This window comes from Corallococcus sp. AB018, assembly GCF_003986945.1.
In the GTDB taxonomy this organism is placed as follows: Bacteria; Myxococcota; Myxococcia; order Myxococcales; family Myxococcaceae; genus Corallococcus; species Corallococcus exiguus.
Genome location: NZ_RAWR01000016.1, coordinates 1 through 57,671 on the forward strand (window position 1 = coordinate 1; position 57,671 = coordinate 57,671).

Here is a 57,671-nt window from a genome sequence, read left to right on the forward strand (position 1 = left end):
TGAGCGTCTCGTGGGCTCGGAGATGTGTATAAGGGACAGGGGGCGCTCCGGGTGGTCGCCGTGGCCTGCGGCTTGAGCTCGTTGCGCGCCGACACGCCCTGCGCCGGCTCCATGGAGGAGCACGCGCTCACGAGGCTGGCGCAGAGGAGGGCACCACTGACGAAGGACACGCGGCGCTTCGAGAAGAAAGGGGACATGGGCGGCTCCGGGACGACGGGAGGAAGTCAGCGTGCCCCTGGAAACGGCCGACCTCCGGAATGGGTTTATCCGGTGAATTTTTCCCGGACCCAGGCGTGGGCCGCGCTTGCGTGGGGGGACCCCTTTTGCGACGGTCCCCGGCCATGGAGACGACACGACCGTTCCGGATTCTGGGCATCCAGCAGATCGCCATCGGGGGGCTGGACAAGGGCGCCCTGCGCAAGCTGTGGGTGGACACGCTGGGCCTGACGGCCCACGGCACCTACCGCAGCGAGAAGGAGAACGTGGACGAGGACATCGTCGTGGCGGGCGCGGGCCCCTTCAAGGTGGAGGTGGACTTGATGCAGCCCGTCAATCCCGACGGCCGTCCCAAGGTGCACGACCCGGCGCTCAACCACGTGGGTCTGTGGGTGGACGACCTGGCGGTGGCCGTCAAGTGGCTGGAAGGGCAGGGCATGCGCTTCACGCCCGGCGGCATCCGCAAGGGCGCGGCGGGCTTCGACGTGTGCTTCATCCACCCGAAGGCCAGCGATCAGTTCCCGCTGAGCGGAGAGGGCGTGCTGATTGAGCTGGTGCAGGCCCCGCCGGAGATCATCCGCGCCTTCGAACAGGCCGCAGCCAACGCGGCGCACTGAGCAGCCACTGTCCGGCGCGCGCGAAGGCCTTCTTCACCGCGCGCTCCACCGGATCCCACGCGATGCACAGCACGTACGTGCACGCGATGAGCAGCGCGAGCAGGCCGGCGTACTTCAGCCATCCGCTGGAGTCGCCCCACAGCTTCTGGAACGAGAAGACGCCGAAGACGCGGTAGTACAGCAGCATCTCGTGGAAGAAGTACGCGGACAGCGACGAGGTGCCGAAGACTTCCAGGAAGCGACGTGCGCGTGAAGGCTTCGCGTCCGGCGCCATCCGTCCCTCCACCCACAGCAACACGAGCAACACCGCGCAGACCCACATGAAGCGGGTGGCGGAGTTGGACGGGTTGGTGACGAAGAAGCGGTGAGGCGGATAGAGGTCGTTGAGCACGCGCGGCATCAGCGTGCCCAGCAGCCCCAGCGCGATGAGGAAGCCCAGGGCCCGCGCCAGGCCCTTGCGGCCCCACGCCCCCGCGATGCAGCCCGCGAAGGCGCCCAGCCACGCGAAGCCCACCCACGGCACCAGCGGGAAGGGGGCCCAGTTGGACTTGCGCAGGAACGACGCCCACGGCTCGCCCGCGGAGTCGCTGAAGGGCGCCAACGCGAACGCCACCATCGCCAGGACGAAGGCGGTGCCCGCGAGTACGCGCGGACGTGGGGCGAGCAGCGCGGCCATGGGCAGGGTGAGCAGCAGGCACAGCCCCACGCAGTGGAGGATGTCCAGGCGCAGCAGCCACACGGGCTCGGAGCGGATGGGGAACCACACCCAGTTGACGAGCGCGGCGACGGCGAACACCTCCGTGATGCGGCGCAGGTTGCGGCGCACGCGCTCGTTCAGCACTCCGGAGGCGGCGCTGCGCACCATGAGCAGCGCCAGCGCGAACCCGGCGGAGAAGATGAACGCGGGGGCCACCAGCCCGTCTACCTTGAGCAGCCGTCCGGTCCACACGCTCTTGCGCAGCTCGGGTGTGAGCAGCACGAGCGCATGGGTCTGGATCATCAAGAGGACGGAGAGGCCGCGCAGCCAGTCGATGGCGCGCACGCGCTCGCGGGAGACGGGGGCGGCGGAGGGCAGGGTGCTCACGGGGGGCGCTACCCTACGTCGGTCCCGCGAGCGGTTGCACGCGCCCGCGGGACCGGAAACTCGTTGGACTACCAGCTGACGGCGTCGAGGTAGACCGTGCCCATCCACGTGCCCGTCGTCTGGAGCTCCACGCCCAGCTGGTACAGCGGGGTGGTGGATCCGGACGGCAGCTTCACGGTGATGGCGTTCCACGCGCCGGCCTTGAGGCTACTGACGGCGATCCAGTTGCCCGTCCAGCGCCAGTTCGCGGAGGCGCCTTCCAGGGTGTACGGCTGGACGCCGGTGATCTTGCTGCCGGTGGGCAGCCACAGCTGGAACGTCACCGTCTTGCCGGACGGCACGGCCGCGTTGGCCACGGCCACCGTGCCCTTGCCGGACGTGCCGTTGAAGGGCACGGCCAGCGAACGGGTGCCCGCGGAGGCCTTGGCGGTGGTGGTGCTCACGGCGGACAGCGCGGCGCCGCTGGCGCTCCAGCCCTGCGCGTTGGACTCGAAGCCGTACTTCGACGGGTCGGCCGGGGTGCCCGCGTCGGAGGTGCCGGTGCCGCCATCCGTGCCGGCATCCGGACGTGTGCCGCCGTCCACGCCGCCGTCGGTGCCGGCATCCGGACGCGTGCCGCCGTCGGGAGTGCCCGCGTCGACCGGCGGGGTGCCGGCGTCCACGGTGCCTCCATCGGTGGATCCGCCGCCGCCCGGGGGCGGAAGCGTGGTGCCGGCCGCGGGCAGGCTCAGTCCGCCCGCGTTGAGGAACGTGCCCGCGCGCTGCTTCAGGTACGGCTGGCCGTCGGTGCCCTGGTCGTTCTGGTAGGAACTCTGGCCGCCCGCGCCCGCGCCGTACATCAGTGCGACGACGCCTACGTTGGCGAACTTGCGCCGGTGCGCGTCACCGCTCGTGCCGAAGAAGTACTCGGTGCGGTTGTCCTTGTAGCCCTGGCGCGCCCCGCCGCTGTTGTTGATGTTGAGGTGGTTGGAGTTGCCCAGCGGGATCTGCCACAGCATCCAGCGCTTGCCGGAGGTCTGATTCCAGAGGCGCAGCCACTCCGCGTAGCGGTTGTACGAGCGCGACGTGAGCGACGCCGCATCGCTCATGTCCCAGGTGTGATCCGCGCCCTGCGTGAGCCGGTAGAAGTCCGCGTCGCGATCCAGCGGATCGCCCACGACCACGTCGTAGGTGGCGCCGGTGACGTTGGTGCCCAGGCCCAGCGGCTTGAGGAAGTTGACGACCTTGTCCACCTCCGGCTGGAGCGGATCCGTGAGCGAGTTGAACGCGATGTCCTTGCCGCTGGCCCACGCGGAGATGTGCAGGCCCAGCACGACGTTGTTCGCGCCCACGGCCTTGCGCAGCTGGAGGAACGCCAGGCTCCACCCGGCGACGGTGTTGGGCAGGCCCGCCAGCTCCGGCATCCCCGAGGAGGCGATGGCCGCGGGGACGTTGGGGTTGGAGGCCGTCTGGAACTGGAGGAAGCCCACCGCGTCCGGCTCCACGTGGAGGATGACCGGGCTGCCGAAGGCCTTCGCGCGCTGGAGGAGCAGCTTCACGTCCTCGAAGTAGCTGCGCATGGTGGAGGCGTTCTTCAGCTTCGCGAGGGTCTCCTGCTCGCCGCCGCCCGGCTCACCGAAGAGCTGGTAGTAGGTGACGACGGGGACGTAGCCCTGCGCCTTCGACTCGGTGAAGAAGCTGGCCGCCCAGCTGCCGTCGCGGGCGCCGTAGCCCCAGTTGTCCGCCCAGCCCTTGGTGAAGTAGCGGTAGCGCGCGTCCCACGGCACGTTGCTGTCGCGCATCCAGTTCTGGCCGGCCTCCTCGAAGAGGCCCACCATCAAGCGATTCTGGAAGGCCGGGGGCACGGGGCCCTGCACACCCGTGGCGGCCTGGGCGGACAGCGCCCCGAGACACGTCAGCGTCAGCAGCGCCGCGAAAGCGCGTCGAATGGTGTTGGTCATGGAGGCGCTAGTACGCCCAGGCGCCCCCAGTCCTTCCGGTGCCGGCCCGCATCCCCCCTGGACGGCCGCTCACCCTCCACGCCACCGGGCGGGCGCCCTTCGACATCGGACATGGACTCCGGAGGTGGGAGAGTCCCCCCCTGCACGTGCGCCTGCGGCGCTAGCGTGCCCATGTTGGATCACCCGGGCATCTTCCGCGTCGAGGGAATGCAGAAGGCGGAAGGTAACAGCTCGCCGCGCCCCGTCTGGACGGGGCGAGGAGGGGCGAGGCCGGAGCCGGAGGAAGAGAGCCCGTCCTTTGCCGCGACGAGGGAGGAGCCGAAGAAGGAGCGCACACCACGATTGGACTCTCGCCAGGCTGCTACGCAGGACGGAAAGCGCTGGACGTGTTCGCTTGCTCGAAGTGTGGAAACAGGAGATGCGCTCATCCAGCGCGCCTTCGCCGCCCTTTCAAAATGTCTCGAGGAAGGTCTTCATCTCGCGCAGCACCTCGTCATGGTTGGTGAGCCAGACGTAGTGCCGCGCGTGCTCGAGCTTGATGCCCTTCCAGTTCGGCATGCTCATCACGCTCAGCATTTCGGCGTCCCGCTGGAGCGCCCTGGCGCTCAGGGTCCTCAACTTCTCCTGCACGGGAAGGTCCATTTGGGAGAAGCCTGGGAGGTCCTCCGCCCGCCCGGACCGAGGCTGATCCACGTAGAGGAAGAGCACGGCCGCCGTCACGGCCGCGAAGTCCACCTGCGAGAAACCCTTCATCACCCGCTCCTCCGCGTGCGGCCACCTGCGGGCGCGCAGGTAGTGCCCGGTCTTCGGATCGAACTCGTTCGCCTCGTCGATCTCGTGCGCGGGGAACGCTCCTCCGACGTCACGCGCGAGCGCGGCGGCGAGCGCGGCGCGTGAGGCCACGTCCTCGGGAGCGGGCTCGCTCGGAGGAGGCATGGGCAGGACCGAAAGGAGCTCCGCCAGCAGGTCACCGTTGGTCCTCACGTCCAGGTAGACCACCTTCTCCACGCGCTCCGGGTGATGGGTTGCCACCCAGGTGAGCTCTGGCCCGGCGGCGGAGTGGCCCACGAATGACGCCTTCGCGATTCCCAGCCCCTCCAGCACCCGGACGACGTCCTCGCCCAGGGTGGCGGTGTCGTAGCCCTGCTCGGGCCAGCTCGACGAGCCAAACCCCCGGCGGGTGACGGCGTAGACGTGATGGGCCGCGGTGAACTCCGGCGCGAAGGTGTCGAACACGTGGCCCGTGTTGCCCAGGCCCGACAGGAAGACGAGCGCGGGTCCCTGGCCTCCGAAGTCGAGCAGCTCGAGCTCGACCCCCTCGGCCACCTTCACCCGCTTCACCTGATGCAACGCGCTGGAGTCGGCAGAAGCCGGGACCGGGACGGACTTCGTCGTCACACAGGCAAACAGCGGCAAGCAGAGGAGGAGGAGTTTTCGCATGGACTGACTCAACTACAGGGAATGCGGAGACCACCAGGGAAGCCCATGGGTAACAGCTCGCCGCGCCCCATCTGGACGGGGCGTGGATGAGCCCCCGCCCGGCTTCGAGGAAGCCGCGGCGGAGCTGGAGAAGACCGTGACGGAAGCGGGGCAGGTCCTGGTGGAGCTGGGACGCCGGAGCCGCCGTCCTTCGTCGGTTCGTGTGGACGACATCACCACGAGATAGCGGAAGGCTGGGCCGTCATGTGCCCCCAGTGTGCCTTTGCTACCCGCGCCGCTACGCGACCGAGCTCCGGACCACGGCGTCCTCGATGCGTCGCAGGCACGCGGTCAGATGCCGCGCCAGGGTCTCGACGTTCGGCGGTTCGATCATCGTCTGGTGATTGCCGGGCACGGGCAGCACCTCCAGTCCGTGCCGCACGAGCATCTGCCAGGGCTGTTCCGGGTGCAGCGGATGGGGTGGCACGTGGACCTGGGCCTTCAGGTATGTGGCCGCGCCCTCGTAGGGCACGGGCGCATAGCTGAAGAGGGCGCGCATGTGGGCCTTCCACACGTCCAGGAAGATCTCCAGGTCGCGCAGCGAATACGAGTCCGGCACGGTCGCGCCTTCGCGCGCCTGGCGCAGCACCTCCTTCATCTGCTCGTGCGGAGGCATCGCGCGCAGGCGCTGGGCGAGCGTCGGTGTGTCATCTCCGAACATGGCCGCGAGCAGCGCGGCGTCGTCCTCGAACTGCGTCGGCATCTGACCCGGGCCGGGCGTGTCGAGGAAGACGAGCAGCTCCGGAGGAACGCCCAGCTTGAGCATGCGCTGGGCCATCTCATAGACGATGGTGCCGCCCATGGAGAGGCCCACGAGGTAGTAGGGCCCCTGGGGCTGCCACTGGAGCATCAAGTTCAGGTGATGTGACGCGAGCGCCTCGATGCTGCTCAGTGGCGGGCACTCGCCATTCACGCCGGGGGCCTGGAAGCCGTACACCGTGCGGTCGGGGCCGAGCGCCCGCACGAGGTCCTGGTAGCAGAACACCGTGCCGCCCACCGGATGCATGCACCACAGCGGCGGAAGGTCCGAGCGTCCCTGCTGGAGCTGCACGATGCCTTCCGGGAGCGCGGGGCCTGCTTCGGCCACTGGTGCATCCGGCGTGAGCTTCGCCTGGATCCACTGGGCCATCGCCGCGACCGTTGGACTCTGGAAGAGGACCTGGAGCGGGACCTTGAACGGGAAGTGCTCCGACAGCTTGGAGACGAGCTGCGCCGCGAGCAGCGAGTGGCCGCCCAGGTCGAAGAAGCTCGCGGTGACGCTGATGACCGTGCGCCCCAGGACCTCCGCCCAGATGTCCGCGATCTGTTGTTCCAGCGGCGTACGAGGCATCACGCCGGCCTCCTCCGTGTCCGTGCTGTCGGAAGGACGAGGCAGCGCGCGGCGGTCCACCTTGCCGTTCGCGTTGAGCGGCAGTGCGTCCATCAGCACGAACGCGGAGGGGACCATGTGGCTGGGGAGCGAAGCCTGGACGTGAGAACGCAGGTCGCTGGCCGTCACCGTGTCGCGGTACGTGACGTAGGCGACCAGCCGCTTGTCACCAGGCGAATCCTCGCGCACGAGCACCAACACTTCGCGCACGGCCGGGTGCTGGCGCAGCACGGCTTCGATTTCCCCGGGCTCGATGCGGAAGCCGCGCACCTTGACCTGGTGGTCGCGGCGTCCCACGAAGTCGAACGCACCGTCGTAGCGCTGACGGACGAGGTCGCCAGTGCGGTAGAGCCGGGCTCCTGGAGTAGAGGCGAAGGGGTGGGGCACGAAGGCAGTGGCCGTGAGGTCGGGCCGCTCCCAGTAGCCCCAGGCGAGGCCGTCACCGCCGACGAACAGCTCACCGACGATGCCCGGCGCCACCGGGTGCAGGTGCGCGTCCAGCACGTAGGCCGTGCTGTTGGAGAGGGGCTTGCCAATGGGCACCGTGCCCGCGACGGACTCCGTGACGAGATGCCACGTGCTGAACGTGGTGTTCTCCGTGGGGCCGTAGACGTGCACCAGCCTGCGAGGCCCACCGTGTTCGCGCAGCCGGTTCACGCAAGCCGGGTCTGATGCCTCGCCACCGAAGAGGAGCGTGGACAGGCCGTTGAAGGCCGTGGGCTCCATCCGGGCGACGTGGTTGAAGAGGGCCGTGGTGAGGAACAGAGCGGTGATGCGCTCGTCCCGCAGGCCCCGGGCCAGCGTCGCGGGATCGATGATGTCTTCCTTCGAGAACAGGACGAGCGTCGCGCCGTTGAGCAGCGCACCCCACACCTCGAAGGTCGAGGCGTCGAAGGACACCGTCGCGGCCTGGGCCACGCGGTCGCCTGGACCGAAGGGGATGTAGTCCGGATCCATCACCAGCCGCATCACGGCCTGATGCGGAACGCAGACGCCCTTGGGCCGGCCCGTGGAACCGGATGTGTAGATGACGTACGCAGGCTCCAGGGGATGGAAGCGCGTCGCATCGTAGGGCGAGCCGGACTGCGCGGGGGCCTCCAACGCATCGATGCGGATGGGTCCCACGCTGTCTGAAGTGAACCGGATCGAGGATGTCGTGCCCGTGATGATCCGATGCACCTTCGCATCGGAGATCATGAGGGCCAGTCGATCCACCGGGTAGTCCGAATCCAACGGCACGTAGGCGCCACCCGCCTTGAGCACGGCGACGAGCGCCACGATGAGGTCGATGGAGCGCGGCAGGCACACGCCCACGCGGGGCGCATCCGGCCCGATGCCCTGCGCCTTGAGCGTCCACGCGAGCTGATTGGCGCGGGCGTCCAGCTCCGCGTAGGTGAGCGATTGGGCGCCATGCCGCACGGCGATGGCCTCCGGGCGCGTGGCCACCTGGGCTTCGAAGGCCTGCACCAGGGAGCTGTCCCTCGGATAGGGCCGGCTCGTCTCGTTCCATTCCGTGAGGACCTGCTGGCGCTCTGCTTCGGACAGCCAGGGCAGGTCATGGATGGCGGCATCGGGCTGGTGCAGCGCGCCTTCGAGGATGCGACGGAAGTGGTCCGCCATCCGTTCGAGGGCGCGGGGCTCGAACAGCGAGGTCGCGTACTCGAGCGTGCCGCTGATTCCTTCCTGAGTTTCGGTCAGGGCCAGGGTGAGGTCGAACTTGGAGGTCGGGGTCTGGAACTCCAGCGCCTGGACCTGGAGACCCGGAAGCTGGGGCGGTGTCCCGGGCGCGTTCTGCAAGGTGAACATCACCTGCACCAGCGGCCCGTGGCTCAGGGCGCGTTCGACGTGCAGTTCCTCGACGAGCTTTTCAAACGGCAGTTCCTGATGCGCGTACGCGCCCAGCGCCCGGTCCCGCACCTGCCGCAGCACTTCACGGAACGACGCACCGTCGCGCAGGTGGGCCCGCAGCGGCAGCGTGTTGACGAAGAAGCCGATGAGGCCTTCCACCTCCTCGCGGGTGCGGTTGGCGATGGGCGTGCCGACGATGAAGTCCCGCTGCCCGCTGTAGCGCGACAGCAGCAACTGGAAGCCCGCCATCAACGTCATGAACAGCGTGGCTCCTTCCTGGCGGCCCAGGCCCGTCAGTGCGTCGAGCACGGTGCGGGGGAGGGTGAACTCGTGGGTGGAGCCCGCGAACTGCTGCACGGTCGGACGAGGATGGTCGGTGGGCAGCTCCAGGACGTGCGGCGCGTCCGCCAAGTGCTGCTTCCAGAAGTCGAGCTGCCGCTGGAGCACCTCACCCTGGAGCCAATGGCGCTGCCACGCCGCGTAGTCCGCGTACTGCACGGGCAGGGCCGCCAGGTCCGAGGCCCGGCCTGCGTGATGCGCCTGATATCCGGCGGACAGCTCGCGGTAGAGCACGCCCATCGACCAGCCGTCGGACACGATGTGATGCAGGTTGAGCAGCAGCACATGGTGTCCAGCGTCCTCGCGCACCAGGAGGGCGCGGAACAGCGGACCCTCCGCGAGGTCAAAGGGTGTCTCCGCGTCCTCGCGCAGCAGGGCTTCCGCCTCGGTCCTGGAGGATGCTTCGACCCGGCGAAGGGACACGGGCATCCGGGGGAGGATGCGCTGCACGGGGACTCCTTCCCCCGGGAACACCGTGCGCAGGGATTCGTGCCGGTCCACCAGTGCCTGGAGCGCATGCTCCATCGCGTCCACGTTCAGCGTGCCTTCCAGCCGCAGCACCATGGGCATGTTGTACGCGGCCCGGTCCGAGTGGAACTGGTTGAGGAACCAGAGCCGCTCCTGCGCGAACGACAGGGGCGGCGGTCCCTCGCGCTGCCAGGTCCGGAGCGCGGGGCCGGACAGGGACGGGTCCTGCGTGCGGCCTTCCAACGCGCGTGCCATGCCTTCGATGGTCGGGAACTCGAAGAGGGTCCGCACAGGGACAGGAATGCCCAGCGCCTGTGAGGTCCGGGAGACGATCTGCGTGGCCAGCAGCGAATGCCCACTCAGGTCGAAGAAGTTCGCATCGACGGGGACGTGAGCGCGCTGGAGCACCGCGCACCAGATGGCGCTCAACGTCTGTTCCAGGGCAGTCAGGGCCCGTGTGCCCACCGTTGCCGAAGCCTCGCTGTCTGGCACTGGCAGCGCGCGGCGGTCCACCTTCCCGTTGGGCGTCATGGGCAGCGCGTCCAGCAGCACGAACGCGGAGGGGACCATGTGACTGGGGAGCGAAGCCTGGACATGCGCGCGCAGGTCGCTGGCCGTCACAGCGTCACGGAAGGTGACGTAGGAAACCAATCGCTTGTCACCGGGCGAGTCCTCACGCACGAGCACCAGTGCTTCACGCACGGCAGGGTGCTGGCGCAGGACGGCTTCGACTTCACCGGGTTCGATGCGGAAGCCGCGCACCTTGACCTGATGGTCGCGGCGGCCCACGAAGTCGAACGCGCCGTCATGGCGTTGCCGGACGAGGTCGCCGGTGCGGTAGAGCCGGGCGCCGGGCACGGAGGCGAAGGGGTGGGGAATGAAGGCGGTAGCGGTGAGGTCTGGCCGCTCCCAGTAGCCCCACGCGAGGCCGTCACCGCCGACGAACAACTCGCCCACGATGCCCGGCGCTACCGGGTGCAGGTGCGCGTCCAGCACGTACGCCGTGCTGTTGGAGACGGGGCGCCCGATGGGCACCGTCACCGCATCGGGTTCGACGTGTGTCGGAGAGAACCACGTGCTGTACGCGGAGTTCTCCGTGGGGCCGTAGGCGTGAACGATGTGCTCCGGCGCGCTGTCGGAGAGGATGGCGCGGATGCAGGCCGGGTCCGCGGCCTCGCCACCGAACAGGAGCCACCGCAGGCCCTTCAGCAGCGACGGGTCGGTGCGCGCGACGTGGTGGAGGAGCGCCGTGGTCAGGAACAGGACCGTGATGCCTTCGTCGTGGACCCGCGTCGCGAGCACGGTGGGCTCGATGACCTCTTCCTTCGACAGGAGGACCAGCGTCGCGCCATTGAGCAGGGTGCCCCACAGCTCGAAGGTCGAGGCATCGAACGCGACCGTGGACGTCTGGGCCACTCGATCCTCGGGACGCAGTTGGATGAAGTCCGGATCGAGGACGAGACGGGCAACGCCCCGGTGCGGAATGCATACGCCCTTGGGCCGGCCCGTGGAGCCGGACGTGTAGATGATGTGCGCCAGGTCATCCCCCGTGCAGACATCCGGAGGCGCATGGCGTTCCATCCCCGCCGGGAGCGCATCCAGCCGCAGGACCGTCCACGGCCCTTCGGGGACCTGACCCGCGAGCGCTGATTCGGTGACGACCGCGACGAGCCGCGCATCCGTGGCCATGAAGGCCAGGCGGTCCGCCGGGTAGTCCGGGTCCAGCGGCACGTAGGCACCCCCTGCCTTGAGGATGGCGACCAGCGACACGACGAGGTCGATGGAGCGCGGCAGGCACACGCCGACACGCGGTGCATCCCGTCCGACGCCCTGGGCCTTGAGCGCCCACGCGAGCGGATTGGCGCGAGCGTCCAGCTCCGCGTAGGTGAGCGCAGCCGAACCGTGACGCACGGCGAGGGCATCCGGGCGCGCGGCCACCTGCGCGTGGAATGCACGCACGAGCGAGGCGTCGCGCGGGTAGGGCCGTGCGGTGTCGTTCCAGGTGGCAAGGACCTGCTGCCGCTCGCCTTCGGACAGCCAGGGCAGGGCATGGATGGCCGCATCGGGCTGATGCAGCACCCCTTCGAGCAGGCGGTGGAAATGCCCGGCCATCCGCTCGATGGTGCGGGGCTCGAACAGCGCGCTCGCGTATTCGAGGACGCCGGAGAGCCCGTCGCCGGTCTCCTCCAGCATCAGGCTGAGGTCGAACTTGGACGTCTGAAGCGACAGCTCCAACGCCTGGACCTGGAGGCCCGGGAGCTGGGGCAACGTGCCAGGGGCGTTCTGCAGGGCGAACATCACCTGCACCAGCGGCCCGTGGCTCAATGAGCGTTCGACGTGCAGCTCCTCGACGAGCTTTTCAAACGGCAGTTCCTGATGCGCATACGCCCCCATGGCCCGGGCCCGCACCTGACCCAGCACTTCACGGAACGACGCGCCGTCGCGCAGGTGGGCCCGCAGCGGCAGCGTGTTGACGAAGAAGCCGATGAGGCCTTCCAGCTCCTCCCGCGTGCGGTTGGCGATGGGGGTGCCGACGATGAAGTCCCGCTGTCCGCTGTAGCGCGACAGCAGCACCTGGAAGCCCGCCAGCAGCGTCATGTACAGCGTGGCCCCTTCCTCGCGGGCCAGGGCCTCCAGCGACTGACGAAGAGTGGAGGGCAGCGTGAAACGGAATGAGGCGCCGTCGAAGCGCTGCACCGCGGGGCGCGGACGGTCCATGGACAGCTCCAGGACATGCGGCGCGTCCGCGAGCTGCTGCTTCCAGAAATCGAGCTGCTCCTGGAGCACGTCACCCTGGAGCCACTGGCGCTGCCATGCCGCGTAGTCCGCGTACTGCACGGGCAGCGGTGACCGTCGTGGCGACTGGCCCTGGAGACGCGCGCGGTACTCGTCGGACAGCTCGCGGTAGAGCACGCCCAACGACCAGCCATCGGACACGATGTGATGCAGGTTGAGTACCAGCACCGAGCACGTGCCTTCGAGCTGGAGCAGGAGCACCCGGAACAGAGGTCCCCGCGCGAGGTCGAAGGTCTGGTCCGCCTCCTGCCGCAGACGAGCCTGGACCCGCGAGTCCTCCGGTCCCGGCGCGTCGAGCCGCTGGACCTCCAGCGTCAGGACCGGCACCTCGGCGATGTGTTGCGTGGGGCGGTCGCCTTCCGGGAACGTAGTGCGAAGGGACTCGTGTCTCAGCACGAGCGCTTCCAGGCTGGCGCGCAGCACCTCGACGTCCAATGGGCCGTCCAGGCGCAGGGCCATGGGCATGTTGTAGACGCCGGGCACATCGTGCAGCTGCCCCAGGAACCAGAGCCGCTCCTGCGCGAAGGACAGCGGAAGCGGTTCGGATCCGCGAGGCGCCACGGGGATGCGCGAGTCCTCCCGGTGTCCTTGCGCGAGCAGGCCTTCTACGATCCGGACGAACGCCTCCAGACGCGGGGATTCAAAGAGCGCGCGCACGGAGAGCGGCACGCCCAGCGCCTCCCGCACGCGGGACACCACCTGCGTGGCCAGCAGCGAGTGCCCGCCCAGGTCGAAGAAGTGCGAGTTCGCTCCCACTTCGCGCCCGCCCAGCACGGCGGCCCAGATGCTGGCGATCCGTGCTTCGAGCGGGGTCCGGGGCGCGATGAAGCCCTCGGTCGCTGAAGCTCCGGGGACAGGCAGCGCGCGCCGGTCGATCTTCCCGTTGGGCGTGAGGGGCAATGCCTCCATCACCACGAACGCGCCAGGCACCATGTGGCCCGGGAGCCGTGCCTGGAGGAACTCACGGAGCACCGCGTCCGTGACGTCCGTGGCCGCGACGTAGGCCACGAGCCGGCGGTCGCCCGGCGTGTCCTCGCGCAGCAGCACGAGCGCCTCCCGCGCGGCGGGGTGCTGCCGCAGGGCCGCTTCGACTTCGCCCAATTCGATGCGGAAGCCGCGCAGCTTCACCTGATGGTCACGGCGGCCCACGTACTCCAGGACGCCATCCACCCGCTGACGGACCAGGTCTCCGGTGCGGTAGAGCCGCGCACCGGGCGTGTCACTGAACGGATGGGGGATGAACTTCTCCGCGGTGAGGTCGGGCCGCGCCCAGTACCCGAGCGCCAATCCGTCGCCGCCCACGAACAACTCGCCTACGACACCGGGAGGAACCAGATGGAGCCGGGCGTCGAGCACATGCGCCGTGCTGTTGGCGAGCGGCCCACCGATGGGCACGGATTGGACGCTCGCATGCGGCACGCGGTGCCACGTGCTGAAGGACGTGTTCTCCGTGGGGCCGTACCCGTTGAGCAACGCCGTGGGTCCGCCGTGTGAGAGCACCGCGTTGACGCTGGCGACGTCCGCCGCCTCGCCGCCGAAGATCATCCAGGACAGGTGGCTGAAGGCGTCGGGTCGCGAGCGGGCTACGTGGTTGAACAACGCCGTGGCCAGCACCATGTGCGTGACGCGTTCCTCCTGGAGCCTGCGCGCCAGGACGTCCGGGTCGATGATCTCGTCCCGGGCAAACAGGACCAGCGTGGCCCCGTTGAGCAGCGCGCCCCAGACTTCCAGCGTGGACAGGTCGAACGCGATGGTCGTGGACTGCGCCATCCGGTCGCCGGGCCCCACTCGCACGTAGTCCGGATTGAGCACCAGCCGCACCACGCCCTGATGCGGGATGCACACGCCCTTGGGCCGGCCCGTGGATCCGGACGTGTAGATGATGTGCGCCAGATCCACCGGCATCACGAACTCGGCCGCCGGTGCTTCCACGGCATCCCACGGCACATCCATGCACACGGGCGTCCACGAACCCGAGGGCAACCCGGACGCCAGCGCCTCGTGCGTGACGATGGCGACGAGCCGCGCATCCGTGGCCATGAAAGCGAGCCGCTCGGAAGGATGCTCCGGATCCAGCGGGACGTAGGCGCCGCCCGCCTTGAGGATGGCCACGAGCGACACGATGAGGTCGAGGGAGCGAGGCAGGCACACGCCCACCTGCGGCGTACGCCGTCCCACCCCGAGTGTCCGCAGCCGCCGGGCCAACTGCTCCGCGCGCGCATCGAGCTCCGCGTACGTGAGCGTCACGGCCCCATGGCTTACGGCGACAGCGTCGGGCCGCCGCGCGACCTGGAGCGCGAAGGCGTCCACGATGGACAGCTCCGAAGGGTAGGGACGCGCCGACGCGTTCCAGTCCTGGAGCGCCCGCCGCTGCTCCAGCTCCGACATGAAGACGGCGTCCCCGGTCCCACGGTCCGGCGCTTCGACGAAGCAACGCAGCACCTGGAGGTAGTGCTCCGTCAGGCGCTCGATGGTGGCCGCATCGAACAGCGCAGTGGCGTACTCGATCGTGCCCACGAGCCCGTCGCCGGATTCCTCCAGGGCAAGGAACAGGTCGAACTTGGACGTGCGCGTGTCCAGCGTCAGCGGGGTGACGGTGACGTCCGGGAACTCGAGCCGCGACGTGGGCGCGTTCTGGAGCGCGAACAGCACCTGGATGAGGGGCGTCCGGCTCGCCTCACGTTCGACCTGGAGCGCTTCGACCAGCTTTTCGAAGGGCAGCTGTTGATGGGCATACGCCCCCAGCGCGCGGTCCCGCACCTGCGCGAGGACCTGGAGGAACGAAGGCTCACCCTCGAAGCGGGCACGGATGGGCAGCGTATTGACGAAGAAGCCGATGAGCCCCTCCAGCTCCTTCCGCGTGCGGTTCGCGATGGGCGTGCCCACCACGAAGTCCCGCTGCCCGCTGTAGCGCGACAGCAGCACCTGGAACCCGGTGAGCAGGGCCATGAACAACGTGGCTCCCTCACGGCGGGCCAGTGCCTCCAGTTCCCGGTGCAGCCGGGCCGGCACCGTGAAGCGATGGATGGCGCCCGCGAACCCCTGCACCGCGGGACGCGGCCGGTCGGTGGGCAGCTCCAGCACATGGGGCACGTCCGCGAGCTGCCGCTCCCAGAAGCCCAGCTCCCGCTGGAGCACATCGCCCTGGAGCCATTGGCGCTGCCACGCCGCGTAGTCGGGATACTGGAGGGGCAGGGGCTCCAGGTCCCGAGCGCGGTACGCCGCGGACAGCTCCTGATACAGCACGCCGAAGGACCAGCCGTCGGAGACGATGTGGTGCAGGTTGAGCACCAGCACATGCCGCCGCTCCGCTTCACGGATGAGCAGCGCCCGGAACAACGGACCCCGAGCCAGCTCGAAAGGCCGCTCCGCTTCACGCTGCATGCACGCGAGCGTCTCTTCCTCCGAGCCGGTCTCCGCGCGCTCCAGCGTCACGGGCAGGTGCGCGGCGACGTGCTGGAGGGCGGCGCCTTCGCCAGGGAAGGTGGTGCGCAGGGCTTCATGCCGGTCCACCACGGATTGAAGCGCTTGCTCCAACGCGGCCGTGTCCAGCGGCCCGTCCAGCCGGAACGCGAACGGCAGCGAATACAGCGCGGAGCCCGGCATCCACTGGTCCAGGAACCACAGCCGCTGCTGCGCGAACGACAGCTGTTCCCGCGCGGCATCCGTGCGCGGAGGGATGGGGGCCTCGGTGTGCTCCACCGTCGGCGCGGCTTCCTCCAGCGCGGCGGCGAAGTCTCGCAGGATGGGGTTCGCGAACAGCAAACGCAGCGGCACGGGACGCTGGAGCACATCGCACAGCCGGCCGATGGCCTGCGTGGCCAGGAGGGATTGGCCACCCAGCTCGAAGAAGTCCGCCGTGGCGCCGACCGCGTCCATGCGCAGCACGTCCGCCCAGACCCGAGCAACGGTCTGTTCCAGCGCGGTCTCCGGCGCGACGAAGTCCTCCTCGGCTCCAGGGCAGTCGCGCGGATCCGGCAGTGCCTTGCGCTCCACCTTGCCGTTGGTGGTGAGAGGCATCGCGTCCAGGACGACGATGGCCGAAGGCAGCATGTGCGCGGGCAGATGGTCCTTCAGGTGCGCCCGCAGCATCGGCGCCGTCAGGGGCTCAGATGCCGTCACGTACGCCACGAGCCGCCGGTCGCCCGGCACGTCTTCGCGCACCATCACCACGGCCTCCTGCACGGAGGACTGCAGGCGCAGCGCCGCTTCAACCTCACCCGGCTCGATGCGGAAGCCGCGCACCTTGACCTGGTGGTCCACGCGTCCCACGAAGTCCACGGCGCCGTCCTCGAGCCGCCGAGCGAGATCCCCCGAGCGATACATGCGCGCGCCCGGTTCGGTGCTGAAGGGATCCGGCAGGAACCGTTCGGCGGTGAGCTCCGGACGCTCCCAATAGCCCCACGCGACGCCGCTGCCTCCCGTGTACAGCTCACCCACGGAGCCCGTGGGCAGCTCACGGCCCTCCGGGTCCAGCACGTACATCCGCGTGCCGGAGATGGCATGGCCAATGGGCGCGGGCTCGGAGCCGAGCGGCGCGCACAGGAGCTGGCAGCTCGTGAACGTCGTGTTCTCCGTGGGGCCGTAGCAGTTGAAGATGCGCGTGCGCGGCAGTGCCTCCAGCGCCCGGCGCGCATGGGGCAGCGACATCACCTCACCCCCCGTGTAGAGCTGACGCAGTGTCTCCGTGCCCGGCAGGCCCCGGTCCACCAGCGTGTTGAACAGGCCGGTGGTGAGGAACGCCGTCGTCACGCTCTCTTCGCGCAGGAAGTCTCCCAGCTCGTCCAGCGCGGAGGCTCCACGCGAGAACACCGCCACACGGCCGCCGTTGAGCAGCGGACCCCAGAGCTCGAACGTGGACGCGTCGAAGGCCACCGGTGCCAGTTGCAACAGCACTTCATCCGCGCCCAGGTGGACGTAGTCCGCATCCAGCACCAGCCGCAGCACGCCCCGGTGGGGCACGCACACGCCCTTGGGACGGCCCGTGGATCCGGACGTGAAGACGACATAGGCCAGGTCGTCCTCCACGACGTCGCGCGCGACGGGCCCGTCGCTGAAGCCCGCCAACGCATCCGCGTCCGTGTCCAGCCGGAGCGTGTGCCAGTCCCCCGACGGCAGGTGCGACTCCAGCCCGGAATGCGTGACGATGATCCGCACGCGCGAGTCCGTGGCCATGAAGGCCAGCCGCTCCGAGGGGTACTCCGGATCCAGCGGGACGTACGCACCGCCCGCCTTGAGGATGCCGACCAGCGTGACGATGAGGTCCACTGAGCGCGGCAGGCATACACCCACCTGTGGCCGTTCGCGGCCCACGCCCCGTGCCTTCAACCATCCCGCGAGCCGGTTTGCTCGCGCATCCAGTTCCGCGTACGTGAGCTGCTGTCCGTCACAGCGGACGGCGATGGCCTGGGGACGGAGCACGGCCTGGGCCTCGAAGGCCCCAGCGATGTTCCGTGGAGCCAGACCCCGTGGGGAGACGGGGGCGTCGACGGTGTCGGTCATGTCGACGCGCCACCCCCGACAAAGGGGGTGGTGAACTCAGGACCGCCCGGGGGAACGCAGGCGGGTCAAACAGGGGCGGCGCGTGTCTCGGATTAAGAGACCCTGAGGCAGTGCACGCAAAAAATTGGCGACACGTGACACCCTGACGCGGTGCTCTCACTCGTGTCTGCCATTTATTCCGTGATCGCTGTCATTTCACGGAGGGCAGATCAATCCGGGTTCAATTGCATCCACATCCTGGAGCGCGAGCAGACACGTGAGCGCGTCCGGATCCACGGAGTCCATCAGGTACGTGCGGCGCCACAGCAGCGCGGCGAAGCGCTTGGGCAGTTGTGAGTCCGGAGCGACGAGCGCGCGGCGCACGCCGTTGCTGCCCACCGCGGCCTGTGCCTGCGCGGCCTCCAGCTTCGCGACCTCGTCGGGGCAGCCTTCCGGGCAGTTGTAGAGGAACACCGCGTGGCCGTGCTCCAGGTTGTGGATCCACGAACAGCGCGGCTGCTCCGTGTCGAAGCTGCGGCACGACAGCCACGTGGGGCAGTGCAGGCCGGAGTTGGGCGGGTTCTCACCGTTGCCACACGCGGTGCTGCTGCACGAACTCACGTGACTGGCCGACGACGTGTCCGACAGCGGGAACGAATACTGCTCGCAGGCTTCGCCACCGGGGTTGGGTGGATCATCGTTCGTTGAACCGCAGGCGAGGCACAGCGAGAAGAGGAGGGCGGAGAGGGCGCGAGGCATTCACGCCGTCATATCGCAACGGCCCTGAGCGCCTCACCCCGGCGCCACGCCACGCCGCTCCACGTCCCGGTCGCTCAGCCCCCGGAAGCCCAATGCATCCATCAGGCGCAGGAAGTCCGCGGGTGGCATGCTGCCGCCCGTGGCCCGCGAATGGCCGTGCGCGAACGAGCTTCCCATCGGCGGAAGGTCCAGGTCCCGCAGCAGCGCGAGCAGGTCCACCGGCGCGCGGCTTCGCAGCACGAAGTTCACGCGGCCGGGCAGGTAGCCCGTGTTGGCGGCGACGACGATGTGGTCCGGCAACAGATGTACCCAGCGCATGGCCACCAGCGGGTGCACCTGCGCCTCGGAGCTGAACAACAGGAGCGCCAGGTTGCCCGCGAAGCGCGGCGGCGTCTTCGCGCACCGGGCAACCTCGCGTTGCACCTCCAGGCGACAGTCGCGCAGCGCGTCCACGCCGGGCACGCGTCCCTCCGCGATGTCCGTCGCGTTGCCCGCGCGCAAGAGCACCTGCATCGCCAGTGGCGCCGCGAGCCGGCTGGAACGACGGGCAGCGTTGAGCAGCGCCACCGCCTCTGTGATGGACGAACGCTTCGCCCGCCGCAGCGCGTCCTTGAGGAACGGCATCGGCGCGTCCACGCCCAGGTCCGCCACTGTCCCCAGCACCGCCAGCCACTCCAGCGGACCGGGCACGACGAACGACGACGTGAGCACGTACGTGAGCAGGCTCGTGTTCGCAACGGGCGCATGGCCGTAGGCGGTGAGCACCTTCGCGCCGGGTGGGAATGCCTCCGACGCGTGATGATCCACCACCAGCGTGGGCACCCCGGGCAAGAGCGGCTCCGCGCGGCTGCCCATGTCCAGCACCACCAGCGCCTCCGTGGAGGAGGCTCCCAGTCGCTCCAGGAAGCCCGGGTGGTGGACGTCCTCTCCCTTGCCCGGCAGGCGCGCTGTCGGCCGGGCCCCCAGGGACTGAAGCGCGCGGAGCATCAGCACTCCGGAGGTGAGCCCGTCCACGTCCGTGTGTGGAACGACGAGCACATGCTTGTCCCGGCACGCTTCCAGGAACTCGCGCGCCTGGTCCATCGCAGCCTCTGGCGCCGGCCAGTGCGCGTCCTTTGTGTGTCCCAGAAGCATGAATCAAAGCTGTCACTGCCTGTAGCGGCACGGCAGGGCGCGCCCGTCGTGGCTGGTTGCCCTCCGGACGGCCCCCCCGGGTCCAGTCATGCGGCGCGTACGTGATGACCGGGCGCGGCATCCACCCGCGATGTCAGCGCTCGCGGACGGCCTGACTTCGCGGGTGCGAGGGCAGGGCACTTCCCATAGTGTCCGCGCCCATGACCCGCACTCCCCAGTCCTTGATGCGCGCGGCCCTGGCCGCCCTGTCGCTCGCGGCGCCCGCCGCCAGCGCGCAGACGACGCCCGCTCCGGTCGCGAAGGCCACGCCCGCTCCGGCCGCGAAGGCCACGCCCGCGGAGGCGAAGCAGTTCGCCGAGAAGCTCAACGCGGACCTGAAGCAGCTCTGGACCCGGCAGGCCACCGCCGAGTGGATCAAGAGCACGTACATCACCGACGACACGGAGCGGAACGCCGCCTCCGTCAACGAAGAGGTGATGGCCTACGTCAACAACGCCATCAAGGACTCGCGCCGCTTCGACGGGCTGAAGCTGGACGCGGACACCGCGCGCATGCTGCACCTGCTGCGCGTGTCCCAGACGCTGCCCGCCCCGGCCAACGCCGCGCAGCGCTCGGAGCTGGCCTCCACCGCCGCGAAGCTGGAGGGCCTCTACGGCAAGGGCAAGTACTGCGGCAAGGACGGCAAGGGAAAGTGCCGTGACCTGGAGGAGCTGTCCGACGTCATGGCGGAGAGCCGCAACGCGGACGCGCTGCTGGATGCGTGGACCGGCTGGCACGCCATCAGCCGCCCCATGCGCCCGCTCTACACGCAGTTGGTGAACCTCTCCAACTCGGGCGCGAAGGACATCGGCTTCAACGACCTGGGCACGCTGTGGCGGTCGTCCTACGACATGACCCCGGCGGAGTTCGAGAAGGAGGCGCAGCGGCTCTGGGGCCAGGTCAAGCCCATGTACGACGAGCTGCACTGCTACGTGCGCGGCCGGCTCGCGAAGCAGTACGGCGAGGCCGCGGTGCCCGCCGGCAAGCCCATCCCCGCGCACCTGCTGGGCAACATGTGGGCGCAGGAGTGGAACAACATCTACCCGCTGGTGGAGCCGTTCCCCGGTCAGGCCAGCCTGGACGTGGACAGCGCCCTGGTGAAGCAGGGCTACGACGCGGAGAAGATGGTCAAGCTGGGTGAGAAGTTCTTCACCTCGCTGGGCCTCAAGCCGCTGCCGCAGACCTTCTGGGAGCGCTCGCAGTTCACCAAGCCGAAGGACCGCGACGTCGTCTGCCACGCGTCCGCCTGGGACGTGACGTACGACAACGACCTGCGCATCAAGATGTGCATCAGGCCCACCGAGGAGGACCTGGTCACCATCCACCACGAGCTGGGCCACGACTACTACTACACGTACTACTACAAGCTCCCCGTCCTCTTTCAGGCCGGCGCCAACGACGGCTTCCACGAGGCCATTGGCGACGCGCTCACGCTCTCCATCACCCCGGCCTACCTCCAGCAGGCGGGCCTGCTCAACGCGGTGGAGAAGAACGACAAGAACGTCATCAACCTCCAGCTGAAGGACGCGCTGGAGAAGGTGGCCTTCCTGCCCTTCGGCCTGCTGGTGGATCAGTGGCGGTGGGACGTGTTCAGCGGGAAGGTGAAGCCGGCGGACTACAACAAGAGCTGGTGGGCGATGCGCACGAAGTACCAGGGCATCGCCGCGCCGGTGGCCCGCACGGAGCAGGACTTCGACGCCGGCGCCAAGTACCACGTGCCCGCCAACGTGCCGTACACGCGCTACTTCCTCGCGCGGATCCTCCAGTTCCAGTTCCACAAGGCGCTGTGCGAAGCGGCCGGCATCACGGGCCCCCTCAACGAGTGCTCCATCTACGGCAACAAGGCCGCGGGCGCGCGCCTGCAGGCCATGCTGGAGCTGGGCGCGAGCAAGCCGTGGCCGGATGCGTTGTCCGCCATGACGGGCACCCGCCAGATGGATGCCACGCCGATGCTGGAGTACTTCGCCCCGCTGCGTCGTTGGCTCCAGGAGCAGAACAAGGGCCAGAAGTGCGGGTGGTGACGTTTACCTGGTGATGTTTCCAGGGAGTGGACTTCGCCTGGGACGGGCGCTTAGGCTAGCGCCCGTCTTGTAGGGTCGAACTCTGTAGGACCGGACGGCGACTCTTCCTGTCCGCGATGAAAGAAGAACAGCAAATGGCGACTGGTACCGTGAAGTGGTTCAACGACGCGAAGGGCTTCGGCTTCATCACGCAGGACGGCGGGGGCGAGGACGTGTTCTGCCACCACACCGCCATCAACATGGACGGCTTCCGCACCCTGGCCGAGGGCCAGAAGGTGGAGTTCGAAGTCACCAAGGGCCCCAAGGGCCTGCAGGCGCAGAACGTCCGCGCCGCCGCCTGAGCCTGACCGTTTCCTGATTCACCCAAGAAGGTCCGACTCTCACCGGGTCGGGCCTTCTGTATTTTCCGGAGCCCGCATGTCCGCCCCCACGTTCCGCCTGCGCATCCTCCCCCTCGTCGCCGCCCTCGGGTGCGCCACGTCCTCCACCTCCACGGCCCCCGCGCCGCCGGCCACCACCACCGCGTCGGCGCCCGTGTCGAAGGCGTCGCTGGCCGCGCTCAAGCAGGAGCTGGTGAAGCAGCACGGCGAGGCGCAGCGCGCCCGCATCGAGCGGGGCGTGGATCAGGTGGCCGCGCTGTGGCGCCCGGAGGACGGGGACCTGGCGGCCTTCGTACGCGAGCAGTTCCTGCCCACGGGCCCCCAGCTGGACGCGACGTTCACGCGCTTCGAAGGACTGTTCGAACAGTTCGACGGCCACATGAACGAGCTGGGCCGCGAGCTCCAGTGGTTCACGGACCTGGACCTGGGGCCGCTGTTGCCGGTGGAGCCGCTGCTCGCGGCGTATGACCCTTCCTCCAACGTCACGTCGGACCTGTTCCAGGCGAAGCCGGGCTTCGTCGTGCTGCTCAACTTCCCGCTCACCACGCTGACCGAGCGCGTGAAGGAGGGCCCGTCCTGGACGCGGCGCCAGTGGGCGGAGGCGAAGCTCGCGTCGCGTTTCAACCGGCGCGTCCCCGCGGCGGTGGAGCAGAAGGTGTCGCAGGCCATCGCGGACGCGAACCTCTACATCGCCGAGTACAACGTCTGGATGCACCACCTGGTGGACGCGAAGGGCCAGCGCCTCTTCCCCCAGGGGCTTCGTCTCATCAGCCACTGGAACCTGCGCGACGAGCTGAAGGCGGACTACACGGACCCAAAGGGCCTGGCGAAGCAGCGGATGATCGTCCAGGTGATGGAGCGCATCGTCACGCAGACCATCCCCGCCGCCGTCATCGACAACCCGCGCGTGGACTGGGATCCGTTCACCAACAAGGTCTCGGCGGCTCCGCCGGAGTCGGTGGAGGAGAACGCGCCCCAGCGCGCCGTGAAGGCGGACGCCGCGCCGGAACCGGACACGCGCTACGCGCGGCTGCTCGCCACGTTCAATGCATCGCGGAAGGTGGATCCGTACTCGCCGGTGGCCCCCACGCGCATCGCTCGCGCCTTTGAACTGGACCGGGGCCTGCCGGAGGAGCGCGTGCGCGCGCTGCTCACCCAGCTGCTGGAGTCACCGCTGGTGCCGCGCGTGGCGAAGCTGATTGAGACGCGCCTGGGCCGCCCGCTGGAGCCGCAGGACCTGTGGTACCCGGGCTTCCGTCCGGGCTCGAAGGTGCCGGAGGCGCAGCTGGACGCGCTGACGCGCAAGCGCTACCCCACGGCGGACGCCTTCGCGCGCGACATCCCGCGCATCCTCCAGGGGCTGGGCTTCACGCGGGAGAAGGCGGACGTGCTCGCGTCATACATCCGCGTGGACGCCTCCCGAGGCGCGGGCCATGCCCAGCAGGCGCTGCGCCGGGGCGACTTCCCCCGACTGCGCACGCGCGTGGAGAAGGGGGGCATGGACTACAAGGGCTACAACATCGCGGTGCACGAGCTGGGGCACAACGTGGAGCAGGTCTTCAGCCTGTACCAGGTGGACCACACGCTCCTGTCCGGCGTCCCCAACAACGCCTTCACGGAGGCGCTGGCCTTCGTCTTCCAGGCGCGTGACCTGGAGCTGCTGGGCCTGGGCCAGCCGGACGCGGCCAGCGAGCGCGAGCGGGTGCTCAACGACTTCTGGCAGGCGTGGGAGATCGCCGGCGTGGCGCTGGTGGACATGGCCACGTGGCACTGGATGTACGAACACCCGGACGCCACGCCCGCCCAGCTGCGCGACGCGGTGGCCGGCCTGTCGCGCGACGTGTGGAACCGCTACTACGCGCCCGTGCTGGGACGGAAGGACAGCCCGGTGCTGGGCATCTACAGCCACATGATCAGCTACCCGCTGTACCTGCCGGACTACCCGCTCGGGCACCTCATCGCGTTCCAGATTGAAGAGCACCTGAAGCAGCACGGCCCGCTGGGCGCGGAGTTCGAGCGCATGGCCACCTTAGGCTCCGTCACCCCGGACGAATGGATGCGCCACGCCACCGGCGCCCCCGTCAGCGCGGACGCTTTGTTGCGCGCCACTGAAGCCGCACTGTGATAGTTCGGCCATTCCCCATTTATCTCTTCTGGAGGATTGACCTTGAATTTCATCTCTCGTGCGCTGGTGCTGGGCTCCCTGTCGGCGATGGTGGGCTGTGTAACGACGAAGGGCGGCACGAAGACGCCGGACACGAACGAGCCGACCCCCGCGACCGCGTCGCTGGTGGACTTCTGTGACGACGCGCAGAAGGCCATCTCGAAGGAGGCGGACACGCTGGCCAGCCCCTACGGGATTGATCAGCACCTGGACAAGAACTTCCCGGACCGCAAGGTGTCGTGGCTGATGACCGACAGCGCGTACCAGAAGTTCGTGGTGCAGACGGGCGCGAAGAACTTCGGCCGCTGCAACGACGTGGGCTGCTACCTGTTCGCGGCGCCGTCGGCGTCCATCCACGGCGCGGTGGAGAAGGCGAAGACGGCGGACGGCAAGCATGACCCGGCGGTGCTGGGCCAGGCGCTGGGCCTGCCGGCGAAGAACTTCGAAGGCCCCCTGCGGATGATGACGCTGGACCTGGGCGCGCAGAAGGTCTGCACGCGCCTGCCGGTGGACGCGGATCCGGGCGTGTGGAAGTGCCAGACGCCGGAGGACACCGACTGCTTCAAGTTCGGCGGCTACACGTCCGGCGGCGCGCCGGAGGTGATGGTCATCAACGCGCCGGTGGCCGACACGCAGGTGGCGGAGATTCCGTGAGCGACGAGGAGGTGCTCCTCCAGAGCCCCCTCCTGTACCGCGTGCTGCGCGGGCGGGATGGGGCGCTGTCCATCGAGGTCGTGGTGGGCGGCATCATGCAGTTCGAGGTGCGCGTGCACCTGAACGCGGAGGAGACGGAGTCCTTCCAGCGGGAGGGACGCGCCTTCGCGGACCGCCTGGCCCAGGCCATCATGGCCAACCCGCCCTTCGGCGGCCGGTCCGTGAAAGTGCCCACGCAGTGACGCCTTCGCGGGGACCCGCCGCGTGCGGGTCCCCGTCGCAAGGACACTACGGCGTGGCGGCGGTGTTGCCTGGGATTTCAATCAGCTCGACCTCGAAGGTGAGCACGGCGTTGGGCGGGATGCGCGAGCCCGTGGGCGGGCGCTCTCCGTACGCGGTGCTCCCGGGGCAGGTGAGCTTCGCCTTGCCGCCGACCTTCATCTTCTGCACGCCCTGGGTCCAGCAGGGGATGACGCCGTTGAGAGGGAACTCCACCGGCAGGCCGCGCTTGAAGGAGCTGTCGAACTCCGAGCCGTCCACCAGCGTGCCCTGGTAGTGCACCTTCACGGTGTCGGTGGCGCGGGGCGACTTGCCGGTGCCGGCCTTGAGCTCGCGGTAGATGACGCCAGAGGGCAGCCGGTTGGCGCCGGGCTCCTTGGACGCGCGATCCAACGTGGCGACGTTGACCTGGGCCATGCGCGCCTTGGCGAGCGTCTGGAGCTTCGGCGCGTACTCCTTCGGATCCACCGCGGGCGGAGTGCCGGCGACCGCGTCCTGGATGCCGCGCTGGAGCAGCTCCAGCTCCTCTGGGGTGAGGGCGAGCGCCGTCACGCTCTGGCCCAGCGAGAGGCCGAGCGAATAGATGGTCTTCTGATCATCCGTCTTGAGCTCCAGGGGCGCCTGGGCAGGGGCGGCCTTCGCGGCGGCCTCGGGCGCGGCGGCCGGCTTGGAGCTCTTCGTCGGGGCCTGGGCCAGGGCGAGGCCCGGAGCACCGAGCATCAGGACCAGGGCTGCCTTCCACTGCATGCGCATGCTTCCGCCTTTCACGAGAATGGGGGCGACTATAGGGCCGCGGATGCGCCGCGGGGCATCCGTGCGCACAGGCCAACGCGAAGAATCCAGCGAGCGGAAAACCACGGTGCACGCAGGCCTGCCTGGCGCCCGGGAAGGCCGCCGTTTTCTTGCGCGCATGACGTCTGACCGTACTGTGCCTTCAGGTCGCTGCACCCCCGCAGCAGCCTGTTGCACCAGCTGGAGGTCATGAGCCAATGAGCGAGAAGCGGAAGGCCAATCGGGCGCCCCTGGACATCTACCTCAACAAGTACATGGGCGGCGTGCCGTACATGACCCGGGCCGCGGACATCAGCCAGGAAGGCGTCAGCCTCTCGCGCCTCATCGAGCCCCAGCACGACGCGCGCCGCGTGGGCCTCCAGTTCCAGCTCCCCGGCTCCGAGGAGATCATCTACGCCGAGGGTGAAGTCGTACGCGAGTGGAAGGAACTGGGCCGCAAGGAGCAGTCCGGCGTGCGCTTCACGCTGCTCACCGAGCGGCACCGCAAGATGATCGACGCCTACGTCGACCGTCACACCGAAGGCAACTGACACAAGGCGTTACCCTCCGCGTGCGTCACCGCGATTGCGCGGTGCCACCGGCGGTTCGCGGTACCCCGCGCCAGGTTCATCAGGCGGATCCGACTGTCTCCGGGTCGCCTTGACTTCGCGCGAAGCGCCCCCCTTGAATGACCGGAGAGGTTCCCTGTGCGCTCGCCGACTTTTCGCGGCGGCGACAACGGGAGGAGTGCTCCGTGAGGCGTTCGCTGTGGGGATTGTTGCTGGTCGTGCCGCTGACGGCGCTGGGCCAGGGCAAGGACGCGAAGGTCGCCGCACCCGCCGCTGAGCCCGCGCGCGGCGTGGGCACTCCGGGCATCAACTGGGAGGGCCAGGTCCTGCGCGCCACGGGCGCCGGAGCCCCGGACCTCAAGGCCGCCAACCCGGGGCAGGCGCGCCTGGGGGCCGAGCGCGCCGCGAAGCAGGACGCGTTCCGCAACCTGCTGGAGCAGGCCCGGAGCATCCAGGTGAGCGCGGGCCGCACCGTGGGCGACGAGCTGGCGCGCGACGAAGTGAAGGGCCGCGTCGAGGGTGCCATCCGCGGCTACAAGGTCGTGGCCACGCGCTACTTCTCCGACAGTGGCGTGGAGATGGACGTGGAGGTGCCGCTCGCGGTGCTCAGCGCGGCGCTGACGCCCGCGCGGGATCCGGCCATCGTGCTCAACGCCGACGGCGCGGCGAAGTACACGGGGCTCGTGGTGGACGCGCGAGGGCTGGGCGCGAAGCCGGTGCTCGCGCCCCGGTTGGTGGACGCGACGGGCAAGGCGCTCTACGGCGCGACGGTGCTCACGGAAGAGGCGCGCGGCACGGCGGGTGTCGCGGCCTGGTTCAACAACCTGGACGCGGCCCGGAAGGCCTCGCGCGTGGGCGACAAGCCCCTGGTGGTGAAGGCCGCGCAGCTCCAGGGCTCTGATCTGGTCCTGAGCGCCGAAGGCATCCGCGCGCTCACCGATGCGAACACCCACTTCCTGGCCGAGGGCCGGGTCGTCATCGTCACGCAGTGATGTCCGTGAACTCCTTCCGGATGACGGCCGTGATCGCGATGCTGATGGGCGGCTGCGCGGCGAAGCAGGAGCAGCCCGCGACGGTGGCCCGCGCGGAGCAGTTGATGGCGTCCAACGCCGCCAAGCGCGGAGACCTGGTGCTCCGGTGCGAGCCCTCGGACGCGCAGGTCCTGATGGACGGCGTGGAGCAGGGGACGTGCAGCGACTTCGCCGGGGTGTCCCGGAGCCTGCGGTTGGGGGACTCGGGCTTCCACCAGGTGGACGTGAAGAAGCGCGGGTTCTATCCCTACACGACCTACTACCAGCCCAGTGGGGCGCGGGTGACGTTGAAGGTGAAGCTCCGGCCCCTGGCGCCCGAAAGCGGCGGCGTTTCGCCCTGAGGAGGCCGTGCCAGGGCCGGCGCCCTGCACCGCGAGGTGGCAGGCGACGCCCCGGGTGCGCTCAAGGACCGCAATCAAGGGCCCAAGACGCCGTAGGATGGGCGGGGACAGGAGGCGGTCATCGGACGTCGCAAGAGAGGCAGTGAGCGCGCGGTGAAGGGGGCCCCCCAGCCCATCGCGACCCCGGAGGTGTCCCCGGTGCTGCATGTCGTGCACCCGGAGCCCGTGCCCCCGCCCGGCGACCCCTCGGCGCTGGATGAGGCGGAGGCCCGCCGGGTCGACTTCATCTGGTCCGGCGTGATGGTGGGCTCGCTGGCGCTGGTGTTCGCGCTCCTGTCCGTGTTCGGCGGGGTGGCGGTGCCGGTGCTGCTGGCGCTGACGGGCGCGTACGCGTTCAACCCGCTGGTGACGCTCCTGGAGAAGCGCGGCGTGGACCGCACCTGGGGCACGTCCATCCTCTTCTTCGCGGGCACGCTCCTGATGGTGGGCGCGGGCCTGTACCTGGTGCCGGTGTTCCGCGACGAGGCGGCGAAGCTGCCCGGCTTCTTCCAGCGCGCCAGCACCCAGGTGGTGCCTCAGGTGGAGTCGCTCCTGGGCGTGTCGCTGCCGGACCTGGTGAGCCAGCGCACCGCGGAGCTGGGGGAGAAGGCCTCCGAGCTGCTCCAGAGCGCGGGCCCCACGGCGGCGCGGCTGGTGGCGAGCTTCGCCGGCAACACCGCGCGCTTCGCGGCCACGCTGCTGGGCCTGTCGGTGGTGCCGGTGCTGGCGTTCTTCTTCCTCCAGGATTACCCGCGCCTCATGGGTCGCATCCAGGACCTGTTGCCGCGCCGCTCCGTGGCGCTGGCGACCCAGCGCTTCCGCGAGGTGGACGAGGTGCTGTCCGCCTTCGTGCAGGGCCAGCTCACCGTGGGCGCCATCCTGTCGGTGCTCTACGCGGTGGGGCTGTCCATGGCGCGCATCGACCTGGCCATCGCCATTGGCCTCATCGCCGGCTTCGGCAACATGGTGCCCTACCTGGGCACGGGCATCGGCGTGGTGCTGGCCGTACTGGGCGTCCTGCTGTCCTGGCAGGGGCCGTGGCAGCTGGCGGTGGTGGCGGCGACCTTCATCATCGGGCAGCTGGCCGAGGGCTTCGTCATCACCCCGCGCGTGGTGGGGGAGAAGGTGGGCCTGGCCCCCGTGGCCGTCATCATCGCCGTGCTCGCCTTCGGTGAGCTGTTCGGCTTCGTGGGCATCCTCCTGGCCGTCCCGGCGAGCGCCATCCTCAAGGTCGTCCTGAGCGTCGTCCTCCAACGCTACCGTCGCACGCAGCTCTACAAGGGGAGCGTGCAGGAGCCGTGACGAAGCTGGAGAAGCTGCACCAGGAGATCATCGCGTGCCGGGCCTGCCCCCGGCTGGTGGAGTGGCGCGAGGAGGTGGCCCGGGTGAAGCGGCGCGCCTACCGCGACTGGGACTACTGGGGGAAGCCCGTCCCCGGCTTTGGCGACCCGAAGGCCCGGCTGATCATCGTGGGTCTGGCGCCCGCCGCGCACGGGGCCAACCGCACGGGGCGGATGTTCACGGGCGACCGCTCCGGCGACTTCCTCTACGCGGGCCTGCAGCGCGCGGGCTTCGCGAACCAGGGCCACAGCGAGCACCGGGACGACGGCCTGAAGCTGACGGACGCCTTCATCGTCGCCGCCGGCCGGTGCGCCCCTCCGGACAACAAGCCGCTGCCGGAGGAGCTGGCCCGCTGCGCGCCGTTCCTGGACCGGGAGATGGCGCTGTTGCCTGGACGGGTGCTGCTCGCCCTGGGGGCCATCGGGTGGAACGCCGCGCTGGCGTCGGCTGCTCGCACGGGCAGTCCGCTCCCCACGCCCCGTCCCGCCTTCGGCCATGGCGCCGAGTACCGGCTGCCGGACGGCCGGTGGCTCGTGGGCAGCTACCACGTCAGCCAGCAGAACACGCAGACGGGGAGGCTCACCCCCGCCATGTTCGACGCGGTGATGAAACGCGTCCGCGCGTTGTTGGAGACGTGAACGCGGGGAAGATCAGGGCCTGCGCTCATGTTCCTTGACAGGTGTGGGAGCCCGCTGTTATTCCCCGCGCCCATCCGCACGACGGGTCGTTAGCTCAGCGGTAGAGCACTACCTTGACACGGTAGGGGTCAGTGGTTCGATCCCACTACGACCCATCATCAGTAAGCGTTCCATCTCGCGGGCGGCCGGCTTTCTCAAAAGCCTGCCGCCCGTACTTTTTTCCAGCGCAGAGGTTTATCCGCCATGTCCGAATCCATCACGGTGACGCTCCCCGACGGCAGCCAGAAGCAGACCGCCCGGGGCACGACCATCGCGGACTTCGTGAAGGGCAGCATCGGCGTGGGGCTCGCGAAGGCGGCCCTGTTCGCCCGGGTCAACGGTCAGGACATGGACCTGGCCCGGACGCTCGACGAGGACGCGAAGCTGCAGATCTTCACGTCCAAGAGCCCGGAAGGCCTGGACCTCATCCGTCACGACGCCGCGCACGTGGTGGCCAGCGCCGTGCAGAAGCTGTTCCCCGGCACGCAGGTGACCATCGGTCCGTCGACGGAGGAGGGCTTCTACTACGACTTCTTCCGCGAGAAGCCCTTCACGCCGGAGGAGCTGGAGAAGATTGAAGCGGCCGCCAACGCGGAGCTCAAGCAGGACGCGCCCTTCGTCCGCACTGAAATCTCCATGGAGGACGCCATCAAGCTCTTCGAGGAGAAGGGCGAGAAGTTCAAGGTGGAGATCGTCAAGGACATCGCCGCCAAGGGCGCCAAGACGCTCACGCTCTACACCCACGGCGACTGGGTGGACTTCTGCCTGGGGCCTCACGCGCCCAGCACGGGGAAGATCGGCGTCATCAAGATCCTCTCCTCCAGCGGCGCGTACTGGCGCGGCGACCACCGCAACCCCATGCTCCAGCGCGTGTACGGCACCGCCTTCTTCGACAAGAAGGCGCTCGAGGCCTACGTCACGCGCATTGAAGAGGCGCGCAAGCGCGACCACCGCAAGCTGGGCAAGGAGTTGGATCTCTTCCACTTCCACCCGTACTCGCCGGGCGCGGCCTTCTGGACGCCCAAGGGCACCGCGCTCTACCAGACGCTGTCGGACTGGATGCGCTCGCTCACGGCCGGTGACGGCTACTTGGAGATCAAGACGCCCCTGATGTTCAACAAGGGCCTCTGGGAGACGAGCGGCCACTGGGGCAAGTACAAGGAGAACATGTTCCTGGTGCTCGACAGCGAGTCCGGCGAGCACGACTTCTCCCTCAAGCCGATGAACTGCCCGTCGCACCACTTGTTCTACGGCTTCAAGAAGCACAGCTACCGCGACCTGCCCCTGCGCCTGCACACCCAGGACGTGCTCCACCGCAACGAGGCCGCGGGCTCCCTGGGCGGCCTCACCCGCGTGCGCCAGTTCGCGCAGGACGACGCGCACATCTACTGCATGGAGAGCCAGATCACCGACGAGGTGCGGCGCTTCGTGAAGCTGTTGGACCGCGTCTACAAGGCGGTGGGTCTCACCTACGCGGTGAAGCTGTCCACGCGCCCCGAGCAGCGCCTGGGTGACGAATCCCTCTGGGATCGCGCGGAAGGCGGCCTCAAGGCGGCGCTGGAGTCGCTGGGCCTGGAGTACGAGCTGGCCCCCGGTGACGGCGCCTTCTACGGCCCGAAGATCGACTTCGCCGTGTCCGACAGCATTGGCCGCAAGTGGCAGCTGGGCACCATGCAGCTGGACTACCTGGCCCCGGAGCGCTTCGACCTCACCTACGTGGGCGAGGACAACGCCCCGCACCGCCCGGTGGTCCTCCACCGCGCCATCTTCGGCTCCTTCGAGCGCTTCACCGCCATCCTCATCGAGCACTTCGCCGGCGCCTTCCCGGCGTGGCTGGCCCCGGTGCAGGCCATCCTCGTCACCGTGGCGGACCGTCAGATGGACTACGCCCGCAAGGTGCGCGACGACCTGCGCGCCAAGGGCTTCCGCGTGGAGCTGGACGAGCGTGGCATCACGCTCAACGCGAAGATCCGCGAAGCCCAGCTGCAGAAGATCCCCTTCACCCTGGTGGTGGGCGACAACGAGGTGGAGGCTGGCGCCGTGGCCCCCCGTCGCTACGGCGGCGAGGACCTGAAGACGATGAAGTACGCCGACTTCGAGGCGCTCCTCATCAAGGAAGCCACGCTGCCCTGAACGGCAGTGCAGGGGACTTGACTCCCCGTCCGGGGTGGTGGCAGGGGTTTCTGCGTTGGCTGTAGGAAACGCTACCCCCATCGCATCAAAAGAGTGATAGAGGCTTTCGCCCAAAGCGTCCGGGAACCGTGTGTCCCGGACCGCCGTCAGTCACGAAGATTGCCGGCCGACAGGAAGCAGAAGGAAGGTTTGGGATCATGCCCAAGTTGAAGACCCGCAGCGCCGCGAAGAAGCGCTTCCACGTGAAGAAGAGCGGCCAGGTGAAGTTCGGCAAGGCGTTCAGCAAGCACCTGTTCACCTTCTCCAAGACGGCCAAGCAGAAGCGCGGCAACCGTGGCACGGGCCACCTGCGCGACATGGACGCCAAGAAGGTCATCAAGGAGCTGTTCCCCTACGGCGCCTGAGTCGTCCTCGGGTTTGAACCAACCGTGAGTCCAGGCGGAGCGGCGTGATGCCAGCGCCCCGGGGCTCCCTTCCAGAAGTCAGGAGTGTGTCATGCGCGTCAAAAAGGGTTTCAAGGCTCGTCGTCGTCGTAATCGCATTCTCAAGCTTGCGAAGGGCTTCCGCGGCCGTCGCAAGAACTGCTACCGCCGTGCGAACCAGGCCGTCGAGCGCGCCCTGGACTACGCCACCCGCGACCGCGCGGTGCGCAAGCGCAACTTCCGCTCGCTGTGGATCGTCCGCATCAACGCGGCCGCCCGCACCGTGGGCCTGTCCTACTCGAAGCTGATCGCCGGCTTGGCGAAGGCGAAGATCTCCCTGGACCGCAAGGTCCTGTCGGATCTGGCCATCGCGGACCCCGCGGGCTTTGCCGCCATCGCCAACATCGCGAAGGCAGCCTGAGACACGGCCGGCGGTGACGCCGGCTTCCGAAGCTGAAACGGGCTGCCTCCACCAGGGGGCGGCCCTTTTTTTTGCCCGGCGCCAGAGGCGACCGGGGCGTGAATGGAAGGCGGGAAGAGGACCATGCGAGACCGGTTGCAGGCGTTGGCGGACGCGGCGCGCCAGGAGATCTCCGGCGTGTCGGAGCCCTCGCAGGTGGAGGCGTTGCGCATCCGCTACCTGGGCAAGAAGGGCGAGCTGTCCGCGGTACTGGGCGGCATGGGCAAGCTGCCCCCGGACGAGCGGCGCGCGTTGGGTGAGATCGCCAACACCGTCAAGGCGGAGCTGGAGCAGCTGCTGGCGGACGCCACGAAGCGCGCGGAAGACGCCGCGCTGGAGGCCCAGCTGAAGGGCCCCAAGCTGGACGTGACGCTGCCCGGGCGCGCGGTGCTGCCCGGCGGGCGGCATCCGGTGTCGCGCACGATGGAGGACATCGTCCGGACGTTCGCGCGGCTCGGGTTCGAGGTGGCCGTGGGCCCGGAGATCGAGCTCGACTACTTCAACTTCGAGGCGCTGAACCTGCCCAAGGATCACCCCGCGCGGGACATGCAGGACACGTTCTACGTGGACGAGCCCAGCCTGGGCCACGCGAAGAAGGCGGACAGCCCGTCGCTTCTGCGCACGCACACGTCGCCGGTGCAGGTGAGGCACATGCTGGCGCGCAAGCCGCCCATCCGCGCGGTGATGCCGGGCCGGGTGTACCGGCGGGATTCGGACATCACGCACACGCCCATGTTCCACCAGGTGGAAGGCCTGCTCGTGGACAAGGACGTGAGCTTCGCGGAGCTGAAGGGCACGCTGGACGCGTTCGTGAAGGCGTTCTTCGGCTCGGAGACGCGCACGCGCTTCCGCCCGTCGTTCTTCCCCTTCACGGAGCCCTCCGCGGAGGTGGACGTCACCTGTGCGTCGTGTGGAGGCAAGGGCTGCCGCGTGTGCAAGCAGACCGGCTGGCTGGAGGTGCTGGGCAGCGGCATGGTGCACCCGAACGTCTTCACCGCCGCGGGTTACGACCCGAAGGAGGTGACGGGTTACGCGTTCGGCATGGGCGTGGAGCGACTGGCCATGCTGCGCTACGGCATCGATGACCTGCGGATGATGTTCGAAAACGACGCGCGCTTCCTCGCGCAGTTCTGATTCCGGCCCACAAGGAAAGAGGACAACCCTGTGAAGATTTCAGTGAAGTGGCTGGGTGATTACGTCGCGCTGCCGCCGTCCGTGGACGAGCTGGCGCGCAAGCTGACCGCGGCGGGCCTGGAAATTGAGGGCGTGGAGCGCCCCGGCGAGGGCCTGCGCGGCGTGGTGGTGGCGCAGATCCGCGAGTCGGTGCAGCACCCCAACGCGGACAAGCTGTCCGTCACGCAGGTGGACATCGGCGGCTCCGCGCTGTTCCAGGTGGTGTGCGGCGCGAAGAACTTCAAGGTCGGCGACAAGGTGCCGCTGGCCACGGTGGGCGCGAAGCTGCCCAACGGCATGGAGATCAAGCAGGCCGCGCTCCGGGGCGTGGACAGCTTCGGCATGCTCTGCTCCTCGAAGGAGCTGGGCATCACGGAGGATTCGTCCGGGCTCCTCATCCTCCCCGCGGACACGAAGCTGGGCATCCCCATCGCGGAGGCCCTGGGGCTGGATGACTCCGTGCTGGAGGTGAACGTCACCCCGAACCGGCCGGACGCGCTCAGCCACCTGGGCATCGCGCGCGAGGTGGGCGTGGTGACGGGCGCAGCGTTGAAGCTGCCGCAGCCGAAGCCCGCCGAGTCCGGCAAGCCCGTGGCGGAGTTGGTGAAGGTGCGCATCGACGCGAAGGAGCGCTGCTCGCGCTACGCGGCGCGGGTGGTGGAGGGCGTCACCATCCAGCCGTCGCCGCAGTGGATGCAGGACCGGCTGAAGGCGTGCGGCGTGCGCGCCATCAACAACGTGGTGGACGTCACCAACTTCGTGCTCCTCGAGTACGGCCAGCCGCTGCACGCGTTCGACCTGGAGAAGGTGGCGGGCCAGGAGATCATCGTCCGCACCGCGAAGGCGGGCGAGAAGCTGCGCACGCTGGATGACAAGGAGCGCACGCTGGACGCGGACGACCTGGTCATCGCGGACCGCGACCGCGCGCAGGCGCTGGCGGGCGTGATGGGCGGCGGCGACAGCGAGGTGACGCAGGGCACGAAGCGCATCGTCATCGAGTCCGCGCACTTCCACGGCTCCGGCGTGCGCCGGTCTGCGAAGCGCTACGCGCTGCACACGGAAGCGTCGCACCGCTTCGAGCGCGGGGCGGACCTGGACGCGGTGCTGCCGGCGTTGGACCGGGCCGCGCAGCTCATCGCGGAGCTGTCCGGTGGCACGGTGGTGCCGGGGAGGGTGGACGTGCAGCCCGAGCCCCTGGCGCCACGCCGGGCGACGCTGCGCTACGCGCGGGTGGAGAAGGTGCTGGGCGTGGCGGTTCCGGAGGAGGAGGTCCGGCGCATCCTGACGGCGCTGGGCTTCAAGTCCGTGGAGGAGTCGCAGGGGCAGACGACGTACGAGGTGCCCCGGGCGCGCGTGGACGTGGAGCGCGAGGAGGACCTGATGGAGGAGGTCGCCCGCGTGTACGGCTACGACAACATCCCGGCGCGGCTGCCGCGAGGGCTGGAGACGCTGGCGCCGGAGCCGCTGTCCATGGAGGCCGAGCGCCGGCTGCGCCACGCGCTGGGCGGCGTGGGGCTGTCCGAGGTGGTGAACTACTCGTTCGTGGCGCCGAAGTCGCTGGAGGTGCTGGGCGGGAAGGAAGCGCCCATCGCGCTGATGAACCCGCTGAGCGTCGAGCAGTCGGTGATGCGCACGAGCCTGCTGCCGGGCCTGCTGGAGAACCTGTCACGCAGCGTGCGCCACCAGGTGGAGTCGGTGGGCCTCTACGAGACGGGCCGGGCGTACTTCCGGGACGCGCAGGGCGGGCAGGGCATGCGCCCGGCGGCTCGCGAGGTGCCTCGCGTGGCGGGCCTGGTGTGGGGCCTGCGCAGTGGTGGCCGGAGCTGGACGGCGAAGGACTCGCGCGTGGACTTCTACGACGCGAAGGGGGCGGTGGAGGCGCTGCTGCACGCGCTGCACGTGGAGGGCGCGGCCTTCACTCCTGCGGAGGCGCCTGCGTACCACCCGCGGAGCTGCGCGCAGGTGTCGTTGAGCGACGGGACGGTGCTGGGCCTGGTGGGCGAGGTGCACCCGCGCGTGACGAAGGGGCTGGGGCTGCCGGAGGGCGTGTTCGTGTTCGAGCTGGACACGGATCCGCTGTACGCGGCGGCGCGGCTGGTGCCGCAGGCGGCGGCGTTGCCGAAGTACCCGGCGGTGCTGCGCGACCTGGCGGTGGTGGTGCCGCTGGAGCTGCGCAACGAGGAGGTGCGCCGGGTGATCCTGGAGGTGGGGGCGCCGCTGGTGGAGGACGCGCTCGTGTTCGACGTCTACACGGGCAAGCCCATCCCCGAGGGGAAGAAGAACCTGGCGTACGCCTTGAGGTACCGCTCGCCCGAGCGGACGCTGACCGACGCGGAGGTCACGGCGGCCCACCAGCGCATCATCACGGAGGTGAACCAGCGGCTGGGGGCGGCACTGCGCGCCTGAATTCCTGAATGAAGTCAGGACGTTGACACGGTTCGGGGAAGGCTGACACCATGCCCCGCGTTCACCGGCCAATCACGGGTGCCAGAGGACTCGCATGACGAAAGCGGACATCATCGAGGGGGTCTACGAGAAGGTCGGCTTCTCCAAGAAGGAGTCGGCGGAGATCGTCGAGCTCGTCTTCGACACCGTGAAGGAGACGTTGGAGCGCGGGGACAAGATCAAGATCTCCGGGTTCGGAAACTTCCAGGTGCGCCAGAAGAAGGCGCGCGTGGGGCGCAACCCGCAGACGGGCAAGGAGATCGAGATCAGCGCCCGCCGGGTGCTGACCTTCCGGCCGAGCCAGGTGTTGAAGAGTGCCCTGAACGGCGAGGCACCCCCGGAGAACCACGCGGAGATCGACGCGCAGGAAGAGGCGGCGGCGGACGCGGCGGAAGCCCGGGGCGAGGACTTCGACGAGGGAATGGAAGAGGGCGACGAGTAGGTTTTTTTCACCGGCGCCCTTCACCTCCTGCTTGACCTGAAACGAGGGCAGGGGCATAAGGGCGCACCGTTTCACGACGGCCGTTTTCGGGGCGTAGCGCAGCCTGGTAGCGCACTTGCTTGGGGTGCAAGTGGTCGCAGGTTCAAATCCTGTCGCCCCGACCAAATAGAGGCCCTGGAGTTTCCGGTGCAAGCCGGTGACTCCAGGGCCTTTGTTTTTTCCGCGAGCGCGCAGGCGGCGAATGCCGAGTCGCCGCGCTCCCATGGCGCGAACCTCTCCGCCCACAGCGCCTCCTACCTCTCATGGGGAGTCACCTTGAACGGCGGAATCTCGTCGGCGAGTGTGACCGAGAGCCAGAGGTTGTTGTTGCTCGAGGGGCTCGGGGGGCCACGTCACCCAGGCGGGGCGGGTTGGTTCACGACGACGCAAATCTTGGGGAGACCTGGGATGCCGCATCCATCCGGAGGACACAATGGAAGCCAGACTCCGCTCGTTGCTCGACTTGTTCGACGGTAAGCGCCGTTACCTCATCCCCCTGTTTCAGCGCCCCTACGTCTGGACCGAAGAGCGGCAATGGGCGCCGCTTTGGGAGGACATCGTGCGGCAGGCTTCTCTTGCTGCCGGCGGCGCGCATGAGGAGCCGCCACACTTCATAGGGGCGGTGGTCATCAATCAGGTGCGCACTTTCGGCAATCAGGTTCCCGCGCACGAAGTCATCGACGGGCAGCAACGCCTGACCACCTTCCAAGTTCTGCTGGCCGCCATCCGGGACGTGGCACAGGTGGAAGGCGCCGCGGATGTTGCCAGCGAGTTGAGCCCCTACACCGCCAACAAGGGCATGATGGAGCATCCGGATGTCGAGCGCTTCAAGCTCTGGCCGACGATCAAGGACCAGCCCGCGTTCACGGCGGTAGTCAGCCTCGGAAGCCAGTCGGCCGTCGAAGCGCAGTATCCTGCCGTGTACAAGCGCAAGGTGCTGCAGCCGCGCGAGCGCCTCGTGGAGGCGTACTTGTTCTTCACCCGCGCATTGAGGTCCTACCTCGATGACGCCGAAGAGGACCGCACGACAGCACTGCACGCCGTTTTCGAGGCTCTCCGGCGCCGGCTTCAGCTCGTCACCATCGAGCTCTCGGGCAATGATGATCCACAGGTCATTTTCGAGACCCTCAATGCTCGGGGTGAGCCCCTGCTCGCTTCGGATCTGCTCCGTAACTACGTCTTCCTACGAGCCGCGCGGAACAAGGAGGATGTTTCAGGCCTCCACAAGCAGTACTGGGCGCCGTTCGATGAGGAGGCGGACGACCTGCAGGACGCGAAGAGCAAACGCTTCTGGCAAGTGCAGGAGCGGCAGGGGCGCTCACTTCGTCCTCGCATCGACCTCTTCCTTCAGCACTTTTTGGCGTTCAAGACCGAGCAGGAGCCGAACGTTACGCGGCTCTTCCACGACTATCAGCGGTGGATACGAGAGAAGAACCCGTTTCCATCAGTGGAAGCAGAACTCGTGGACGTTACCCGCTGCGCGAATGCGTTCCGGCGCCTCCTTCGTCCGGACCCTTCCACACGGCTCGGCGCCCTTGCGGTGAGGCTCCGGGACATGGACACCAGCACCGTCTACCCCTTGATGCTGGCGTTGCTCATGCGACAGGAGCTTCCCGAGGTCGAGTTCGCGGGAATTGCGACGGACATCGAGTCCTTTCTGATCCGCAGGCTGGTCTGTGGTCGCACCACAAAGGCATACAATCGTTACTTTCTCCAGCTCACGCGAGAGGTCAAGGCGTTGGTCAGCGTTGATCGTGCTGCTTTTCAGAGTCTCTTGCTGGCGGGAGAGGGCACGTCGGTGGATTGGCCGGACGACGCGGAGTTCCAGCGCGCGCTCCAAGACCGGCCGCTCTACATGGAGTTCCGCGCTTCGCGGCTCGAGATGCTTCTCCGCGCGCTTGATGAGGCACTCAGGACCGCCAAGACCGAGAAAGTGACCGTCGATGGTGACCTGAGCATTGAACATGTGATGCCGCAGCAGTGGGAGGCGAATTGGCCGCTGTCCAAGGCCGCGGTGGCGAAAGCGGGCGGACATGAGGAGGCGGAGCAGAAACGTGACGTGCTCGTTCACACGCTGGGAAACCTGACGCTTCTGACGCAGGAACTGAACGCGTCTGTGAGCAACGGTCCCTATGTCGACAAGCAGAAGCACATCACCGCGAATTCCGCCCTCCGAATGAATACGTACTTTCAGACTGAGGCTGAATGGGACGAAGACGGCATCCGGAAACGGGGCGAGATGCTGGCGATGCTGGCAACGAAGTTGTGGCCTAAGCCTCGAATTGCCTGAGCATGATGTCGGACAAGTCTTGATGCCGGGGCGAACACATCCTGCACCGGTGATGCGGGCCCAGATGACACACGAGCGCGGCGCGCTGTTCTCCGGCGCGGGAACGATGTTCATCCCCGCAGGAATTATTCACTCTCCTTCCTACTGGGACTTCCGGGACCCCAGTTATTCCTCGTTAGGGACGCGTTGCGGAGAGTGCGTGTTTGGCGCGAGCATGCGGTCCGCTGCTCGCCCCCAGGCGGGCGGTCCTCACCCTCAAGGAGTGTTCAGCACATGCGAATCCCCCGGACTTCCGGCCGTAGGACGCTGCTTGGAACGCTGCTGTGTACCCTTTCCCTCGTGGCCTGTGGTCCGGCCCCCGAGGCCGAGCCCACCGACAGCGCTCCCGTGGGCACGGAGAAGCAGCCCGTCGTCTACGGGACCGACAACCGCACGGACGTGTACGCGCACGCGAACGCCACGCTGCGCGCCCGCGCTCAGCAGTCCACCGTCGCGCTGATGAACCCTTCGGACTTCAACGCGACCAACCCCAACAACGTCACCTTCAACGGGTCCACGCTGCGCTCCGCGTACAACCTCTGCACCTCCGAGCGCTTCCTGGACGACCTGACCCCGGCCTTCTGCTCCGGCACGCTCATCGACGATGACCTGGTGCTCACGGCGGGCCACTGCATCACCAGCGCGTCGGCCTGTAGCAGCACGCGCTTCGTCTTCAACTTCTACCGCACCGCCGCCGGCGCCATGCAGACGGTGACGACCGCGGACATCTTCTCCTGTCAGGCGATTGTCGCGCGCCAGCAGGCCACGGTGGGCGGTCGCAACCTGGACTTCGCCATCGTCCGGCTGGACCGGTCGGCCACCCCGCGCTTCACGCCCGCCCCCATTCGCGCGGGCAACGCCGCGCTGCCCGTGGGCACCAACGTGACGGTCATCGGCTCGGGCAGCGGCATCCCCTTCAAGATCGACTCGGGCGGCTCGGTGCGTGACGCGCGCGCGGGCACGCTGGACTACTTCGTGGGCACCACGGACACGTTCGGCGGCAACTCGGGCTCGGGCGTGTACGAGAACAACGGCTACACGGTGGCCGGCATCCTGGTGCGCGGCGAGACCGACTACAAGGCCAACGGGAGCTGCAGCGTCGTCAACACCTGCACGGAGACGGGCTGCCGCGGCGAGGACATCACCTACGTCCGGCCGGCCATCGACGAGTACTGCGGCGTGGCGACCAGCACGCGCCTGTGCGCGGGCTACCCGCCGCCCCCGACGCCGGTGACGTTCACCTTCACCGCCACCAACACCAACAGCGCCAACCAGAACACCGTCAACCACAACGTCACCCTGGCCGCCGGGCAGACCCTCAAGTTCGGCACCTGCACGGTGCCGGGCGCCACCGGCACGGGTGACACGTACCTGCGCCTGTACAACGGAACCTCCCTGGTGGTCTCGAACGACGACGCCTGCGGCACGCTGTCCTACGCCAGCTTCAAGGCCACGACGGCGGGCACCTACCAGATCCGCGCCGGCTGCTACTCCAGCGGGAGCTGCAGCGGCACGGTGGCGTACACCGTCCAGTAGTCCCTGAAGGACCGAAGCGGGCGGTGGCGTCCGTCACCGCCCGCACCGGGCTCCTTCACTCCGGCAGCACGAGGGCGATCCTCGCCCCGCCAGCCATCCTGGCGGGGGCCGGAGCGTGACGAGCGCTCAGCAGCAGTTGGATGGCTTCTGGGCGATGACGGCGATCAGCACGGCGATGTTGAGCACGAGCTGCGCCAGCACGACGGCCAGGTACGCGCCACCGGTCGTGAACAGGCCGACGACCATCAGGATGAGCGACGCGCAGTTGAGGGCGATGGTGAACCAGCTGCCCGTCAGCGCCGCCCCGAAGATCTTGCCGAGGGTCCCTCCGAGGTAGAGCGCCTTGATGATCCGGATGACGGTGGAGCCATCGATGGCACCCTGCTGCGCCGCGGCCCCCAGCGTCCGGAGCAGCGACGTGCTCTCCGTGATGAGCGGCCTGGCGGCCTTGACCACCTGTGTCGCCGAGTAGCCCAGCCCTACCACCGCCAGCAGCAGGCACACGCAGGTCGAGGCCACGGAGATGACCCAGCCGATGCACTCGGTGTCGACCGTCAGCTCCATCCGGTCGCACTCCACCGGGCCCTGGGCGGTGTGGTGATAGAAGACGTAGTGCTTGCCCTCGACCTTCCCGGCGATGGTGCCCACCGGCAAGCCCCCGGGCCCGTTGCCGCGTGACAACCCCAGGTGGAGGTTGTTGCGGAAGAGTGAGCGCAGCCGGTCCTTCATCGCGCCCGGCACGGAGGCCAGCACCTGCTCGTAGGAGGCGATGAGGGCGTCCACCTGCGCACCCGAGAGCGGGCTCTGCGCGGGGAGGGCCACCTCCTCCGTGGCCCACCGGACGGAGGGCTGGAGGCCCGCGGAGGGGCGAGGCACCGCCACCAGCGTGGTCGTGGACGGCGCCCCGGGCGGCGGCGTGGAGTCGGAGGGCGGCGTGGCGACGAGCGAGGGCGTCGCCGTGTTGAGCAACGACGGCGGATTGCCGGTCACCTGGTTGGCCAGGCCGAGCGCGTTCCAGGCGTAGTACGCCACGCAGCCGTCCGCGTCGGAGGGGTCGCTCGACATGTAGTGCTGGAGTTCGTTCTGGGGGAGTTCGCGCGACCACAGGCCCACCGCCTGCAGGTGCCCCTGGAAGTCGTGGACCGCCCCACCCGCGACACTGGCATCGGGGTCCGCGCCGAACACCCAGACAGGGCTGGCCACAGAAGGCAGCGTGGTGCCGATGGCCGAAACGGAGTTGCCATCCAGGAAGAGCCGCACCGTGGCGCTCCCGTCGTAGGTCATCGCCAGGTGGTGCCACCCACCCGCGGGCAGCGCCGCTCCCTGCTCCCAGCTCGCACCGCTCGAGCCCGACAGGGACTTGAGGCAGACGTCGAACACGCCATTGTCCCACCGCAGGCCCAGGGCGATGCCATCCCGGGTGTCGCGGTCCCGGCACGCGAACAGCGTACGGTCGCTCAGCTGGAAGTCGGAGGGGGCATCCGCGTTGAACCACGCCTGCACGCTGAAGGGCCCGCCGTTGGCCACCACGGTGAGGTTGTCTCGCGGTGAAGGCTGGACCGCCGCGTTGACGACCCGGAGGGCGGGGGCGAGCATCGTCACGTGCGCGCCGCCCTGGAAGATCGCGGCCGGGCGGTTGTGTCCGGAGACGTCCCCGGTGGACCCGTCGCTGAAGCTGTAGCAGGCGGTGAGTGACGGGCCCGGCTGAGGCACGTCCCACACCGGCTGGCACTCCTCGCCGGTGAACGCGGTGGACCAGAACGCGACGTTGCAGAACTGCGCGTCGGTGGTGCCCCCCAGGGTGAAGACGCTTTCGGTGATGATGACTCCCGTGGCACTCCCCTCGATGACGGGCGTGCCGTTCGCGTAGAGCGTGTAGTTGCCGGCGCCAGTGCCGGTCCACTGCCAGACGTACAGGATGTACTGCCACTGCTCCGGCAGCAGTTCGACTTCCGCGCACCGCGGCGCATTGAGGCCCGGCATGTCGAGCGTCAGCTGCATGCCGTGAAGCCCGATGGACCAGTCCGTCCCCATCGACAGCAGCAATCCGTCGTAGGCAGGGGTCCGAGGACGAACCCAGAAACCGATGGAGTAGGACGAGGTGCCAGAGTTGTTGATGGGGGTGGACGTGCCCAGTTGGATGCGCTGGCCGTAGCGAACGTCGGCGGCACCGTACTGATACATGGGTCTCATGATGGGGGGCTCCAGGGGTGGGGAAGGACCGCCGCCGCGAAGAGCAAGGAGCGCGCCAGCGCGCGGCGCCTGACCTCTCCTCTGGGGGCGCGGTGCGATCCCGCCGCTTGCGTCCCGGCATGACGCAGCCGAGTCAGTCTGGGACGCACGGCACGCCATGCCCAAGCGTCACGACGCCAGGGCCCGTAAGGTAGACAGACCCGGCATGTGCACGTGTTGTATGGGGTTGGGTGGTCCGCGACATCCCAGCCAGCAAGCGCCGAGCGTGGAGGATTCCTGTCTATAATCAGCGGGCCTTGCTACCGGCGCGGGCGGACAGCCCCTGCGGCCACTTCACGAGGAGACGCCACATGAATCGGGTGGAATTGAAGAAAGGGATGGAGGGATGGATGTCGGAGAACGGCAATTGCTTCATCCCGGATGGCTGGGATGGGCAGGTGATTTTCGCGACAGCCGCCCCGTTGAACAGCGTCGTGTACCGGAAGCAGGGATTGAACGACACCTTGTTCAGCAGCAAGACCTACGTCCCCTACGTCTCCACGACGTTCATCAAGGACTGCCTGCACACCGCCGAAGAAATCATGCATCAGTCGCTGTTCGACCCGAAGGAAGGAGCGACGCGCAGCAAGAGCGTGGAGAATGGCTCCGCCTTCGGGAACAGCAAGCTGGAAAACGTTCTCGTCGCCCAATCCCTGCTCAAGGGCAGGGGCAGCAATGACAATGCGGCGCCGCTCGCGGGCCAGGCCTATGTCATCGTCAACATGAAGTGGGACACGGAGGGGACCTCCCCCTACCACGCCGCCGGGGTGGTCGCGGTGGATGGCGGTGACCGCATCACGCTGGAGGTGTTCGCGAGCACCCGCACGTCGTATGCGCGGAAGGAGGCGGGCTGCTATCGCATGTACAAGACGTCGGGCGTCGAGGGACACACCTTCCACGGCGCATGGGGTTCCCAGGAGGAGTATTTCTCCGACAGCGCGGTCACCTTCGCCCTCTGCGCGAAGTGATGAAGCCTCCGGCGCCGGGGCTCGTGAGTCATCCAGCTGTTCCCGGAGCTCACCCCCATTGCAGGAGGAGGGCCCCGTTATCTTCCAGCTCCACCCGCGTCCGGGGTGCCAGCCGGCGTCCCTCGCGGCCCAGGACTTCGCACAACCATTCGGCGTCCCGTCGCGAGGCCCGGTGGGGTCGGAGCTGGCGCAGCTGCATGGGGAGCATGCGCAGGCTGGCGATCCGGCCGTTCGCCGGGTCCACTGACGCCAGGTACATCAAGGCCAGGTCCGGTCGGTATTCCTCGTGGCCGAGGATGCCTTCGTAGTCGTTCAGGAAGTCGCCGCAGCCATGGAGGATGAGGCGGCCGTGGTGGACCTCGATGCCGCGAGGGTGGTGCGAGGAGTGGCCATGGACGACGTCCACGCCAGCCTCGTCGATGAGTGCATGGGCGAAGTCCTGCTGCGCCCGTGGCACCGTGTAGCCCCAGTTTTCGCCCCAGTGGATGGAGGCGATGACGACGTCGCCTTCGCGCTTGAGGTCCGCCACCCGTTTGCCCAGGTGCCTCGCCGTGGTGGGGGACAGGTCGGGCAGCAGGTCCACGCCCGGTCTGTTCTTCCTCGCCGCCCACGATGGCGGAATGCCGCTGCTGACATCTCCGCACGAAAACACCACGACTCGCCGCCCGGTCCCTACAGCCAGGAGCGCGGGCTGCTGGGCCTCCTCCAGGTTCTCACCCATCCCCGAGGTGGCGATTCCCAGACGGCGGAGGGTGGACAGCGTTTGCGCCAGCCCCGGGTAGCCCCAGTCCAGCACGTGGTTGTTCGCCATCGCGCAGCAACTGATTCGGGCCGCCGTGAGGCATTCGGCATTCTCCGGGTGCATGCGGTAGTGGATGCCCTTGTCGGGCCACCACTGCTCGCTCGTGGTGATGCTCGTCTCCAGGTTGATGATCCGCACGTCGGGCGCGGCGTGCTCCAACGCGGCGAGCGCGTCCCCCCAGATTTCACCGAAGCCGACGGGCTTGCGGATGGGGCCGTTGCGCTCCTCGGCGAGCGCGACGTAGTCCCGGGCATCGTGCAGGTAGGACTCATGGATGCCGGGTGGAGCAGGGTGGGGCAGCACCTGATCAATGCCCCTGCCTGTCATCACGTCGCCGCAGAGGAAGAGGGAAACCAACCTCTTGTCTTGCTGGCCAGGAGTCATCATCGACGAAGAACAGGGTGCCCCGAGTCCTTCAGTAGGTGGCCGACTTCTTGGTGGTCACGGCATGGGCGGACGAGATGCGCTTCTCCACCTCTTTCGCGTCGTGGCCACGCGGGCACTTCGGTGCTCGCTCGTCGTGCTCCTGGATGGTCATGAATGCGGTGAAGGGCTCCTGGCACTTGCGGCAGAAGAACTCGTAGATGGGCATGGCGTGCTCCCCCTTTGAAGGAAGATGCGGTCCACCATCGGCAGGTGGCAGGTCACGAGGTGCCAGCCAGCCGTAGGCGCGCCAGGTCGGGCCCGTTGCATGGAACATTTTACAGGATATGGAAGTGGAAACTCCGAATCGTCGAGTGCCGACAATTCCCCCGGGCCGGCGGGTGAGATGCAACCAATCCGCCGTGTAGGATTCATGCCCTCAAGCACCTTCAACTGGAGGCAGGCCCTTGATCAGCTCCCTCATCCGCCAGGTCGTCACCACGATCCAGGCCGCGGTCACGAAGCCTCCGGTTCCTCCGGCTCCGCCCACGCCTCCTCCCTCCGCCGCGCCGTATTTCCAGGACGGTGTGGACGCGGCGAAGGCCAGCCCCGTGAACCTCAGCGGCTACGGGAACACTCCGTCGGCCGCGGCTGCCGCGAGCGTGGATTCGCCGCTGACGAAGGCGAGCAAGGGGGAGAGGGCCGGCCCTGAGTTCATCCACCTGGACGCCGGATGGACTCCGCAGGGACAGGGCTACGACGCCGGGCGCGGTGAAGTGCTCACGACCTATTACAACGACGACCACCGGGTGCTCCTGTCGGTGCAGGACAAGGACTCGGGGAAGGAGACGCATCAGGCGGTGCTTGGTGGCCCGCCTCCCGCGGGTCCTCCCAGCCATGGTGGCGGCGTCTCCACGGATGGCGACAACGTCTATGTCTCCGACACGGACCACATCTACGTCTACACGCGCGAGGAGATCGAGGCCGCCCAGAACGAGTGCCGCGAGGCCATGCCCTCCCAGGTCATGGATGTCCCCAAGCCTGAAGGCCTCACGGATCCGGCCACGGGCATCGGACTGGTCTCCGCCGGCAGCTTCATGACCGTGAAGGACGGCTACGCGTACATCGGTGGCTACAGCAAGGACGGCGATGGCAAGGCAGGTGCCGTCTGGCGGTACGAAATCGACGAGAAGACCGGCGCCCTCATCGAGGACTCTCGCGAGGGCCCCATCCGCGCTCCGGACCGCGCTCAGGGAATGACCGTCGTCGATGGCGGCATCATCTTCACCACGGGCGACAAGAAGCTCATCTACCAGCCGTTCACGTCCACCGAGGACACCTTCTCGGCGGACATCGACAATCGGGTGGACATCGGCAACGGGCTCATCGACCCCTACGCCCAGGGCGTGAACATCATCGATGGTGAGATCTGGGTCACCTACGAGAGCGGCTCGGGCAAGTACCGCGACAAGGTCGACGAGCCCCGCGAACACATCCAGCGCATCCCGCTGGAGGATCTGGACCTCGCGGCGGGATGCCTCACGGCGGAGCAGCTCGAAGGCTGAGGCCCTACACGGACGCGGTCGCCTCCATGTCGGCGAGCGTGAAGTCGTCCATCGTCAGCGTGCCCACCTGGTCGATGGACAGGCCCACGCTGAGGGCCTTCGCCGCGGAGGGCGTGGCGGGCGTGGTCCACTCGGCGAAGGTGTAGCTGCTCTTCGGGGGCAACAGTGGCCCCTGGGACCAGTAGGTCCAGGCTCCCGCGCTGGTGCGGTAGTACGCCTTGAACCGCACCTGCGTGGTGGCCTTGTACCAGGCGGTGATCCGGTAGTGATGTCCCGTGGTCGGCGTGGGCGTGCAGCTGCTGTCGTCCTGACGGGTGATGAGCTTCCGGTCTCCGTCGGTGATCTGCGTGATGCGCACCTGCTGCGCCCAGCTGCCTCCGTGAGCGTCCGACGTCCGGTTCCACGTGAAGGTGTTGTTCCCGAAGCCGCCGCGCTGCCAGCAGTCCGGGGTCCCGTCGCCGTTGCTGTCCGCTTCGAGCGACGGATTCTTCAAGAGCTGCGCGGGGGGCCAGCTCACCGGGGGCTTGAGCACTCCGCCAATGATTGCGTCCATCGTGGCCACGGTGGTGCCTCGCGAGGCGCGGGTGGCCAGCCAGTCGATGAACGCCGTCAGGTTGGCGGGTGAGATGGAATAGGTCTGCGGTGGGTCGCACGGCCCGCAGATGTGATGGAAGACGATGGGCACCCAGCCGCCGCCTGACTCCTCGGCGCGCAGCACGTAGTTCTTCAGGTCCGTGAGCGTGGTGGTCGCCTGCACGGAGCCGTTGGTCCGGATGGCGTACGGGTCCGCGGGAGGCACGGGCTCGGCGGCCGGGCTGCTTCCAGTGGAGGAGGTCCTCAGTCCGCCGCTCTCCCTCGCGGAGTTGTAGTTGCAGTCGACGACGATCTGCCGCGTGGTCGCGTCCTTGTCTCCGAAGGGATAGGCGAAGGACGTGACGCGGAAGCCATCGTTCAGCAGGGCGACCCGGTCGTTGCAGATCTCCTTGCGCTGGTTGTCCGCTGAAAGCTCCGTGAGGTGCGGATGGGTCAGCGTGTGCCCGCCAATCTCATGGCCCTTGTCCCGGAGCGTGCGCACCTGGGCGAGCGTGAGGCGACCGGACTGCCCCAGCCTGCTGCTGTTGATGAAGAACGTCCCCCGCATGCCACGGGCCTCCATGGCGGAGGCCGCGATGAGCTGCGAAGCCAGGCAGTCGTCGAAGTTCAGCGAGACGACCACCTGGCCGGGCAGGAGGGCGGTGGCTCGGGTCGTGGGTTCCATGGTGGGTGCTCCCCCTTGTGCACGAGAACTTCACCCACAACCTGTGCATGCTCCGCTATTCGAGCTTCGACGTGGCGTCGACGGTCAGCTCCAGCGTCGTGAGCTCCGGATCCGCGAGGATGTCCGCTTCGTTGAAGCGCACGGGACGGAAGTGCTTGCTGGAGAAGAGGTCCGTCTGGTCCGCGAAGTGCGGGGACGCCGGGTCGCTGGACTCCGCGTAGGAGAGGACCGCGTTCGCCTTGGGTCCCTCCGGCGTGAACTCCATCACCATGAGGAAGCTGGTCCCGAAGTCGACCAGGTAGCCTTCCGGCGTGAGCCCCGTGCCGGGGGAGAGCAGCGGGCCCTGCGGCTGGGACTGCGGCAGCAGCGTCGCGTTCGCGCCGGAATAGCCGACGACGTTGGTGACGCCCTCGAAGGCCGCGCCGCCGTGCAGGGGCACCTTGCGGTCTTCCTTCCAGGCGAACTGCACGTCGCCCAGCTTCGTTCCCACCGCGATGCCCGCCTTGCCCAGGAGCGCCACGGCCTCCGCCAGCTTCTGGTTCACCGGATCCACGCCGGACTCCGGCGCGGGGACCAGCTCCGCCGGCGTCACCGCCGCCCGGGCCGGATCGAAGGGCTGCGCGAAGAGGGCGCCCTTGTCCACGAGGTCGGAGCGGTTGAAGCCGTTCAGGAACTCACGCCAGACGATGGCTCCCGAGCGGTCCAGGTCCAGCCGGCCATCCCACGCCGCAATCAGCTGGCATGCCTCGGCGATGTCCACCGGAGCGCCCTCGACGACGATGGGCTCCGCGCCCTGGCAGCGCTGCACCACGGCTGTGCGCAACTGCTCCGCCACCCAGGTGCGGTTGCTCAGGATGGCCTGCTCGGCCTCCTCGCGCGTGAAGCGCCCGTCGCTCCCGGCCGCCGCGGTGTCACCCTGTTCGGTGATCAGCGTGAGGTTCATGTGCGAGCGCGTGCTCATGCGGCCGCGCGTCCCGAAGATCTCGTAGAGGAAGGGCAGGTCGAGCAGGGGAGCGGCGGGGTTGGAGAACGTCGCCGGATCATTCGCGTTCATCACGAAGTCCGTGCGGCGAAGCTGCGGCATGACGGTGGTCGGCACCAGGCCTTGCGACTCGCTGTCCAGGCCCACCCATTCGTCGCGGGACGTGCTGCCGTCCAGCAGGACGAGCCCCAGTGACGCGAACACCGGCGCGTCCGGGGTGGACGCGAGCGAGTCGCGATACGCCGCGACGGTGGCGGGGCTCAAATAGGGGACCCGCGACGCGTCCACGTAGCGCGTATCGCCGTCCGCGCTCGTCATGAGCGTGTTCACCCAGGGCGCTCCGCGCACGGTGCGCTCCACGTCCGCGGCTTCGCCGATGTCTCGGGCCGTGTTCAGGCGCACCCAGTGCTCCGCGAAGCGCGGGTTGTCCTCGGTCGCGTCGCGAGTCGTGTACGCGGTCTCGTCCGTCCAATCCGCGCCGGGGCCGGCGAGGATGGGGCCGTAGTGGCTGCGCCAGAACGTGCGCGTCTCCTGCGTCATGCCGCCGTCGGCCCCTCGCACGTTGACGGTGACGGTCCGCGACGTCATGCGGCGCGTCGTCCCGTCATAGACGTACGCCGTGGGGTCGCCCGGCACGAGCTTGAGCCGGTAAAGCGTCAGGTGGCTCGACGCCGTCACCGTGTGCGTCCACGCGATGTCACGGTTGAAGCCGATGTTGATCGCCGGAACGCCCAGCAGGGACACGCCGTACACATCCAGCTTGCCGGGGATCGTCTGGTGGCTCTCGTGGAAGCGGAGGCTGCCCTCCCAGGGAAAGTGCGGGTTGGCCACGAGCATGCCCCGGCCACTGGCCGTCTTCTCGCGGCCCAGCGCCCAGCCGTTGCTGCCCAGCTCATCCTTGCGCGGCGACAGCGCGAGCGGCCTCGACTGGAGCCGCTCGCCTCCCGTCTCCGCGCTCGGAGGCTGCGCGTTGCCCACGTAGCCGAGCAGCGGGATCAGCGTGTCGAACAGCGACAGGTCCAGGTGGTACGCCATCAGGTCATACGCGCTGATGGGCTTCACCCACGCGGCGCCCCGACAGGGCTCGGGACGCTGAGCGGCCGGCACATCCGCGAGGTACTGGTTGTAGCCAGCGGCATAGCCCTGCACGAGGTCGCGCAGGTCCTGCGACTGCTCCGCGAAGCTGGCCTCGGCGCGGGTCCGCAGCGCGAGCCCCAGGTAGGTGAAGTCGCTTTCGAGGAAGGCGTCCTGCGGGCCCCGGCCCAGGTAGCGAGCGCGCTCGCCACGGACCTTGAGGAACTGATCCGCGAGGATGCAGACCGCGTCCTGCGCCTGCGCGTAGCCGATGCCAGCGCCCAGGCTGCGATAGCCGTCGGCCTGGATGTGGGGGACGCCGTACGACGTGCGGTGGAGGGTGGCCTTGAGCGGGGAGGGCGCCGGCGGGTCGTCGTTCCGGCAGCCACTGAACGCCGTCAGGGTCAGCAACAGGGGGAGGGAGATTCGGGATGTACGCATGGGTCGTCAGCCTCGCAAACAGGGCTGACAAGGATATCCGCTCTAAGCCAAGTATCCGTGACCACGAGGGTAGTAGCGGTCGCGTGGGACCGGTGGCATAGGCTGCGTCCCAAAAAGGAGCAGGCCATGGCGTACATGCTGGTGGTGAGGCAGGTCGAGGGCGGGATGCCCCAGGCGGCGGAAGGGAAGCGCGTCTCGGCGGACCGGATGGAGCGGATGCGGGGCTTCGGGGCGTCGCTCCAGGCGCGCGGCATCCTCAAGGCGGCGGACTCCCTGCGTTCGGACTCGGAGGGCATCCGTGTGGAGCGGCGCGACGGGAAGCTCAGCTTCAGCGACGGGCCGTTCACCGAGTCCAAGGAGATCATCGGTGGCTTCTTCCTCGTCGACGTGAAGACGCGCGAGGAGGCGCTGGAGCTGGCCACGCAGTGCCCCGCGGCGGAGTGGTCCACCGTCGAGGTCCGCCAGTGCGGTCCCTGCTACGACCCGTGAGCGGCGCGGACTGCCGGTCACGGCCTCGCTAACGGAGAGTAAATACCCCATTCGCGGGATGGTTCCGCCAGTGCAACTGGGGTTTGATGCCGTTATGGGGTGGGACTCCTCATCCTGACTTCCGCAGGATGAGGCCGGAGCGTCGTCGACAGATCGCCCCCAGCTTCACGCAATTCCTGATGCTGTGATCCAATCGGGTAGCGGGCATGGCATTGCCCGCTTGGGGGCGGTTCATGCCGGGTGAACAGGAGTCGTCTGCTTCCACCATCGTGAAGCAGTTGCTTTCGACGCTGGAGCAGTCGTCGCTTCGCCATGAGGCCATCTTGCTGCGGCAGCGGTTTGAGCTGCGGGAGTGGGCGGACCTAGGCGCCCCTGACATCGCGCTCGTCGCCGCATTGGTAGGCAGGCTTCAATCCATTCCACCCGCACCGGCTCCTGTGCCCACGCCACCCGCTCCGAAAACAGAGCGATTGGAGGCGCCCGCGGCCCCTTCCGGCGAGGTGGAGTGGAGCCCGCTCGAGAATAGCGCTGCATGGGTTGACAGCATTCCCCGTGGACGTGAACTCCTGTCCCTGCTGGACGCACTGGCCCGATGCGACGATGGCGATACCGCCGCATCACTGTTGACCCGGCTGTTCGTGACGCACCTGCGCTTCGAACCGCATGCCGTGGATGAAACGCCCCGCCTTGATTCCACGGCGGTCATGCGAAGGCTCCGCACCATCGCGCGACACGATGACTTCATGGTGTCGCTCGCTGAGCTCGTCTTTCCATATCCCTTCGGCTCCAACTTCCAACCTGTGTTTCGCAGGCATCCCTATGGGTTGGTGATTGCCATTGCTCCTGGTTGGAACGCATGTCAGTTCGCTTTCCGACTCGAAGGTGATGGAGTGGGTGTTCCGCCCAGAACCCGCCAGATGGTGGGCGCTTCGAAGGAGGGCGAGCTTCGAGACAACCTGCTGATCTGGCTGAAGCGGATGGATCTCCTGCGGTTGAGAGGGGGAGAGGATGGCTTCGCGCTGGTCCGGCGGCTGAAGGACGCACTTGGCGCCTCTCCCGTGGAAGTCTCTCGTGCGTGGGAAGTGTCGGTGCCGGGGGACCTCCCGGTTCCGCCTGGCGTCTCCTGGTCACGGCTCGTTGCCCATGAACGAAGGGCCTTCCTGCAGGAGCGCGGTGCCTCCCGGCAGCAGCCACGAGTCTGGTGGGGGCTGGAGCGGACGCTGCGCATGGTCCTTCCCTTCACCTTCGCCCAGAAGACGGGCCGCCTCTGCTACCGCGGCTATGTACTCGATGCACCGCAATCGGAGGTGGACGCGGTTCGGACGGGGAAGACCTGGCTCCGCCCGCTGATGCTTGAACTGGAACTGGTCTGTGACGATGGACAGGTCATTCCCATCCAATTGCCCGCAGCCATTCCGGAGGTGGATGACCGCGGCCGCCTCTTGCTGGATGGCTCGTGGTACCGCTGGGTGCCAAAGGTCCTGGGCCAGGGCCTGCTGACGTTGTCGGAGAATGTCCTGCGCCAGGAGTCACTCCTTGAGGAAGGGCTCGAAGAGGCTGAAGAGGAGTTGCTGACTCCCGAGGAAGAGGAGGGGCCTCGCGAGAACGAAGCCGCGTTCGAACTCGTCTCCACCCAGGACCTGCTCAAGGACGTGGGAACGATCTCTTCTCCCATGCGGCGGTTCGACGGGGCGACGGAGTTGGGAGCATTGGCGGGAGGGAGTCTCTGTGCGCTGCTCGAACGAGCCGTCTACCGGAAGCTGCTCGGCGTGGCCATTCGGCTAGATGCCTACGACAAGGACATTCGTCAGCTGCCGCAAGCCCTGCCGGGGCTGCTTCGTGGGCTCGCGGGCCGCGATGACCGGTTGCTGCTGACGAGCAAGCTCTTCCTCAAGGCCATCCTCGATCCCGCGTCCCATGGCACATCCCCAGATGAGCGCCTTCCCATCCTGAGGAATGCCTCCGTGATGCAGGCAGGGAGCCCTCCCGCCTGGGCGTGTCCGGATGTGTCCGCGCACCTCCGGCCAAGCCATTGGCTTCCTGTCTCTGCCGCTCGGTTGACGCCTTGTGGCGACCTGGCTCTTCCTATTCCGGATGAATCGGGCCAATACAGGCTGCGGGTCTCCACGGATCCGCTTCCCCAAGTGAATCCGCGGGCTGGAGGAGCAAGAGGCTTTGGGGCACGAGGTTGGATTGCTTGTGGCTTGTCCGCATTCGCTTCGCTTCCCGCTGGACAGCTTCAATGCGCGGCGCAAATCGCCCTCAATGCGCTTCCACTGCCGGAAGGGAGCAGCGTGCTCCATGTGCGGGGCCCCTCGCTGCTGGCCCGTTGGGTCGCGGGAGGACCGCTTCCACGGGTGGACCGGCAGCTTCGGGAAGTCCAGGTTCGCATCCCTCTGTTGTTGGACACGGAGGGGAATCACGCTTTTCACGTCAAGGTCACTCGTGGCGGCCAGGTGAAGGCAGGAGAACCATGGCTGGAAGCGCCCGTCAGCCTCTGGGCGAAGCCTTCGAAGGAACCATTGGAGACAGGGCGCGATGTCCATGGACACGCTTCCTGGCTGTTGGCCGAAGCGGTCTTTACCGGCAAGCCAGTGCCTGAGGACGAGACGAAGCCCGACGACGTGCCGGTCTGGGCGCCTCCGAAGCTGCCAATTCCCAAGGAGCGCTGGTTCGTTCCGCCAGGGGTCGAAGGGACAGTCATTGATGTCCGGCGGGAACTGGAGCGGGATCGCTCCGGCCTGGGGATGGCTTGGCGGATCACGCTGATCGTGGGACTGACGCCACCGGCGTCTCCCTGGGGGCATCTGGTGCTGCCGGACGGGCGGGTCGTTCCCTTTCACGACACGCTGTCGAAGGAGGATGCGCCCTACGATTCCGACGGGAATCCCGCGCGATTCGTGCTCGAGGATCCAACGCTCGGAGATACGCCCACGGCTGAGCCCTGGTTCGATGGAAGATCGGGGGAGTTGCTGGAGGCGGCGACTCTGCTTCGTGGGACATGCCTCTGGATTCCTGATCCGGTTCTTCCCATCAAAAAACCCGACCGGCGGCTCCGCTTTCGCGCCCGGGATGGCGAAGGGATGCCGGCGGAGGGAGATGCTCCCGCGCTGTCCACGATGGAGCGGTTGTGGTGGGTAGCCGCGAGCCCCGCGGACGCCGCTCGACTCGCGAAGGCCGAGCGTGCATGGGCAGGAGGTTTTCCACCCTTTCTGCCTCGCCTCGCGGAGGTCCTCGAAGCCGCTGCCCTCCAGCCCCCCGTCTGGGCCGGTGAAGGGCACGTCCGCGTCCAGGGAGAGGGACGCCGCGACACAGCGCTCAAGACGCTTGCGCTCCCACGGGTGCGTCATTGGGGGACAGGATACGAACAGGAAGCGGACTCACCCATCTGGTGGACTTGCGGCTGCGGCCGCATCCGTGGGTGGCGACGTGCCTTCGAGATGTGCAATCCCGAGACGCAGGGCTGTGGAACTCCGGTGATTCCGCGGTCCGCATCTGGGCCGCGGCGCACGCTTCCCGTGATGAAGCTCTGTGAGCCGGTGATCCATCCATGGAAGGTTGAAATCGTGGCCTGTCTGCTTGGCTGGACCGTCGCCGAAGTGAAGGCTCGGCAGGCGCGCTCCGGGGCCGAGGGCATCGAGCATCAACTTCGACAGAACCTCCTCAAGGAAGCGCCGGGAGCCGCCGCGAAGAGGCGTCTGGGCGGGCCGCTGTCCGCGGAGGAGCGTGAGCCCCTGCTTCGCGGTCTGGGGGAAATTGAACGCTTGGGGCCGTTCAGCGAGCAGAACGGAACAGGGCGATTCTTCCTTTCGGTGCTCCCCGTCCTCCCCAACGTCTTCCACCCGACCGGGATGCCGCGGGGGACACCGTCGCTGGTCCATTCGCCCCTGACCGAGGCCTATCACCTGGTGCGCTTCGCATCGAACCGTCTGGCGACACTGCGCGCATCCGGCGTGCGCCTGCTGACCGAAACAGCGCGCTCGTCGTTTCATGACGCCGTCGAGGCGTTGTTTGGTCCGTTGGATCAGGAGACAGCTCAGGAAGAGCCATCCAGCCTCGCCGCACTCCTCGTCCGCATCTGGCCGCTGACACGCGGGCCCGGCCTGCGTTCCGTGGTGCCAGGCCTATTCCGGATGGATGGGTGGAGGACCGCGCCCGAGGGCACGGATGCTTTCGTCGAGCACCCGGTCGAACGCCTTCCCTCTGTCTATGAAGTGCTGCCCCTGGCACCCCCCACCATCGATCGTGATGAGGCCGAGAGGGGCAATGTCCCTGGCGCGCCGGTCCCCCTGCCTGACGAAGGGGGGGGGACCGCACGTCTTCCATGCGTGCGGACATCTCCAGGTGCGTTCACCACGGGCCTGCTCACTCCGGACGGGGCGGTCTTCCTGCCGTCGCTTCCGGTGGGAGGGCCGGCCCCCGCTGCCATGGAGTTCTGGGCAGAGCGCGCCGCACGGGACCGGTTGCTGCGGATGTACCTCGCACGCTTGATGATGATCATCGGGATGCGCGCGTCCCGGGAAGCCGACGACGCGGTTCAGGCGTTGATGGCGGCGTTGCACCATCCAGGCTCCCGCCCCCTGGATTTCGTGCGGCTGCTGGAAGGCCCCCGTTCCACCCGGCTCCCCGAGGATGGAGAACAGGCCCGCCAGCAACTCGGCGTCACGATGGAACGCGCCTTCCCCGGTGACAGCGCGCGGCTTCAACTCGCGCGCGCACGGTTGGTGGAAGCCCTGGCGGGATGGTGGAAGTCCTTTCCCCGAGAGGGCGCCCCGTCTGGGTGGTCCTGGCTGCCCCTCGGAGAGAAGGGGCAGCGGGGGGGAAATCGATTCGCGCCTCCGCTCTCATCCCCGGCGTGGAGGGAGTGGCCGAGCATGGTCGCGGCCACGACGCCCGTCCGGTTCTTTATGGCGCACGAAGGACTCTCCGTGGATGGGAATTGGCATCCCCTTCTTCTGCGCGCCCTGGGCTTCGAGACCGAAGTCCTGGCGACGATTCCGGAGGCAACCGTTCTTGAGCAGCTCCCCGAGGTCGCGCCTCCGCCCGTTCCAGAGCCCGCTTCGCCTGAGCTTGTTGACGCGGGGACCCTCGTGGACGCCAGGCCTGGCACCGGAAGGGGCATCGTGCCTGGGCTGCACGAGGTCTCCATCCTGGAGGTACCCATGACGGTCTGGTTGGGCGTTCCTCCGAGCAAGCCAGCGGAGCCTCCTCCACCTGAAGTCTCACTCCTGGCCGTACCGATGAGTGCCTGGTTGAAGCAGGATCGCGATTTATGATCACGACGGATTTCGAAAGATCGACATTGGTTTCAGCGGGGGAGCTGCGCACTGACATCCTGGAGATCTTCCAGGCCGAGTCACGCATGGACCTCCTTTTGTCGGCGCCGGGTCTGCTGGCATCGCCGCCACTCGGGCACGCCGCCCTTGCGCGGGCACCCCATGAGGGCCTGCCAGCCCGGGCCTCCCATGCCTTCCGCAATGCGCTCCTGGAGTCCTTCGGCGGACAGGTGGACGGGCTCCCCCAGACAATGGAGTGGGAGTCACGCATCCATGCCTGGATTCGAAAGCTCGCAGCCGCGGAGGCGCGCGTCCTCCATCACCTCCCTGGACCGCTCTTCAGCAGGCTCATCAGCCGGCCAGACGGAAGTCTCGTCCCCGCGGGGCCGATCACCCGGGCCACGATGGCGCGGGCCCCGGGGGCGGAGCTGGACCTGATGCTCGCAGGGGACATGCACAGCCGTGCGCGTGAATGGTTCCGGCTTCGTTCGGCGGACTCCGAGGACATCTCCAAGGAGGTCCAGGCGCTTCTGGAGAGTTCCTGGGCCGGCGCGCTGATTGACGCGGACACGCTGTACCTGAAGGTCCTTTCAGAGTTTTTCCTGGAGATGTTGCAGGGCGCCGATTTGAGCGACAGCAATCCTCTCCTGGAAGTGATGACGACCTTCCAACAGGCGGCCTATCAGCAGGCCAAGGGAATCCTGAGACGCTTCGGTGGCGTCTTCCTCGCGGACGTGGTGGGCCTGGGGAAGACCTATATCGCCATGGCGTTGCTGCGCTTCTTGCAGGACTCCATGGACCGGCACGCCCTGGTGATCGCGCCACCCGCAGTGTGCCCGACGTGGCAGGCCCTGGGGGAGGAGTTCGGCGTCAACCTCCGCACCCTTTCTCATGGCCGGCTGGAGGACCTGCCCCAGTTCAGCCAGAGGCAGGTGCTTGTCGTGGACGAATCCCACAATTTCCGGAACCCGACAACACGTCGCTATGAGCGGATCTGGGAGTGGCTTCACCCCAACGAACTGCCCTCACGCCGGCAGGTCCTGCTGCTCTCCGCGACGCCGCAGAACAACAACCCCAGGGACGTGATGCAGCAGTTGAAGCTGTTCCCGGACAACTTCACGCGCCTGCCGTTCCCGGGGGAATCCCTAGAGGACTTCTTCAAGGGCGTGGAGGCAGGCAGGGAATCGCTGACCAACGTGCTCCAGCACGTGGTGGTGCGCAGGACCCGTCGCTTCATCCAGAACCACTATCGGGACGCGAAGCTGCCGGTGAAGCGCTCTACCGGTGGCTATGACTGGGTGCCCATCCGCTTTCCCAAGCGCGTGTCGGGTCCCGAGCAGTGCCTTCGCTACCGCATCGAGGATACGTACGGAACGGGCCTGTACGACCGGATCATCCAGCGCTTG

At 68.1% G+C, this 57,671-nt stretch carries 38 protein-coding genes and 2 tRNA genes (1 of these 40 running past the window's edge); 27 read left to right on the forward strand and 13 right to left on the reverse strand.

Annotation, left to right across the window (positions count from 1 at the left end):
• On the reverse strand, window positions 1-197 hold a 197-nt coding region (locus D7Y11_RS44115), incomplete at its 3' end, for a hypothetical protein (protein WP_148139195.1).
• 144 nt (window positions 198-341) lie between these two features.
• Here D7Y11_RS44115 and D7Y11_RS05740 point away from each other — a divergent pair.
• On the forward strand, window positions 342-833 hold the full coding sequence (locus tag D7Y11_RS05740) for a VOC family protein (protein ID WP_120566104.1): 492 nt from the start codon (window positions 342-344) through the stop codon (window positions 831-833).
• Here the strand turns inward: D7Y11_RS05740 and D7Y11_RS05745 are convergent.
• The 3 genes from D7Y11_RS05745 to D7Y11_RS05755 form a co-directional block, all read right to left on the reverse strand.
• Window positions 790-1,917, reverse strand: coding sequence for a heparan-alpha-glucosaminide N-acetyltransferase domain-containing protein (locus D7Y11_RS05745; protein ID WP_126933202.1), 1,128 nt, complete (start codon window positions 1,915-1,917; stop codon window positions 790-792). The genes D7Y11_RS05740 and D7Y11_RS05745 overlap by 44 nt on opposite strands.
• Before the next feature lie 68 nt (window positions 1,918-1,985).
• Window positions 1,986-3,857 carry a hypothetical protein gene (locus D7Y11_RS05750; RefSeq protein ID WP_126933203.1) on the reverse strand — a complete coding sequence of 624 codons (1,872 nt, stop codon included), beginning with the start codon at window positions 3,855-3,857 and terminating at the stop codon, window positions 1,986-1,988.
• Between the two features lie 450 nt (window positions 3,858-4,307).
• Complete coding sequence (locus D7Y11_RS05755; RefSeq protein ID WP_217275866.1) at window positions 4,308-5,297, reverse strand: alpha/beta fold hydrolase; 990 nt, start codon at window positions 5,295-5,297, stop codon at window positions 4,308-4,310.
• An 82-nt stretch (window positions 5,298-5,379) separates the two neighbouring features.
• Between D7Y11_RS05755 and D7Y11_RS43175 the strand changes: the two genes are divergently transcribed.
• A complete protein-coding gene (locus D7Y11_RS43175; RefSeq protein ID WP_158620732.1) occupies window positions 5,380-5,523 on the forward strand; it encodes a hypothetical protein in 144 nt (47 codons plus the stop codon).
• Between the two features lie 51 nt (window positions 5,524-5,574).
• On the opposite strand, the gene D7Y11_RS05760 is transcribed toward D7Y11_RS43175, so the two are convergent.
• The 3 genes from D7Y11_RS05760 to D7Y11_RS05770 all read right to left on the reverse strand — a co-directional run bounded on the left by D7Y11_RS05760 (window position 5,575) and on the right by D7Y11_RS05770 (window position 19,479).
• A complete protein-coding gene (locus D7Y11_RS05760) occupies window positions 5,575-17,658 on the reverse strand; it encodes a non-ribosomal peptide synthetase (RefSeq protein ID WP_126933204.1) in 12,084 nt (4,027 codons plus the stop codon).
• A 195-nt stretch (window positions 17,659-17,853) separates the two neighbouring features.
• A complete protein-coding gene (locus tag D7Y11_RS05765; RefSeq protein WP_233596728.1) occupies window positions 17,854-18,396 on the reverse strand; it encodes a DUF3105 domain-containing protein in 543 nt (180 codons plus the stop codon).
• 33 nt (window positions 18,397-18,429) lie between these two features.
• Window positions 18,430-19,479, reverse strand: a complete 1,050-nt coding sequence (locus D7Y11_RS05770; RefSeq protein WP_233596727.1) for a DHH family phosphoesterase — start codon at window positions 19,477-19,479, stop codon at window positions 18,430-18,432.
• Between the two features lie 251 nt (window positions 19,480-19,730).
• On the opposite strand from D7Y11_RS05770, the gene D7Y11_RS05775 reads away from it, so the two are divergent.
• The 5 genes from D7Y11_RS05775 (at window position 19,731) to D7Y11_RS05795 (ending at window position 25,030) form a co-directional block, all read left to right on the forward strand.
• Entirely contained in the window at window positions 19,731-21,590 is a 1,860-nt protein-coding gene (locus D7Y11_RS05775) for a M2 family metallopeptidase (protein WP_126933205.1), read from the forward strand.
• Window positions 21,591-21,724: 134 nt separating this feature from the next.
• Window positions 21,725-21,931 (forward strand): cold-shock protein, encoded by a 207-nt coding sequence (locus tag D7Y11_RS05780; RefSeq protein ID WP_120575411.1) that lies wholly within the window; start codon window positions 21,725-21,727, stop codon window positions 21,929-21,931.
• Window positions 21,932-22,007: 76 nt separating this feature from the next.
• Complete coding sequence (locus tag D7Y11_RS05785; protein ID WP_126933206.1) at window positions 22,008-24,095, forward strand: hypothetical protein; 2,088 nt, start codon at window positions 22,008-22,010, stop codon at window positions 24,093-24,095.
• A 42-nt stretch (window positions 24,096-24,137) separates the two neighbouring features.
• The gene (locus tag D7Y11_RS05790; protein WP_121752865.1) at window positions 24,138-24,788 is read left to right on the forward strand and encodes a hypothetical protein; all 651 of its coding nucleotides are present in this window, start codon (window positions 24,138-24,140) and stop codon (window positions 24,786-24,788) included.
• Window positions 24,785-25,030: a hypothetical protein gene (locus D7Y11_RS05795; RefSeq protein WP_126933207.1), complete on the forward strand. Its 246-nt coding sequence runs from the start codon at window positions 24,785-24,787 to the stop codon at window positions 25,028-25,030. The genes D7Y11_RS05790 and D7Y11_RS05795 overlap by 4 nt, the downstream gene beginning before the upstream one ends.
• A 46-nt stretch (window positions 25,031-25,076) precedes the next feature.
• On the opposite strand, the gene D7Y11_RS05800 is transcribed toward D7Y11_RS05795, so the two are convergent.
• Window positions 25,077-25,820 (reverse strand): FKBP-type peptidyl-prolyl cis-trans isomerase, encoded by a 744-nt coding sequence (locus D7Y11_RS05800; protein WP_120596301.1) that lies wholly within the window; start codon window positions 25,818-25,820, stop codon window positions 25,077-25,079.
• A 236-nt stretch (window positions 25,821-26,056) separates the two neighbouring features.
• Between D7Y11_RS05800 and D7Y11_RS05805 the strand changes: the two genes are divergently transcribed.
• The 15 genes from D7Y11_RS05805 (at window position 26,057) to D7Y11_RS05875 (ending at window position 40,815) form a co-directional block, all read left to right on the forward strand.
• Window positions 26,057-26,389 carry a PilZ domain-containing protein gene (locus tag D7Y11_RS05805; protein WP_120566093.1) on the forward strand — a complete coding sequence of 111 codons (333 nt, stop codon included), beginning with the start codon at window positions 26,057-26,059 and terminating at the stop codon, window positions 26,387-26,389.
• Window positions 26,390-26,592: 203 nt separating this feature from the next.
• A complete protein-coding gene (locus D7Y11_RS05810; protein ID WP_126933208.1) occupies window positions 26,593-27,399 on the forward strand; it encodes an LPP20 family lipoprotein in 807 nt (268 codons plus the stop codon).
• Window positions 27,400-27,419: 20 nt separating this feature from the next.
• A complete protein-coding gene (locus D7Y11_RS05815; RefSeq protein WP_233604943.1) occupies window positions 27,420-27,779 on the forward strand; it encodes a hypothetical protein in 360 nt (119 codons plus the stop codon).
• A gap of 210 nt (window positions 27,780-27,989) precedes the next feature.
• Window positions 27,990-29,120 (forward strand): AI-2E family transporter, encoded by a 1,131-nt coding sequence (locus D7Y11_RS05820; RefSeq protein WP_233607209.1) that lies wholly within the window; start codon window positions 27,990-27,992, stop codon window positions 29,118-29,120.
• The gene (locus tag D7Y11_RS05825; RefSeq protein ID WP_120575403.1) at window positions 29,117-29,797 is read left to right on the forward strand and encodes a uracil-DNA glycosylase; all 681 of its coding nucleotides are present in this window, start codon (window positions 29,117-29,119) and stop codon (window positions 29,795-29,797) included. Before D7Y11_RS05820 ends, D7Y11_RS05825 begins: the two co-directional genes overlap by 4 nt.
• An 83-nt stretch (window positions 29,798-29,880) precedes the next feature.
• Window positions 29,881-29,952 (forward strand) — tRNA-Val (locus D7Y11_RS05830).
• An 88-nt stretch (window positions 29,953-30,040) separates the two neighbouring features.
• Entirely contained in the window at window positions 30,041-31,969 is a 1,929-nt protein-coding gene (thrS, locus tag D7Y11_RS05835; RefSeq protein WP_121778708.1) for a threonine--tRNA ligase, read from the forward strand.
• 197 nt (window positions 31,970-32,166) lie between these two features.
• Complete coding sequence (gene rpmI, locus D7Y11_RS05840; protein ID WP_120566087.1) at window positions 32,167-32,373, forward strand: 50S ribosomal protein L35; 207 nt, start codon at window positions 32,167-32,169, stop codon at window positions 32,371-32,373.
• Window positions 32,374-32,464: 91 nt separating this feature from the next.
• Window positions 32,465-32,812 (forward strand): 50S ribosomal protein L20, encoded by a 348-nt coding sequence (rplT, locus tag D7Y11_RS05845; RefSeq protein ID WP_014397247.1) that lies wholly within the window; start codon window positions 32,465-32,467, stop codon window positions 32,810-32,812.
• A gap of 123 nt (window positions 32,813-32,935) precedes the next feature.
• On the forward strand, window positions 32,936-33,985 hold the full coding sequence (pheS, locus tag D7Y11_RS05850; protein ID WP_120575401.1) for a phenylalanine--tRNA ligase subunit alpha: 1,050 nt from the start codon (window positions 32,936-32,938) through the stop codon (window positions 33,983-33,985).
• A gap of 30 nt (window positions 33,986-34,015) precedes the next feature.
• Window positions 34,016-36,430 (forward strand): phenylalanine--tRNA ligase subunit beta, encoded by a 2,415-nt coding sequence (pheT, locus tag D7Y11_RS05855; protein WP_126933209.1) that lies wholly within the window; start codon window positions 34,016-34,018, stop codon window positions 36,428-36,430.
• Window positions 36,431-36,524: 94 nt separating this feature from the next.
• Window positions 36,525-36,911, forward strand: coding sequence for an integration host factor subunit alpha (locus D7Y11_RS05860; protein ID WP_014397244.1), 387 nt, complete (start codon window positions 36,525-36,527; stop codon window positions 36,909-36,911).
• Window positions 36,912-36,998: 87 nt separating this feature from the next.
• Window positions 36,999-37,075: transfer RNA gene (locus D7Y11_RS05865), tRNA-Pro, on the forward strand.
• A 308-nt stretch (window positions 37,076-37,383) separates the two neighbouring features.
• Complete coding sequence (locus tag D7Y11_RS05870) at window positions 37,384-39,240, forward strand: DUF262 domain-containing protein (protein WP_126933210.1); 1,857 nt, start codon at window positions 37,384-37,386, stop codon at window positions 39,238-39,240.
• 273 nt (window positions 39,241-39,513) lie between these two features.
• Complete coding sequence (locus D7Y11_RS05875; RefSeq protein ID WP_121752877.1) at window positions 39,514-40,815, forward strand: serine protease; 1,302 nt, start codon at window positions 39,514-39,516, stop codon at window positions 40,813-40,815.
• Window positions 40,816-40,941: 126 nt separating this feature from the next.
• Here the strand turns inward: D7Y11_RS05875 and D7Y11_RS05880 are convergent, their stop codons facing one another.
• Window positions 40,942-43,008: a LamG domain-containing protein gene (locus D7Y11_RS05880; protein WP_233607207.1), complete on the reverse strand. Its 2,067-nt coding sequence runs from the start codon at window positions 43,006-43,008 to the stop codon at window positions 40,942-40,944.
• Between the two features lie 350 nt (window positions 43,009-43,358).
• On the opposite strand from D7Y11_RS05880, the gene D7Y11_RS05885 reads away from it, so the two are divergent.
• Window positions 43,359-44,015, forward strand: coding sequence for a hypothetical protein (locus tag D7Y11_RS05885; protein WP_126933211.1), 657 nt, complete (start codon window positions 43,359-43,361; stop codon window positions 44,013-44,015).
• Between the two features lie 49 nt (window positions 44,016-44,064).
• Here D7Y11_RS05885 and D7Y11_RS05890 read toward each other — a convergent pair whose 3' ends face one another.
• Both D7Y11_RS05890 and D7Y11_RS05895 read right to left on the reverse strand, forming a co-directional pair.
• Window positions 44,065-45,174, reverse strand: coding sequence for a CapA family protein (locus D7Y11_RS05890; RefSeq protein WP_233607208.1), 1,110 nt, complete (start codon window positions 45,172-45,174; stop codon window positions 44,065-44,067).
• Window positions 45,175-45,232: 58 nt separating this feature from the next.
• Window positions 45,233-45,409 carry an FmdB family zinc ribbon protein gene (locus tag D7Y11_RS05895; protein WP_120575395.1) on the reverse strand — a complete coding sequence of 59 codons (177 nt, stop codon included), beginning with the start codon at window positions 45,407-45,409 and terminating at the stop codon, window positions 45,233-45,235.
• Window positions 45,410-45,647: 238 nt separating this feature from the next.
• Between D7Y11_RS05895 and D7Y11_RS05900 the strand changes: the two genes are divergently transcribed.
• On the forward strand, window positions 45,648-46,745 hold the full coding sequence (locus D7Y11_RS05900) for a hypothetical protein (RefSeq protein WP_126933212.1): 1,098 nt from the start codon (window positions 45,648-45,650) through the stop codon (window positions 46,743-46,745).
• 4 nt (window positions 46,746-46,749) lie between these two features.
• Here D7Y11_RS05900 and D7Y11_RS05905 read toward each other — a convergent pair whose 3' ends face one another.
• The gene (locus D7Y11_RS05905) at window positions 46,750-48,003 is read right to left on the reverse strand and encodes a polysaccharide deacetylase family protein (RefSeq protein ID WP_126933213.1); all 1,254 of its coding nucleotides are present in this window, start codon (window positions 48,001-48,003) and stop codon (window positions 46,750-46,752) included.
• A gap of 55 nt (window positions 48,004-48,058) precedes the next feature.
• The gene (locus tag D7Y11_RS05910) at window positions 48,059-50,500 is read right to left on the reverse strand and encodes a penicillin acylase family protein (RefSeq protein ID WP_126933214.1); all 2,442 of its coding nucleotides are present in this window, start codon (window positions 50,498-50,500) and stop codon (window positions 48,059-48,061) included.
• 126 nt (window positions 50,501-50,626) lie between these two features.
• Between D7Y11_RS05910 and D7Y11_RS05915 the strand changes: the two genes are divergently transcribed.
• The 3 genes from D7Y11_RS05915 to D7Y11_RS05925 form a co-directional block, all read left to right on the forward strand.
• Window positions 50,627-50,989, forward strand: coding sequence for a YciI family protein (locus D7Y11_RS05915; protein WP_126933215.1), 363 nt, complete (start codon window positions 50,627-50,629; stop codon window positions 50,987-50,989).
• 233 nt (window positions 50,990-51,222) lie between these two features.
• On the forward strand, window positions 51,223-56,265 hold the full coding sequence (locus D7Y11_RS05920) for a hypothetical protein (protein ID WP_126933216.1): 5,043 nt from the start codon (window positions 51,223-51,225) through the stop codon (window positions 56,263-56,265).
• A protein-coding gene (locus D7Y11_RS05925; protein ID WP_126933217.1) for a helicase-related protein crosses the window boundary here: on the forward strand, window positions 56,262-57,671 show its 5' portion. Its footprint extends 1,635 nt past the window's final position; the window shows 1,410 of its 3,045 coding nt (coding positions 1-1,410); it begins with the start codon at window positions 56,262-56,264; its stop codon lies off the right edge, out of view. Before D7Y11_RS05920 ends, D7Y11_RS05925 begins: the two co-directional genes overlap by 4 nt.

Excerpts from the sequence above, each read along its gene's own strand:
- D7Y11_RS05740 (WP_120566104.1), top strand. The coding sequence starts at position 342 with ATGGAGACGACACGACCGTTCCGGATTCTGGGCATCCAGCAGATCGCC.
- D7Y11_RS05750 (WP_126933203.1), bottom strand. The coding sequence starts at position 3,857 with ATGACCAACACCATTCGACGCGCTTTCGCGGCGCTGCTGACGCTGACG.
- D7Y11_RS05755 (WP_217275866.1), bottom strand. The coding sequence starts at position 5,297 with ATGCGAAAACTCCTCCTCCTCTGCTTGCCGCTGTTTGCCTGTGTGACG.
- D7Y11_RS05760 (WP_126933204.1), bottom strand. The coding sequence starts at position 17,658 with ATGACCGACACCGTCGACGCCCCCGTCTCCCCACGGGGTCTGGCTCCA.
- D7Y11_RS05765 (WP_233596728.1), bottom strand. The coding sequence starts at position 18,396 with ATGCCTCGCGCCCTCTCCGCCCTCCTCTTCTCGCTGTGCCTCGCCTGC.
- D7Y11_RS05770 (WP_233596727.1), bottom strand. The coding sequence starts at position 19,479 with ATGGACCAGGCGCGCGAGTTCCTGGAAGCGTGCCGGGACAAGCATGTG.
- D7Y11_RS05775 (WP_126933205.1), top strand. The coding sequence starts at position 19,731 with ATGACCCGCACTCCCCAGTCCTTGATGCGCGCGGCCCTGGCCGCCCTG.
- D7Y11_RS05780 (WP_120575411.1), top strand. The coding sequence starts at position 21,725 with ATGGCGACTGGTACCGTGAAGTGGTTCAACGACGCGAAGGGCTTCGGC.
- D7Y11_RS05785 (WP_126933206.1), top strand. The coding sequence starts at position 22,008 with ATGTCCGCCCCCACGTTCCGCCTGCGCATCCTCCCCCTCGTCGCCGCC.
- D7Y11_RS05800 (WP_120596301.1), bottom strand. The coding sequence starts at position 25,820 with ATGCGCATGCAGTGGAAGGCAGCCCTGGTCCTGATGCTCGGTGCTCCG.
- D7Y11_RS05805 (WP_120566093.1), top strand. The coding sequence starts at position 26,057 with ATGAGCGAGAAGCGGAAGGCCAATCGGGCGCCCCTGGACATCTACCTC.
- D7Y11_RS05815 (WP_233604943.1), top strand. The coding sequence starts at position 27,420 with ATGACGGCCGTGATCGCGATGCTGATGGGCGGCTGCGCGGCGAAGCAG.
- thrS (WP_121778708.1), top strand. The coding sequence starts at position 30,041 with ATGTCCGAATCCATCACGGTGACGCTCCCCGACGGCAGCCAGAAGCAG.
- rpmI (WP_120566087.1), top strand. The coding sequence starts at position 32,167 with ATGCCCAAGTTGAAGACCCGCAGCGCCGCGAAGAAGCGCTTCCACGTG.
- rplT (WP_014397247.1), top strand. The coding sequence starts at position 32,465 with ATGCGCGTCAAAAAGGGTTTCAAGGCTCGTCGTCGTCGTAATCGCATT.
- pheS (WP_120575401.1), top strand. The coding sequence starts at position 32,936 with ATGCGAGACCGGTTGCAGGCGTTGGCGGACGCGGCGCGCCAGGAGATC.
- D7Y11_RS05860 (WP_014397244.1), top strand. The coding sequence starts at position 36,525 with ATGACGAAAGCGGACATCATCGAGGGGGTCTACGAGAAGGTCGGCTTC.
- D7Y11_RS05870 (WP_126933210.1), top strand. The coding sequence starts at position 37,384 with ATGGAAGCCAGACTCCGCTCGTTGCTCGACTTGTTCGACGGTAAGCGC.
- D7Y11_RS05875 (WP_121752877.1), top strand. The coding sequence starts at position 39,514 with ATGCGAATCCCCCGGACTTCCGGCCGTAGGACGCTGCTTGGAACGCTG.
- D7Y11_RS05880 (WP_233607207.1), bottom strand. The coding sequence starts at position 43,008 with ATGAGACCCATGTATCAGTACGGTGCCGCCGACGTTCGCTACGGCCAG.
- D7Y11_RS05885 (WP_126933211.1), top strand. The coding sequence starts at position 43,359 with ATGAATCGGGTGGAATTGAAGAAAGGGATGGAGGGATGGATGTCGGAG.
- D7Y11_RS05895 (WP_120575395.1), bottom strand. The coding sequence starts at position 45,409 with ATGCCCATCTACGAGTTCTTCTGCCGCAAGTGCCAGGAGCCCTTCACC.
- D7Y11_RS05905 (WP_126933213.1), bottom strand. The coding sequence starts at position 48,003 with ATGGAACCCACGACCCGAGCCACCGCCCTCCTGCCCGGCCAGGTGGTC.
- D7Y11_RS05910 (WP_126933214.1), bottom strand. The coding sequence starts at position 50,500 with ATGCGTACATCCCGAATCTCCCTCCCCCTGTTGCTGACCCTGACGGCG.
- D7Y11_RS05915 (WP_126933215.1), top strand. The coding sequence starts at position 50,627 with ATGGCGTACATGCTGGTGGTGAGGCAGGTCGAGGGCGGGATGCCCCAG.
- D7Y11_RS05920 (WP_126933216.1), top strand. The coding sequence starts at position 51,223 with ATGCCGGGTGAACAGGAGTCGTCTGCTTCCACCATCGTGAAGCAGTTG.